The sequence below is a fragment of the Ensifer sp. ENS10 genome (assembly GCF_014852025.1).
Classification (GTDB): domain Bacteria; phylum Pseudomonadota; class Alphaproteobacteria; order Rhizobiales; family Rhizobiaceae; genus Ensifer.
The window spans coordinates 337,372-394,426 of sequence record NZ_JACVAS010000004.1 but is presented as its reverse complement, the minus strand read 5'-3'; the positions used below and the strand labels follow the sequence as shown (position 1 = coordinate 394,426).

Below are 57,055 nucleotides of genomic sequence, written 5' to 3'. Positions count from 1 at the left end.
TTGACGTCGGCCGTGACGATCAGCGGTTTCGGTTCCCCGACCCAGAAGAGTACCGTGCCGAGATCCGCGACTTCGCCGATCTCGCCGTCCTGCCGGAGCACCTGGCCGGCGCTCGGCGCGCGCAGCACATAGGTCGCGAGCCGCGCCTGACGGCCGGCGACAAGCGCCTCGAGCTGGCCGAGTTCGCTGCGTGCCCGGTCGACTTCCTGTTCGCTGATCGTGCTGCGTTCGGAGAGCGCCAATTTGCGCCGGTACTCCTCCTGCGCCAGCGTCAGCCGTGCCTGGAGTTCGCCGAGTGCTGCCCGTGCCTCGGTGTCGTCGAGGCGGGCGAGCACATCGCCCTTGGCGACACGTTCACCTTCGCAATTGCATTGTTCGACGATCCGTTCGGCAACCGTCGGTGTGACTTTCGCCCAGGTGCGCGGTTCCACGACGCCATCCGCATAGATGATCTCCGCCGCGTCGCCGCGCTTTGGCGCAATGATGGACACGGGAACCGGGCGAAACAGATACCAGGAAACCGCCGCGCCGATGGCGACGATAATCGCCCCTCCGATTGCAAAACGAGCCAGCTGCACGAGACGCTCCTTGAATGCTTCCAGTCCGTTCTGTATAAATAGACCGACGGTCGGTTTGTTTCAAGGATGCGTGTTACCCTTGCCATCCGGAGCGTCGTGGACCGCGCTGTGAACCCGTGCTAAGCCGCTGTTCTGGGAGTGCTTATGGTCAGAACGAAAAAATCGCCGGAAGTCCGATCGAACGAGCTGATCGATTGTGCCGAGCGGCTGTTCTTCCAGCACGGCTACGAGAACACAACGGTCAACGACGTCATCCGTGAGGCGAACGTCTCGAAGGGCGCCTTCTATCACTACTTCGTCTCCAAGGAGGCGCTGCTGGAGGCCGTCGCGACCCGGATGGCGCGGCGAAACCTAGAGGAACTCCAGCCGCTCGTCGAAGACCCGTCGCTCGACGCCGTCGGGCAGTTGAACGCGCTTTTCGCCGGCTCGCGGCGGACGAAGATCGACATGGCGCCGCAGTTGAAGAACACCTTCAACGCGCTTTTCAAGCCCGAAAACGTTGCTCTCTATCACCGCATTGATGAGGCCCTGCTGGCGGTGAGCATACCCCTGGTCGCCGAGATGCTGCGGCGCGGGCATGAGGAGGGGACGCTCGATGCGCCCGATCCGGAAGCCGCAGCCTTGATGCTGCTGCAACTGCGCGTGAGCGTCGCAAAGGTGATGTACAAGGCGCTGCAACGTTACGAGGCCGGCGATCTCGATGGCGCCGCGGCGATGCTCGATGGCTGGATGCGAACCTACGGCACCGCGATCGAGCGCTTCCTGAAGCTTCCGGATGGCTCGATCGAGGTGACCGAGCCGGGCTTCGCCCGCGCCTTCCTGGAGGCGTGAGCTGTCGCTGCGCTGCGACGTGTGCGTCTCTCAGCTCTTCTGCGCGGCACGCAAGGCGGAGGCCGGATAGCGCAGTGTCGGGTCGAAGGGGTTGAGCTTGCTGCTGATGGCGTGCGCCTCGGCCTTCAAGAGATCGGTGATGGTGCCGCTTCGCGTTTCCGTCAGGCGCGATGCCAGCGTGCCGATGCTTAAGGAAGCAACTGCGATGCCGTTGCGGTCGAGCACCGGCACGCCGAGACCGGCCATGCCCTCGATCATCTCGAAGTTCATCTGCGCGGCACCGATCCGCCTGACCTCCTCGATCTTGATGCGCAGGTCCACCTCGTCGATCGCGGCCCGGTCCATGATGCGCGGCATGTTGAACTTGATGATCGCTTCCCGCTCCTCCTCCGGCAGGTGGGCGAGAATGGCGATGCTGCCTTGGCCGATGCCGAGCGGCACCTTGCCGCCGATGTCGCCGGTAAAGGAGCGGATCGGGAAAGGGCCTTCGACCCGGTCGAGGCAGATCGCGTCGAAATTGCTGCGCACCAGCAGGAAGACGGTGTCGTTGAAGGTGGCCGAGAGCCTGAGAAGCGATGGGCGGGCGATGTCGAGAATGCCTTCGCGCCTTCGCGCCTGCGACGCGATCGAGAAGAACTCCAACGACAGACGATAGGATTTTCCTTCCGGCATCTGCTCGACGAGCCCTTCGGCGATCAGGCTCTTCAGCAGCCGGTGCGCCGACGGCTGGGTGAGATTCAGCCTGCGCGCGAGATCGATCACCCGCACACCCTCCGTCGCGTTCTCCGCGAGATCTTTCAGGATGTGGATCGCCTTGGAAAGGCTGGAGCTTCCTGCATTCTCTGATTCCGACATACGCGCAAATCTTTCAAAATTCACATGATGGGATTCCGTATATCGGATTTTTCTAACAAAATATTCCGAAATAGAAAATTGCATTTGTGTTTTTCGTCAATTTCCTGGAGTTAATTCACAAGCCTTTCCTAAGGGATGGATGCGCCACAACGTGGATAGCCGGGAGGCTATCCCGATCGCGAAATCGCGCCTTTGTCGTCGCGGTTGCGTCCGGCGGAAATCGCATCGCCTGAGATGAGGTTTGATGGTTGACGACGTGTCGTCGCCGCCGGGATCGCCGACAAGAAAAACGGGGCAGGCGATCCCTGGGGGCAGCGACCCACGGGAGAGTGAGCATGAGTTTCCTGAACCTCGAGAAGGTCTCCAAGTTCTATGGATCGGTTGCGGCCGTTCACGATTTCGATCTGGCGGTCGAAAAGGGCGAGTTCATCTCGCTGCTCGGCCCGTCCGGTTGCGGCAAGACGACGACCCTGCAGATGATCACCGGGCTCGTGCGGCCCTCCGCCGGCACCATCACCATGGGCGGGCGCGACATCACCCACCTGCCGCCGCCGCAGCGCGAACTCGGCGTCGTTTTCCAGAGCTACGCGCTTTTCCCGCACATGACCGTCGCCCAGAACGTCTCCTTCGGCTTGGAGATGCGCAAGGTCGCAAAGGCGGACCGCGACAAACGCATCAAGGAAATCCTTGCGCTCGTTCACCTCTCGGCCCTTGCCGATCGCTACCCGCGTGAGATGTCCGGCGGTCAGCGCCAGCGTGTCGCGATCGCCCGTGCGCTCGTCATCAATCCGCCGGTGCTCTTGCTCGACGAGCCGCTTTCGAACCTCGACGCGCAGCTTCGCGAAGAGATGCAGTTCGAACTGCGCCGCATCCAGCAGACCGTCGGCATCACCACGATCATGGTGACCCATGACCAGGCGGAAGCGTTGTCGATCAGCGACCGCGTCGTGGTCATGGAAAAGGGGCGCATCACCCAGGTCGACACGCCCTATGAACTCTACGAGCATCCGCGCAACGACTTCATCTCGTCCTTCGTCGGCAAGTCCAATTTTCTCCGCGCGACCGCGGCCTTCAACGGCAAGGGCGCGTCGATCAGCATCGACAACACGCCGATCCGCTTCAACACCGATCGCCGTGAACCGGACGGCAAGGTCTCGGTCTTCATCCGTCCGGAAAAGCTGCGGCTGACGGAACCGACTGAAGGCCAGATCCAGGGCAAGGTGACGATGCGCTATTTCATGGGCAGCCAATGGCTGGTCAGCGCCGAGACCCCCGCAGGCGTTCTTGCCGTTGCGGTTCCCAATCTCGGCGCGCCGCCGCCGATGGAAGGTGAAACCGTTGGGCTCGCCTGGCAGAACGCCGATTGTCGTGTGCTGGCCGGAGCGGCGAACTGATGAGCGCCGCGACTTCCGCCATCAAGCCGCGCCTGCTCGCGCCGCTGGCGCGGCCGACGACCTTGTTCTTCATTGGGCTCGTCCTCTTGCCGCTGCTGCTGACCGTCATTCTCTCGTTCAACAGCTACGACTATACCGCCGGCATAAAGAGCGACTTCACCTTCGCCAATTACCTGACGGTGCTGCAGGACGAGTATTATCTTTCGACCTTCTGGCGCACGCTGCGGCTGGCGCTGTTGACAACCGTCATCACCGTGCTGATCGGCGTGCCGGAGGCCTATGTTCTCTCGAACATGCGCAAGCCCTGGCGGTCGATATTCCTCCTGGTGATCATCGGTCCGCTGCTCGTTTCCGTGGTGGTGCGCACCTTCGGCTGGAGCATGCTGCTCGGCAAGAACGGCTTCGTGAACAGCGCACTCGCCATCGTCGGCCTCGACCCGGTCCAGCTTCTCTACACCGAGACGGCGATCGTCATCGGCCTCGTGCACATCATGCTGCCGTTCATGGTGATCCCGGTCTGGACGGTTCTGCAGAAACTCGACCCGACGGTCGAGGCGGCAGCGCTCACCCTCGGCGCCTCGCGCTTCACCGCCCTTCGCCGCATCGTCTTCCCGCAGGCGGCACTCGGCATCCTCTCGGGCAGCCTGATCGTCTTTGCGCTGTCGGCAAGTTCCTTTGCCATCCCGGGCCTGCTTGGCGGCCGGCGGCTGAAAATGGCGGCGACGCTCGTCTACGACGAGTTCCTGATCGAGCTCAACTGGCCGCTCGGCGCGACCATCGCGATCATCGTCCTCGTCGCCAATCTCGTGATCATGCTTGCCTATAACCGCCTCATCGAGCGGCAGGCGAAGCGCAAGCTGGGTTGAAGCCATGCAGAGAAACGGACCCATTGCTCTTGTTTTCCACAGCCTCGTCGTCGTCTTCATGCTGGCGCCGATGGTGGTCGTCTGCCTGGTCGCCTTTACGCCGGAGAACACGCTGACGATGCCCTGGAACGGGCTTTCGCTGCGCTGGTTCGAGGCGGTCTTCCATCACGCCGATTTCATGTCGTCCTTCGGCAACAGCGTCCGGCTGGCGCTGCTTTCGGCGACCATCTCCACCGTGTTTGCAGTGCCGGCGGCGCTGGCAATCACCCGCTACGAGTTCCGCGGCCGCGAGGCGCTGAACGCGCTGTTCCTGTCGCCGCTGATCATCCCGCACCTGGTTCTCGGCGTTGCCTTCCTGCGTCTCTTCTCGCTGATGGGCATGGGCGGATCCTTCGGCTGGCTGGTCGCTACCCATGCGATCGTCGTCACCCCCTATACGTTGCGGCTGATCCTCGCGTCGCTGACCAGCATGGACCGCAATGCCGAGAATGCGGCGCGCACGCTGGGTGCCGCCGAATGGACGGTGTTTCGCCGGATCACCATGCCGCTCATGCTGCCGGGCATCAGCGGCGGCTGGCTGCTGGCCTTCATCAACAGCTTCGATGAACTGACCATGTCGATCTTCGTGACATCGCCGTCGACGGTCACCTTGCCGGTGCGCATGTACATGTATGCCAGCGAATCCATCGACCCGATGATGGCGGCGGTTTCGACGCTGATGATCGCGCTTGCCACCGTCACCATGATCATTCTCGATCGCCTGTTCGGTCTCGACCGGCTGCTGGTGGGCAAGGGCTGAGATCCGATGTCGATGCATGCACAATTCCGGCGGCGCTACCGCCTGGACGAGACACCTGTGCCCTTCACGCTGAATGGCGTGCTCGAAACCGGTCGCCGCGGCGACACGGTGCTGACGGCGATCCTCTCCGTCAGTGGCCGTCTGCGTCAGAGCGAATTCACCGGCGAGGACCGGGCCGGTTTCTGCCTGATCGGCGCCTGCCAGGATTGCTACGTGATGTTGGCGAATGGCAGCCGCGTCAGGGCCTGCAGCACGGCGCTGCTGCCGGGCATGGCCTTCATCACCGATCTCGACGCCATGGCGGGGGCCGCTCATGAGTGAGCCGTTGCAGCCGGTTATCGTCGGTGCAGGCCCCGCTGGCATTCGTGCTGCCGAGCGCCTCGTCCGCGCCGGCCTCAGGCCGATCGTGCTCGACGAAGGCCAGCGCGCCGGCGGGCAGATCTATCGCCGCCCGCTGATCGAGGACGGACGATCCTACCGGAGCCGCTATGGTTCGGAAGCCGGCAAAGCACAAAGGCTGCATGAGACCTTCGAGGCGCTGCTGCCCGAAATTGACTACCAGCCCGAAACGCTCGTCTGGAATATCTCCGCCCCCAAGCGCGGCAATCAGCTCGATATTCTTTCATCAGGCGTTCATAGGCAGATCGGCTTTTCGCAACTGATCCTTTGCACCGGCGCGACCGATCGCGTGCTGCCGTTCCCAGGGTGGACGACGCCAGGTGTCTATACGCTTGGCGCCTCGCAGACAGTGCTGAAGGCGCAAGGGTGCACGATCGGCGACCGCGTCGTCTTCATGGGGTCCGGGCCGCTGCTCTATCTCGTTGCCTGGCAATACATGAAGGCCGGCGCGCGCGTCGAAGCCGTTCTCGATACCGCACCCGTCACATCGAAGCGGCACCTGCTGTCGCTTGCCGTGCACGCGCCACGCATCGTCGCGCTCGGTCTCTTCTACGGGCTGCAGCTCCAGCTCGCCGGCGTGAGGATCCGTTGTGGCGTGCGGCCCGAGGCGGTTCTCGGCAAGGGCCAAGTCGAGGGTCTGCGTTTCCGCCGGCGGACGCTCAAGGGCGATGTCGTCGAGACGATTGCCTGCGACGCGCTCGCCTACGGCTTCGCGCTCCGGCCGGAAACCCAGCTTGCCGATCTTGCCGGCTGCCGCTTCCGCTTCAACGAGCGCGACCGCGTCTGGCTGCCGGAGCGCGACACCATGGGGCGCACGAGCCGGCCGGACGTCTATGTCGCCGGCGACGGCAGCGGCATTGCCGGTGCGGATGCAGCGGAAATCTCTGGCGAGCTCGCGGCTGCCGCCCTGCTTCAGGACATGGGTCAAAGGTCGGCGGATACGACCCGCCTGATGGAGGCACGTGACGCGATCCTTCGCCAGCGCGACATCCTCGAACGCGCCTTTCCCTTCCCGGACGACTGGATCGAGACCGTACCGGATGAGACGATGCTCTGCCGTTGCGAGGAGATCACCATCGCCGAAGGGCGCCGCGCCATCGCGAATGGGTCCGTCACCGAGATCAATCGACTGAAGGCGTTGAGCCGCGTTGGCATGGGCCGTTGCCAGGGGCGGATGTGCTCTGCTGCTGCGGCCGAGCTCCTGAGCGCCGCATGCGGCACCTCTGCCGGCGCGGTCGGCCGTCTGCGCGCCCAGGCGCCGGTCAAGCCGATCCCGCTCGGTTTCGGCGCTAGTGCCGGAACGGAGACCCGCTCATGAGCCGGCGCGTCTCCGTCGACGTCGCGATCATCGGCGGCGGGCTGGTCGGCAGCTCCGCAGCGCTTGCCATGCGCAAGGCCGGGCTCTCCGTTACGCTGCTCGACAAAGGCCATTGCGGCGCCCAGGCGAGCGGGGTGAACTTTGGCGGCGTACGCCGGCAGGGCCGCCCTCCGGAGCAATTGCCGCTTTCGCAGCGGTCGCACCGCATCTGGCCGCAGCTGAAGGCGATCATCGGCATCGATGCCGAATATGTCCGCTCCGGGCACCTCAAGCTTGCCCGCACGGAGAAGGATTTCGCCAAGCTCGAGGCCTATGCCGAGACAACAAGGGATTACGGTCTCGGGCTTGAGCTCGTCGCCGGAGCAGCGCTGACTGAGCGGTATCCCTGGCTCTCGGCGAAGGCGGTCGGCGCGTCCCTCTGCCCTGAGGACGGCCATGCCAATCCGCGTCTGGTCGCGCCTGCGTTTGCGCGGGCAGCCGAGCGGGCAGGTGTCACCGTATTGGAGCAGACGCCCGTGCGCGAGGTTACTGCGACGGGCAACGGCTTTGTCATCCTTGCCGGTGACGGCATCGAGATCCGCTGCCGGCAACTGGTCAACAGCGCGGGCGCCTGGTCCGATCGCTTTGCCGCCCAATTCGGCGAGGTGGTGCCGCTGACGCGGATCTATCCGTCGATGGTGGTCACTGAACCGTTGCCGTTGTGTCTGCCTGTCAGCATGGGCGAGCAGGGCGGCAGCTTCTATGGCCGGCAGGTGGCCCGTGGCAATTACGTCATGGGCGGCGGCCGCGGCCTGCCACTGGGCGATCCGGACTATTCGCGCCCGTCGGTGACTGCTGCTTCCTCGGTCATGCAGCGCGCCATCGCGCTCTTTCCGCATCTGGCGCACGCCCAGGTCATCCGTTTCTGGTCCGGAACCGAGGCCGAGATGCCCGACGGCAACCCGGTGATCGGCCCGAGCGAAACGACATCAGGCCTCTTCCACGCCTTCGGCTTCTGCGGCGCTGGGTTCCAGACCGCGCCCGCCGTCGGCGAGGTGCTCGCAGAGCTCGTCACCGAGGGCCGCAGCACCACGCCCATCGACGCCTTTTCCATTGGCCGCTTCCGCAAGGTGGCGGTCGAAACTGCAGCCTTGTTGTAAACAGAAAGGGGAATACCATGATCGACCAACGGCTTACCAAAACCACGGCCCTCGCATTGCTGGCCTTTGTCCTGCAGCAGAACGCTGCGTCGGCGGAAACCAAGACGCTCTATATAGGCATGAACGGCGGCAACTTCGAGCGTGCCTATACCGAACACGTGCTGCCGCCCTTCGAGAAGGCGAACGACGTCAAGGTCGTCGTCGTGCCCGGCACCTCCGCCGATATTCTGGCAAAGGCGACGGCCGCCAAAGACAATCCGCAGATGCATGTCATGCTGCTCGACGACGGCGTTATGGTGCGCGCGATCGGCGGCGGCCTCTGCCAGAAAATCACCGCCGATCCGGTGCTCGACCAGATCCAGCCGGCCGCGCGCCTCAAGGACGACATGGCGATCGGCGTCGACATGGGCATGACCGGGCTTGCCTACAATAAGAAGCTCTTCGATGAGAAGGGTTGGCCGGCGCCGACGTCGTGGATGGACATGGCCGATCCGAAGTTCGAAAACGCCGTCGTGTTCCAGTCCGCCTCCGCCTCCAGCTTCGGCCTGCACGCCTTCCTGATGTTCAACCGCATCCAGGGCGGCAATGAGACCAACGTCGAGCCCGGCTTCGAGAAGTTCTCCGATACGATCGGCAAGAACGTCATCGAGTTCATTCCGAGCTCGGCCAAGATCTCGGAGATGGTGCAGACCGGCGAGGCGGCGATCTTCCCGTTGACGCCGACGGCCGTCAACAACCTGAAGGACAAGGGCATTCCGGTCGAATATGCCCAGCCCAAGGAAGGCTCGGTCGTGCTTGCCGTCACCGAATGCGTGATCGCCAACAACAGCGAGCCGGAACTCAGCCAGAAGCTCGCCCACTATCTGCTTTCGGCCGAGGCGCAGAGCCTGGCGCTCGACAACGGCAACATCATCCCATCGAACATCAATGCCAAGGCGGGTACGGATGCGGCGAACGCGAAGCTTTCGACCTTCAAGACCAACATGGAGACCGCCAAGGTCCTCGACTGGGATGCAATTAACCAGAACCGGCAGGAATGGAACAAGCGCTGGAACCGCATGATCGAAAGGTAAGTATTAGCTAACCTTTGTTCGCGCATGCACACGCCCTCGTGGAAGTCACGGGGGCGTTGCTGCGTTCAGGCAAGCCGCGCGTCAGAGCGCGCCGTCGATGGGACGGCTGTTACGTTCGCCCTTGCTCGCCGAAGACGGAAAGAGCTGTGAGCCAAAGGTCCCCTGGCTACTGATGTCTGGAAAGCTGACATCGGCGATCTCGAAATCGGGCATCAGCGCAAGCATCGGCAGGATGCGCTCGAAGACCGCACCGCCGAGCGGTGTTGCGTTCCAGCCCGAGGTGCGGAAACCATAGGTTTCCGGCAGGCCCTTCGGCTCATCGAGCAAGGTGAGCAGGAGATAACGCGGGTTATCCACCGGGACGATGCCCATGAAGGACGTGATGTTGAGTTCCTTGGAGTAACGGCCGCCGACGACCTTCTCGGCCGTGCCGGTCTTGCCGCCGATGAAATAGCCTTTGACCTCGGCCCGTTTCGCCGAGCCGGTCTTGGCATTGAGCCGCAGCAGATAACGCAGCGCCTCGCCGGTCTCCGGCTTGATCAGGTCGCGGGCCAGCAGGCGATTTTCGAGCGGTGCGCCCTTGATCAGCGTCGGCCTTATGAGACGGCCGCCATTGACGAGCGCCGCAACTGCGATACTCGCCTGCAGCGGCGTGACGGCGATACCGTGACCGTAGGAGGCGGTTGCCGTATCGATCTCGCCCCAACGCCGCGGCAATTGCGGATGGGCGCTTTCCGGCAGTTCGGTCGTCAGCCGCGACATCTGCCCGAACCGCGTCAGGAACGTCCGCAGATTTTCCGGACCAACGGCAATCGCCATCTTCGCCATCGAAATATTGGAGGAGTAGATGAAGGCTTCGGGCAGCGTCAGCGGCCGATACTGGCCGCGATAGTCGTTGATGCGGAAACGGCCGAAGGCGAGCGGCCTGCTCGCGTCGATGACGGAGCGAAGGGTGAACTGGCCCGAGTCGAGCGCCATCGCCGTCGTCAGCGCCTTGAAGGTCGAGCCCATCTCGAAGGTGGCGGCGGCGATGCGGTTGATGCGATCGGGCTTCAGCGCATCGACAGGCAGATTCGGGTCGAAATCGGGATAGGAAACGAGCGCCAGGATCTCGCCATTGGTGACATCAAGCACCAGCCCGGCGCCCGCCTTGGCGCTGAACTTGGCGATCGCCTTGCGCAGCTCGGTCTCGAGCGCGTGCTGGATGCGGATGTCGAGCGTGACACTCACCGGCTCGAGATTGCGGTGGGAGAGATCCATGCCGCTTTGGCGCAGGACCTCCAGACCCTGTCCCTCGATCCATCTCTCGATACCGGCAATGCCGATATTGTCGATGTCGACGGTGCCGAGCACATGGGCGGCGAGCGATCCGTTGGGATAAAAGCGCTGCTTCTCGCGCTGGAAGCCGATAGCGGGAATGCCGGCGTTCCAGACGGCCTGTTCCTCCGCCGGCGTTACCTGACGCTTGATCCAGGCAAAGGCTGCGCCGCTCTTCAGCCGTCGGTAGAGATCGCGCCCGTCGATGTCAGGGAAGATCGCGGTCAGCTTCTCGACGGCCTCGTCGACATCGACGATCAGCCGTGGTTCGGCATAAAGCCCGGAACTCGGCACATCGATCGCCAGCAGATTGCCGTTCCGGTCGAGGATCGACGGGCGGCCAAGGCTCGGCGGCGGCGGTATGTAGCCGGTCCGCTCATAGTCCGCGACGCCAAGCTGGACGAGGCGCGCGAGCATGAGGCCGAAGACCAGCGCGAAGGCGCCGATGACAAAGAGGAGCCGGCCACGACGATCCGGGCGGGACTGAACCTGACGTACCATATCAATAGAGCCCGTTGCCGTTGGTGAGCAGCTTTTCACGCAGTTCCGGGGAGAGGTCTGGGTCGGCGGTGGCCGACGTGCTCGCCGTTTCGAAACCGTCGATGACGGCGCACCCGCTCATGCAGGGGGCCGTCCCTGGCTTGAAGGATTCGACAATGGCCCCGGGCGTGCCCTCGGGCACAGGCTGGCCGCTCTTCCTGTCGATCGCCTCCAGCATCATGCCTGGTGGCGCGTGGAAATCGGCCGCCGGACGCCCTTGAAGGGCTATCTTCATGAAATCGATGAAGATGGGTGCGGCGAGACCGCCGCCGGTTTCACCATAGCCCATCGGCTTCGGCGTGTCGTAGCCAAGGAAAACGCCGGTGACGATGTTCGGGGTGAAGCCGACGAACCAGACGTCCTTTTCGTCATTGGTGGTTCCGGTCTTGCCGGCGATCGGCACGCCGAGCGAGCCGACATTCCTGGCGGTGCCGCGCTCCACGACACCGCGCAGCATCGAGGTCACCTGATAGGCGGTCATCGGGTCGAGCACATAGTCGCGATCGTCGACCGGCACAGGCTCTTCCTGGCCGGTCCAGTCGGCGCCGTTGCAATCGTCGCAGCGGCGCTGGTCGTGGCGAAAGATCGTGCGGCCGTAGCGATCCTGGATGCGGTCGACCATCGAGGGCGTGACCGCCTTGCCGCCATTGGCGATGACCGCATAAGCGGAGACCAGCCGCAACAGCGTCGTCTCGCCGGCGCCGAGCGACATCGGCAGATAGGGTTTGAGCTCGTCATAGATGCCGAAGCGCTTGCCGTAATCTGCCACGAGATCCATGCCGAGATGCCGGGCGAGACGCACGGTCATCAGGTTGCGACTGTTTTCCAGCCCGACGCGCAAGGTGGAAGGACCGCTGAAGCGCCCGTCGTAGTTCTTCGGCTTCCATGTCCTGCCGGCACCGTCGGCAAGGGCGATCGGCGCATCCATCACCAGCGTCGTCGGCGCATAGCCGTTGTCGAGAGCGGCGGCATAGACGAAGGGCTTGAAGGATGAGCCGGGCTGGCGATAGGCCTGCGTCGCGCGGTTGAATTCCGACTGTACGTAGGAAAAGCCGCCGGCGACTGCGAGCACGCGACCGGTGTTCGGATCCATGGAAACGAGAGCGCCCTGAACGAGCGGCGGCTGCCGCAGGACATAGCCGTCCTCCTGCTTCTCCACATAGACGACATCGCCGGGCGTCAGAACGCCATCGATGCCTGCGGCACAGTTGTGCTTTCCCTTGGCCGAGCGGCAGAGCGCCCAGGTGGCGCCTTTCCGGTCAAGGCCTATGGTCTCTGCCGGGGTGATCCCGTTTGACGCCGTGGACTCCGGGCGGAGACCGATTTCCGCGTCGGCCTTCCCGGCGGCGAGCACCACGCCCAGCCGCCATTCCGGCACGTCGGAAAGCGGCCGGAGCTTGGCGAGCGCCGAAGGCCAGTCCTTGATCGAGGATATTCTGGCGATCGGGCCGCGGTAGCCTTTCGCCTGGTCATAGGCGACGAGGCCCTTGCGTAACGCTTTCATCGCAGCTTCCTGCAGCCGCGGATCGAGCGTGGTGCGCACCGAAAAGCCGGCGGTGTAGAGTGCAGCCTCGCCATACTGGGTGTTGAGCTGGCGGCGGACTTCTTCGGTGAAGTAGTCGGCAGCGGCGACGGCGGGCGATGGCGTGCGCCGATCGACGCCGAGAGGAGCTGCCGCCGCCTGGGCAGCCGCCGCTGCGTCGACAAAGCCGTTCTGGCGCATCTGGTCGATGACCCAGTTGCGGCGGCCCATTGCGCGCTCCGCCTGGCGATCGGGATTGTAATTGTTGGGCGCCTTCGGGAGGGCGGCGAGGAAGGCGGCCTCAGAAACCGAGAGCTCGCTCACCGGCTTGTCGAAATAGGTGAGCGCCGCCTGTGCCACGCCATAGGCGCCGCGCCCGAGATAGATGTCGTTGAGATAGAGTTCGAGAATACGGTCCTTGGAATAGGTCTGGTCGATCCGCAGCGAAAGGATCGCTTCGCGCAGCTTCCGCTCCACCGTCCGGTCGGAAGACAGGAGAAAATTCTTGGCGATCTGCTGCGTGATCGTCGAGCCGCCGATCATGCGACGGCCGGAACCGTAATTGGCGAGATTGGACAGAAGTGCCGTGCCGATGCTCGCAACGTCGATCCCGGGATGGGCGTAGAAATTCTTGTCCTCGGCCGAAAGGAATGCCTGGCGGATGCGGGCGGGGATCGCGCCGATCGGCAGGAACAGCCGGCGTTCGCGCGCGAGTTCTCCGACCATCGTGCCGTCGCCGGCATAGAGGCGGGTGGTGACTGCCGGTTCCCAGTTCGCGAGCGTGCGGTGATCGGGCAGGTGTCGCGTCAACGCTGCGACGACCGTGGCCGCCGCGAGTGCGACGACGGTTACGAGATTGAGGGATGTACCAAGCAGGTTTGCGATGAACTTCATAAGGGCGGAACGGACCTTTGGGATAATAGATAGCCTGGCCGGCACGGATGTCCGTGCGGCTCGCGGCCTGTCTTGGAACGGCATTTGGCTTCGCCGGCATGCGTGATGTCGGCTGCGGAGACGATGCGAGCGGGCGCTATGGCGACTGCATGTCTCCTTAAATCGACATCGATTTGAGGACGAAGACATGCAGTTCTACAGCGACCTTTGCGCGTCTGCTAAGACGCGCGGCGCTGTAGGCGAAACGGCGCATGGGATCGATCCCCGTAAGCAGCGCAATCGGCCGCACCTTCCTGAGCTGATGCTGCCGAGCTACAGCCGCGTCAGCCGATGGAGTTCACCGTAAAGGGATTGTGCCGGAGCAACAAACCACGTTTATTTGCGAGACCCATTAGATGAGTTAGGGCATACATGGTCAGGCCATATCTTCCGCTCAATGCGCTGCGCGCCTTCGAGGCATCGGCGCGGCATTTGAGCTTCACCCGCGCGGCGATCGAACTCTGTGTAACGCAGGCTGCGGTGAGCCACCAGGTCAAACTGCTCGAAAGCCGGCTGAACGTCACCCTGTTCAAGCGATTGCCGCGCGGACTGATGATCACGGCTGAGGGCGAGGCGTTGTTGCCGGTCTTGCGGGATTCTTTCGATCGGATGGCGGATATGCTTGAGCGCTTCGAGGCCGGCCACATTCGCGAAGTGCTGATGATCGGCGCCGTCGGCACCTTTGCCGTCGGCTGGCTGTTGCCGCGGCTTGCCGACTTCCAGGCCAAATACCCGTTCATCGATGTCCGCCTTTCGACCAACAACAACCGGGTCGACATGGCCGCGGAAGGCCTGGATTTCGCCATCCGCTTCGGCGGCGGCTCCTGGCATAATATCGAGGCGACGCGGCTCTTCGAGGCGCCGCTTTCCGTGCTCTGCATTCCCGAGATCGCCGATCGGCTGAAGACGCCCGCCGATCTCCTGAACGAAACGCTGCTCAGGTCCTACCGGGCCGACGAATGGGTGAACTGGTTCGAAGCGGCCGGCATTGCCTATCCGGCGCCGCTGCTGAAGGGCATCGTCTTCGATAGTTCGCTGGCGATGATGGAGGCTGCAGCCCAGGGGATTGGCGTGGCACTCGCGCCCCCACTGATGTTCTCGCGGTTGCTGTCGAACGGCACGATCCGACAGCCTTTCGACGTCCACACCTCGATGGGTAGCTACTGGCTGACGCGGCTGAAATCACGTCCGGTCACGCCGGCGATGCAGGCGTTCAGCGAATGGCTGGCTGCTGCGGCGGCTCAGCAGGCAGCGGCCTTGCCACCGCCTCCGGCACAGGAAGCGCTCGCCGGCTGAAACGGAAGATCCTTTCCTTGAGGAGTAGACTCGGGGTTCCGCCTCGCGGCGCAGCGCGCACGTGCTTGATGCAGCCATAAGGCCAAATAATTCTAATGTCTGCCCTGAATTCTTGTGATGCCCGTTTGTGCCCAACCAAGGCGCCGCCCTTGCCGGCATTAACGGGAAGAGGCAGCCCGCTCGCGTCTTGCTCAGCCATCCTTTGCCGTCGAATATTCATACACTGTGCGGCCGGTTTGCGGGTCGACGCCGGCGAGGCTGACTTCGTAGCCCCAGAGGTGGCGCACATGACGCAATGTCGCGTTACGGCTGCCCTCTTCGAGCACGATGCCGCTCTTGATGTTGTGCTGCAATCGAAGGTGCCGGTCCCCCAGCAGATCGACGTCCATCACCTGAATATCAGGCTGGTTGGCGGCGACGTCGTAGCTGTTGGAAAGCGCCGAGCGAACGGCCGAATAGCCGCGTTCGTTGTGGATCGACGCGACCTCGACAAAACGCTCGGAAGCGCGGTCCGCGAGGTGGAACAGCCGGAATTTGCGCATCACGGCCGGGCTCAGATACTGCAGAATGAAGGATTCGTCGCGGTGGTTGGCCCAGGCATCGCGCAGCGTCTCCATCCAGTCACCGTTGCCGGCAAAGGACGGAAACCAGTCGCGGTCCTCGGCCGTCGGCTCGGTGGCGATCCGCTGGATGTCCTGCATCATTGCAAAGCCGAGCGCATAGGGGTTGATGCCGGGATAGCGCCGGTCGTCGAAATCCGGCTGGAAGACGACGTTGGAGTGGCTCTGCAAGAGTTCCAGCATGTGGCCCTCGCCAATCCGGCCCTGGTCGTAGAGCCGGTTGATGATGGTGTAGTGGACGAAGGTCGCGCAGCCCTCGTTCATCACCTTCGTCTGCCGCTGCGGGTAGAAATATTGCGCGATGACCCGAACGATCCGGAGCAATTCCCGCTGCCACGGCTCCAGGATCAGGCTGTGTTTCTCGAGAAAATAGAGCAGGTTCTCTTCCGGCAGGTTGAGCACCTTCTTGCGCTCGGAAGCGTCTCGCTCGGCTTCGGCCGGGTCGTGGCTCTCGGCCGTCTGCGGCAGCGTTCGCCAGAGATCGCTATAGGTCTGTTCCTCATATTCCAGCCGTTCCCGCGCCCGTTCCCGAACCTTTTCGGAGGAGAGCCGCGGCGGCCGGCGATAGCGGAAGACGCCCTGGTCCATCAGCGCATGGGCCGAATCGAGGATCGCCTCGACGGCGGCGGTGCCGTGCCGCTCCTCGCATTTGGTCACGTACTTCTTGGCGAAATCCATGTAGCTCAGGATCGCGCCGGCATCGGTCCACTGGCGGAAGAGGTAGTTGTTCTTGAAAAAATGATTGTGGCCGAACGCGGCATGCGCCGTGACCAGCGCCTGCATCGCCATCGTGTTTTCTTCCATGAGATAGGTAATGCAGGGATTGGAATTGATCACCAGCTCATAGGCGAGGCCGCGGTGCCCCTTGCGATAGTGGTGCTCCTCATAGGCGAAGCGCTTGCCGAAGGACCAATGCTGGTACATGAGCGGCATGCCGACCGAGGAATAGGCGTCGAGCATCTGCTCGGAGGTGATGATCTCCAGCTGGTTCGGGTAGACGCTGAGGCCCATTTCCTCAAGCGCGACTTGCTCGATCGCGTCATAGGCACGCGAAAGGGTCGTGAAGTTCCAGTCCGAGCCCTGGAACAGGAGGCCTGAAGTCGCACGTCGAGCCATCCGGTCGTCCCCTCATTTCCGGGTGCGTGTGGCCGGCTGCCGGGCAAAGAGCCTGCGGAAGACCGGGTAGATATCGGCGGGCTTGGCGATGCGCGTCATCTGGAAATTCGACTTCTCGCCATCCACCGTGCGATAGGCGCGCCAGAGCGCGGTGCCGTTGTCCGTCGATCCGAAGATTTCCGTCTCTCGCTCGTCGATGATCTCGACATAGGCGTAGTACTGGCAGAGCTTCGTCAGCTTCTCCCGGAGCAGCGCTGCGCAATGCTCGCTGTCGCCGATGATGTTGTCGCCGTCGGAGGCCTGCGCGGCATAGATGTTCCAGATCTGCGAGGGGTAGCGGTCCTCGATGATCCTGATCATCTCCTCGAGCGCGGTCGAGACGATCGTGCCGCCGCTCTGGGTGCTGTAGAAGAACGTCTCCTCGTCGACCTCGCGGGCCTCGTCCGTGTGGCGGATGAAGACGATGTCGATCCGTTCGTAGCGCCGCTTCAGGAACAGGTGCAGAAGCACGAAGAAGCGCTTGGCGAGATCCTTTTCGCGTTCGCCCATGGAGGCCGAGACATCCATCAGGCAGAACATCACCGCATTGGCGTTCGGCAGCGGCTGCTGTTCGAAGCGGTTGAAGCGGATGTCGACCGGGTCGACATAGGGAATGCGCCGCCGCTTGCGCTCGATCCTCTCCAGTTCGCTGCGAAGCTCGCTGAGCCTCTGGCGGTCCTTCGGTGAAATCTCCGGCGCCGCCTCCAGCCGCGCGATCTCCTCGGAAAGGACGGTCAGTTCCTTTTCCTTGGGCCGATGCAGCGCCATGCGCCGGCCGAAGCTGTTGCGCATCGTCCGCCCGACATTGATGTTGGTCGGCGTGCCGGCGGTGGCAAAGCCTGCGCGACGCGGTTTGAACGTCACAGTTTCCTTGAGGCTGAGCTTGACCATGTCGGGCAATTCCAGATCCTCAAAGAAGAGATCCAGCACCTCTTCGCGCGACAGGATGAACTGGAAGTCGTCTTCGCTTTCTCCGGTCCCGGGGCGGCCCTTGCCGCCTCCACCCCCACCCGCTTCCGGCTTCGGCAGGCGGTCGCCGGCCGAAAACTGCTTGTTGCCGGGAAGCACATAGTTACGTTCGCCGCTCCCGCGGGCCGGCTGGAATGTCGGCTCACTGGCACCGTCGGTCGGCATCGGTACGCCGTGCGCAGCATCGACGTCGATGATCCTGTCGGATTTGACTTGTTCCTTGATGACCCGCTTGAGTTCCTCGCGGGCCCGTTTCAGAAAACGCTGTCGGTTGCCGAGGCTCTTATCCTTCGGATTGAGCCGCCGGTCGATGAAATTCGGCATATACCAATCCCCTGCTTCGGCATCGTCAGCCCGCCTTGTTGACCCGCATGTACCAATCGACCAGCCGCCGGACCTGACGCTCGGTATAGCCGCGTTCGGTCATGCGCTGGACGAATTCGGCATGCTGCTTCTCGGAGGCGCTGTCCTTCTTCGAGCCGAAGCTGATGACCGGCAGCAGGTCTTCGACCTGGCCGAACATGCGCTTCTCGATCACGTCGCGAAGCTTCTCGTAGCTCGTCCAGGAGGGGTTGCGCCCATGGTTCTTGGCGCGGGCGCGCAGGGTGAACTTTACAACCTCGTTGCGGAAGTCCTTGGGGTTGGCAATGCCGGCCGGCTTTTCGATCTGCGACAGCTCGCTGTCGAGGATCTCCCGGTTGAGGATCTGCCCAGTGTCGGGATCCTTGAAGTCCTGGTCTTCCAGCCAGGCGTCGGCATAGGCGATGTAACGGTCGAAGAGGTTCTGACCGTATTCGCTGTAGGATTCGAGATAGGCCTTCTGGATTTCGTGGCCGATGAATTCGGCGTAGCGCGAGGCAAGCTCGGACTTGATGAAATCGAGATAGCTCGCCTCGGTCTCCTTCGGGAACTGTTCGCGGCGGATCGCCTGTTCCAGGATATACATGAGGTGCACGGGATCGGCCGCGACCTCCTTGGTGTCGTAGTTGAAGGTCTCGGACAACACCTTGAAGGCAAAGCGGGTGCTGATGCCGGTCATACCCTCGTCGACGCCGGCGGCGTCGCGATATTCCTGAACGGACTTCGCCTTGGGATCGGTGTCCTTCAGGTTCTCGCCATCATAGACCCGCATCTTGGTATAGAGCGGTGAGTTCTCGTGGCGGGCAAGCCGGGTCGAGACGGTAAAGCGGCTGAGGCTTTCCAGCACTTCCGGCGCGCAGGGGCTCTTGGTGAGCTCGCTTTCGCGCAGCAGCTTCTCGTAGATCTGCCGCTCCTCGGTGACACGCAGGCAGTAGGGCACCTTGACGACCAGGATGCGGTCGAGGAAGGCCTCGTTGTTCTTGTTGTTCTTGAATTGCAGCCATTCCGATTCGTTGGAATGCGCAACGACGATGCCCTGGTAGGGGAACCCTCCGAAGCTTTCAGTGCCGTTGTAGTTGCCTTCCTGGGTCGCCGTCAGCAAGGGATGCAGGACCTTGATCGGTGCCTTGAACATTTCGACGAACTCGAGCAGCCCCTGCGTCGTGCGGTTGAGGCCGCCGCTGTAGGAATAGGCGTCGGGGTCGGCCTGGCTGTAGTTTTCAAGCTGGCGGATGTCCACCTTGCCGACCAGCGAGGAAACGTCCTGGTTGTTCTCGTCGCCGGGTTCTGTCTTCGCGATCGCCACTTGGCGCAGCCGCGATGGCATCAGCTTGACCACACTGAACTTGGAGATATCGCCGTCGACTTCGTCGAGCCGCTTCGTCGCCCAGGGCGAAATCAGACCGGTCAGACGGCGCCTGCCGATCCCGTATTTGTCTTCCAGCAAGTCGGCCATGCGGTCGGGGTGAAAGAGGCCGAGGGGGGATTCGAAGACGGGGCTGACCTTGCCGCCGACTGCCAGCGTGTAGATCGGCTGCAGCTCCATCAGTTTCTTCAGCCGCTCGGCGAGTGACGACTTGCCGCCGCCGACCGGTCCGAGCAGGTAGAGGATCTGTTTGCGCTCCTCGAGCCCCTGGGCAGCGTAGCGGAAGTAACCGACGATCCGCTCGATCGTGTCTTCCATGCCGTAGAAATCGGCGAAGGATGGATAGATCTTGACGGTACGGTTTGAAAAGATGCGGCCGAGACGCTCGTCCGCGCTGGTATCGATCAGGGTTGGATTACCGATGGCAGTGACCATCCGCTCTTGCGCGGTGGCATACATGCTTTTGTCGTCGCGACATGCGAGGAGGTATTCTTGAAGGCTGATTTCTTCTTGCGCTGCACTGGTATAGATCTCCGAGAAGAGATCAAAAACGTCGCATTCGCTCTTTTGCATCATGCTCTCCCGCGGCCGCTGGCTGAGACGGGGATCGCTGCTTATCGGCTCGCTCATTCGAATAAACGGCGTCCCATGCGCAATGTTCCCTCAGAGTACTCGCTTTCTGGTGATTCTCGAAGGGGTTGTTTCGATGAATGAAAAATCGTGACTGCGACATCACAAAATCCTGATCGGACCGGTGGTGGTGGGGCAAGAAGGTCGGCACGATCGACCTTCGCGAAGCCTGAAAGCCGTGCTTGCCGCCCGCGCACGAAGAGTTGGTTTCCTCAACCGCTGACTGGCGTGCCGAGGTGGTGGGAGAGGAAGGCCAGAACCGCCTCCCGCATGGTCAGCGTTTCGACGTGGCCGATGCCGGGCTCTGCAACCAAGAATAAGTTGCGCTCGGCGCCAGCCGCCCGATAGGCGGCGCGCGTTGCGGCATGGGCCCGCTCCACCGCTTGTGGCGGCGTCAGCGGATCGTCGAGCCCCACACAGATCAATTGTGGCCGCGGGGCAACGAGCCCGGCGATTTCGCCAGTCGAGGTCTCCGCGAGCAGACCGGGGATCGTGAGATAATGGCCGTGCAGATCGTGAGCGCCGGTTGCGACGAGCGTGGCGAAATCCGCATAGCAGCAGAGGTGGGCGATTGCCGCGATCCGGGGGTCGAGCGCAGCCAGGAAGTAGGAAAGGGTGGCGCCCATCGAGATCCCGGTCATGCCGATGCGCGCGGGGTCGACGTCGTTACGCATTGAAAGCCAAGTGAGCGCTGCCTGCTGCTCGGAAAGCATCTGGCCGAAAAGGGTTCCGCCATACCAGAGGGCAGCCTTTGTCGCGGCGCTCTCTCTTACGATCGAGCGCTCTCCGAACGTCGGCATGTCGATGCACAGGGTAACGAAGCCGTGCTCCGCGAGAACGGGCCCGGGCGGGCTGAGCAGTGCCGGCCGGCCATCAAGCAGTTCGTTCGCACCGATCTCGTAGCGTCCGCCATGGGCATGGGCGTAGAGGATCGCTGGTCGAGGCCCGTCGTTGACGGGTGGTCGTGTCAGAAAGCCGCGGATTTCAGCGCCGTTGCGAGGTGTGCGAAAGCTCAGCCTCTCGACGATGTAAGAACCACGATCCTCCATCACGCAGACATCCAGGAACAGTTCCGTATCAGCGAGACCGAGAAGCGTGCGCAGGCGCTCGGCGGAGAAGGACATTGGTGGCGCCTAGCGAACGAGCCAGCCGCCATCGACCGGCAGCACCGTTCCGGTGACATAGCCGGAGGCGGGTGCTGCGAAGAAGAGCACGGCGGTCGCGAGATCGTCGGGCGTGCCCCAGCGCCCCATCGGAATGCGGGCGGAGATCTGGGCGTTGCGATCGGGGTCGTTGCGCAGCGCCTCGGTGTTGTCGGTCGCCATGTAGCCCGGGGCGATCGCATTGACGGTAATCCCGCACGGCGCAAGCTCGTTGGCCATCGCCTTGGTGAGGCCGGCGATGCCGTGCTTCGAGGCGGCATAGGCCGGCACGCGAATGCCGCCCTGGAAGGTCAGCATCGAGGCGACATTGACGATCCGGCCGGCGCGTCCGGTCGAAACCATGTGTCTCGCTGCGGCCTGCGACAGCAGAAAGGCCGCCTTCAGGTTGACGTCGAGCACGCTGTCCCAGTCGTCCTCGGAATAGTCGAGCAGGTCGGCGCGGCGAATGATGCCGGCATTGTTGACGAGGATGTCGATGCCGCCGAGGGCAGCCACGACGTCGCCGATCGCCGACGCCGCGTCGAAAGGCCTGGAGAGATCGACGGTCAGTTCGTGAAAGCGAACACCCGCCTCTCGTACCAGCACTGCCGTCTCCGGCATGGGCGTCGAACCGAGGGCGGCGATATCGGCGCCGGCCCGCGCCAACGCCAGAGCCATGCCCTGGCCGAGGCCGGTACGGGCGCCGGTGACGAGGGCGGTCTTGCCTGTGAGGTCAAACAGCGCGTTCAAGGCGAAGCCCCTTGTCGTTGAAGAGATGTATGGGGGCAGCCGCGAGCGACAGCCTGATTTCCGATCCCGGTGCCAGGTCATGCTGACCGGGGGCGACGACCAGGATCTTCTGGCCGGCGACATCGGCATGCAGCACGGTTTCGGAACCGAGCGCCTCGACGAGGCGGATCTTGGCGGGAATGCCGCTTTCACCGGTATCAAGCGTGATGTGCTGCGGCCGGACGCCGAGCGTGATGGGCGAGCCGGCTGCAGCTGCTGCGTCGGCGATCGGAACCTGCAGCCGGTGGCCGCCCTTCAGCGTTGCGACCGCCGAACCCGTGCCGGCCGCTTCCAGCGTGCCTTCGAGGAAATTCATGTGCGGCGAGCCGATGAAACCGGCGACGAAGCGGTTGGCCGGCTTGTTATAGAGTTCGAGCGGCGTGCCGATCTGCTCGATGCGGCCGGCGCGCAGGACGACGATGCGGTCGGCGAGCGTCATCGCCTCTACCTGGTCGTGTGTCACATAGATCATCGTTGCCGACAGCCGGGCGTGAAGGGCCGCAAGCTCGGCGCGGGTGGAGCCGCGCAGTTCAGCGTCGAGGTTCGACAGCGGCTCGTCGAGCAGGAAGGCAACGGGGCGGCGCACGATCGCGCGGCCGATCGCGACGCGCTGGCGCTGGCCACCCGAAAGCTGCCCGGGCCGGCGCTCGAGATAGGGCTCGATCTCCAGCATGCGCGCGGCTTCCCCAATACGCTCGGCGATCTCCGTCTTCGGCATGCGGGTGTTTTCGAGGCCGAAGGCGAGGTTCTGGCGCACGCTCATATGCGGATAGAGCGCGTAGGACTGGAAGACCATGGCGAGGCCGCGGTCGGCGGCCGGCACGTCGTTGACCACCTTGCCGTCGATCGCGAGTTCTCCGCCGGTCGGCTTTTCCAGCCCGGCGATCATGCGCAGCAGCGTGGACTTGCCGCAGCCGGAGGGGCCGACGAAGACGACGAGCTCGCCGTCCTTGATATCCAGGTTGATGCCATGAAGCACGTCGACGGCGCCGAACGACTTGGTCACATTGGTAAGCTTGATGTGGCCCATGGGTGCCCCCTTATTTCAGTCCGGTGCCGGCAATGCCGGTGGTGATGAAGCGTTGCAGGAAGATGAAGACCAGGACGACCGGGATCATGGTCACGACCGTCATGGCGAGAATGAAATGCCACTGCACGTTCAGCTCGCCGGAATAGATGCTTAAGCCCACCTGCAGCGTATAAAGCTCCTTGCGGGAGAGCACGATCAGCGGCCAGAGGAAGTCGTTCCAACGCCAGACGACGGAGAAGATCGCAAGCACAGCGAGCGCCGGTGCCGTCAGCGGCAGGATGATGCGCCAGTAGATCTGCCACTCCGATGCCTTGTCCATGCGCGCGGCGTCGATCAGCTCGTCGGGGATGGTCAGCATGTATTGGCGCAGGATGAAGACGCCGGTCGGCGTCGCGACCGTCGGCAGGATCACCCCCCAGAGATTGTTGAAGAGGCCAAGCGCCGAGACGATCGAATAGAGCGGCACCATGATCACCGAGAGCGGCACCATCAGGGTGGCGAGGATCAAGAGCATCGCGAAGGTGCGGCCGCGAAACTCGTATTTGCTGAGCGCGAAGGCGGCCATCGAATTGACGATGAGCGTAATCACCGTCGCCGTCACCGTGACGAAAACGGAGTTCCAGAGATAGCGGACGAAATCGAAATGGGTGAAGGGCTCGCTGTAGTTCGAGGTGGCGAAGGACATTGTGCGCACCGGCGTGCGCTCGGCGATGTTGACCTTGACGATCTCGGTCGGCTTCTCCGGCGCGACCATCTGGCTGACGATGCCGATGCGGCGAACCTCGGCGAGCACCTTCTTGCTGCCATCCGGCAGCGTCACCTCGTAGAGATCGAGCGGCTTGTCGTAACCTTCGACGGTCGCCTTCTGCGTTACATAGGGCATGATCGTCGGCGGGAATTCGGCAAGGGCTGCCGGCGACTTGAAGGAGGAGCCGACGAGCCAGACGGCCGGGCCGAACATGATGAAGAGACCGCCGATGAGCCAGACCCAGGTGACGATATCGGTCCAGTGCCAGCCATTGCGGCCGCGACGTCGAAAGATGAATTCGGCAAGACGGCTCATTTTCGGGCTCCCTTCTTCTCGCCTTTGCGGCCAAGGCCGAGCTGGACCAGGGTGAGGACAACCAGCACGGCGCCCATCAGGATCGAGGCGGCTGCGGCAAGGCCGGGATTGCGCAACTGCGTCGCGAAGCCGGTCTCGTAGATGTATTGCGTGATATAGAGTGTGCTGGTGCCTGGGCCCCCGCCGGTCAGCACGTAGATCTCGTCGAAGATCTGCACGGCGCGGATAAGCACGAGCACGATGACGACGAGCAGGTTGGGCATCAGCAGTGGCAAGGTGATGCGCCAGAAGGCGCGCGCCGGACGGGTGCCGTCCATCTCGGCCGCTTCATAGAGATCCTTCGGGATCGCCTGCAGGCCGGCAAGCAGGATCAGCGTGTAGAAGCCCATATGCGCCCAGATCGAAACGCCGACGGTTGCCGCAAAGGACCAGTTGCGATCATTGAGCCAAGTATGCGGCTCGAGGCCGAGGCTGTAGAGGCCGAAATTCAAGAGCCCCTGTCGCTGCAGGATCCACTTCCAGATGAGGCCGACGACCACGGGCGACAGGAGCACCGGGAAGAAGAACACCGCCCGCCAGAAGCTGCGCGCCATCAGGTCGCGGTTGAGGATCAGCGCCGTCACCAGCGAAAACAGGATCATCAGGGTGACCTGCAGCACCACGAACCAGGCAGTGTTGCCGACGGCGGTCCAGAAGGTGTCTTCCGCGCAGCTGTTCGGGTTGGTGTAATTCACGCAATCGAAGAGGCGCGCATATTGGTCGCCGCCTACGAAGCTTCGGTCGGGGAGGAAGAGGGCGGTTCCGCCGGTCATGGAATAGGCGAAGTTGATAAAGAACGGCAGCAGCACGAATATGCCGAAGATCAGCATGTTCGGCAGCAGGAAGAAGGTCGCCATGCCGCCGATGCCGAGCCGGCGCTGCACGAACCGCAGCGGCGCGTCGACGGCGCCCATCAGCAGTCGTACGGGCACCATGACCGCCTCGCCAAGGCGTGAGCCGCCTCCTCTTGGAACATCTGCCTTCATCGTTTGCTACCTCGCCACCGGTCGCGCTTTGTAGCGCAACGATCGTCGCCGGATTGTGATCTGCTGCCCGCAAGAGACGGGCAAGCGCTGCTTGCCGGATGTCAGCATTATGTAAGCTAATGCTTACTGGTGTGTCGGCGGCTGATCCGACGGCATGATACGTCACACCGTCGGAAACCGGGTATCGATCGCCCGGATCAGTTGCCGCTATCTTTCACCTTGGTGGCGATATCGCTATCGATGCGCGTGAACGCTTCGTCGACTGTCATCTCGCCGGCAGCAGCCTGGCTGACACGGGTGACGAGCGCGCCGTAGACGGCGTCGGACCAGAGCCAGCCGGGCAGCTTGCGCGCCTCGTCGGAGAGCGACTTGCTCGCCTCGACGAAGCCGTTGAGCGCCGCCTTTGCCTGGGGGTCGTCGGTCCTGAAGTCGAGCTCCTTGGCAAGCACGCCCTTATGCGCAGGCAGGAACAGGGTGCGCTCGGAGAACTCCTTCACGATCGGTTCGCTCGCGAGATAGTCCATCACCTTGGCCACTTCCTTCGGGTTCTCGGTGTATTTGACCGCCACCAGACCGGCGCCGCCGGTCATGCCGGTGCAGTTTGAGGGACCGCAGGGGCTGCCGGTCGCCACCCAGTCGAAGTTGGTGCCGATCTTCGTCGAGAAGTTCGGAACCTGCCAGGAACCGGAATAGTAGTAGACGAGCTGTCCGTTGATGAAGTCGTCGGCGGCGGCGCGATAGGTGGAGCCGGCGGCCGAAACCCAGACGTCCTTGCTCATCGTGCCGTCGGCAACCCAGCCGACGAAGGTCTTCAGGAAGTTCTTCGAGCCATCATCAAGCGGCGCCGGCTTGCCGTCGGCGCCGATATAGTTGCCGCCATAGGCAAGGTTCGGGCCGCTGAGGCGGTGACCGGAGCGGTCGAGCGCCATCGGGAAGGGAACCTGCTGGTTTTCTGCCACCTGCTTGGCTGCCTTCGCCCAGTCGTCCCAGGTCGCATCCTTGCCGGGGATCGCGACGCCCGCCTGGTCGAACAGCGTCTTGTTAGCAAAGCCGCCGGCAATCGTGATCTGGGTCATGAAACCAGAGATCTGGTTCGATCCGTCGGGGCGCATCCAGTCTGCCTGCCCGCCGAAATTCTCGTCCCAATAGGCGGCGTCGGCGACCAGCGGCCTAAGGTCGAGCCAGTGCTGGCTCTGGGCCTTGAGGTTGGTGACGCGAGCGATGTCGGGGCCGTTGCCGGCTTCGAGCTGCACCGGCAGCTGCTCCTTGACGACGCTGTAGGACACGTTGTCGAGGATCACGTTGATCCCGGGGTTCTCCTTCATGAAGCGGTCGAGCAGGTCCTTCAACACCTCGCCTTCGACGCCATCGGAGTACCACATGATGCGCACGTCGCCGGCCATTGCCGCCGTCGACGTCAGGAGCCCGACGGCGAGCGCCGCGAGCATCTTTCCGGTCTTCTTCATTGTCTTTCTCCTCCACTTATCTAGGCGAGCGTCCTCCCGCTCGTTTGGGGCTTGCGCCGGCTTCCCCGGCCGGCGCGATTCTATTTGCCTTATCTGGCGGCGAGCATGGTTGCCTCACCTGCCACGGTGAAATCCTTGGCGGCGATGGTGCGCCCTTCGGCTTCCGTCGAACCGTCGTTGCGGAAGACGATGCGGCCATAGTCTGGATCGTTGATGACGAAAGCACCGTCGGCAGTTTCCACGACGGAGAGCCCGGCAAACTTCGTTTCCACCCCGGAAAGCTCTTCGGCTTCGCAAACCCGGATGATCCAGCGCGTCTTGTGGCCGGCCTGGCGCAGCTCCGCATTCGCTGACGGGCCATCGGTCACCGGTAACAGTTCGGTTGCGCCGATCAGGGCAACGGCGCCACGGCCGCTGCGCGCAAGTGCCAGCTTTCCCTTGACCCTGCTCTCGTCGAACTCGGCGACCGGGAACCACGCGTGGGTGAAGTCCGGTTGTTCGCTGACGGCCGCAAAGTCGAGTACGGCCAGCCCCCTGTACTGGTGGGCACGAGGGAGGGTGCCGCAACCACCCCAATAGGATGGCCGGCCGTACCCGAACTGAATGGTTTCGCCCGGATGGTTGATCCAGATCGCCGCTTCGGGGCGCTGGCCAAGGCGCAGGTGCAGCACCGTTTCCTGATAGCCCCATTCATTCCAGCGATAATGCGCCGCCGAGCCCATGGCGAAATGGCGGCCTTTGTAATGGTATAGCGCCGCGAAGCGGTTTTCGCCCTGGGCGAAGCGCCACTCCTGATGGGTGGCCTCATCCTCGTGGCAGGCAACGGCGGCAAGTGTTTCCGGAACCACAACGCCGTGGTCACGCAGGCAGACGGCAAGCTGCGGCAGCGCATGCACGCGGCGGCCGTACCAGCCCTTGCCCCAGAGCAGGCGTGCGACGCCGGAAAGCTCGAGCGAGCGACCGGCGCAAAGCGTGTGCTCGTAGGAGCGCCCTTGCGCTGCCGTCACCATGCCGTGATGGGCCGAGCGGGCGATGATCTCGCAGAGACGGACAATGCCCTTCTTGGCGCGGTCGGCGATGTCGGCGTCGGGCGAGAGTGCCGCCAGTGCCGTCAGGCCCTTGAGGTCGATCGGGAAATAGGGCGCGGAGTTGAACTCCGCCATTTCCCAGGCCTCGAAATGATCGAGCCAGGCGCGAACGCGGGCAGCGCCGACGGCGCTTTGCTCGCTGCCCTTGCGGCCCGAGCGACGGAAGGTCGCCTCGGGGAAGAGATGGCCGGCGAGATAGGCCGAAGTGTGGAACAGAAGCGCGTGGTTTTCGGAGAAATACCACTGCACGTCGTTGCCGGGTTCATCCATCCAGTAGCGGAAGCCAAGGATCGCCTGATCGATGCGATCGCGCGTCTTTTCGCCGATATCCTGACCCCATGTGGTGCGCGACCAGATGAGCGGCACCAGCGAGAAGTCGGCGCAGTCGTGGCAGTCCTCGATTGAGGGCAGAATTTCCTCGATCATCGCGTCGGTGTCGGTACCGCCGCGACCGCCGGCAAGCCGGGCGAAGGCGCGGACCGTGTCACGTTCGGAAAAGCCCGAGATCTCGTCGAGCGTCTCGGTAATGCGACGCGCAAGCGTCTCCGACGGTTTGCCCTGGCGGCCGGCGTGGCAGATCTCGACGCCAAGAGAGCGCGACGCAACGAAGCCGCTGGCATCAAGCGTGATGCGGAAATGGCGGAAATCGGCCGGTGTCTCTTCCGATGGTCCGACAACCAGCCTCTTGTCGCCGGCCTTCAGCACGAAGTCGTGGTCGAAGCGCTCGGTTGACATGAAGTCGCCTTCGACCGCGACATTGACCTTGACATCGAGCGGCAGGGCGGCGGCGAAGAGAAGGGTGATGTCGCCCTCGAAATAGGCGGTCCGGTCGAAATGCATGCCGTCGAGTGCGGTCTCGATATCGGCGGCGGCCGCACTCGGGCAGGGAACGGGCAGCGCCACGCGCGCCGTCGGTCCCGAGAGATAGTCGAACTGGAAGAAATAACGCGCATCGCGTTCGGCGAGGTCGTCGAAGAAGATCGTGACTTCGTTGAGGCCGGCTTGAAGCGGCAGTTCGAATTCGGCCTTGGCCTCGAGATTGCGGCTATAGGGCGCCATCCAGCCGACCTCAGTGCCGTTCAGGAAGAGCACCGCGCCGCCGCAGGTGCCCAGGCGAATCTTGGCGGTGCCACCCGTGTCGGTCTCGATCGAGGTGCGGGCCCAGGTTGCAAGCCGTGTCGGCCGGAACCAGAAGCCGGAGAGGTCGAGCCGCGGCGATCCGAAGGGCAGCCACCAGCGGCTGGCCTCGAATGTGCCGCGCACCTGCGGCCGCTTGCCGCGAAACTGTTCGGCAAAAATCGTCCGGCAGGGGTACTCGTGCGGAATGAAGTTCTTGTGCTTGGTCAGGAAGAAGAAGGGGTCCATTTCGCCCTTCATCGGCTGGTCCGGCACGTCGAAACGCTCCTCGGCAATCGTGCCGAGCTGCCAGTAGCCGACGGCCTGCCCCGCAACGAGGCTTTTCTTCAGATGGAAAATAGTATCGCTCATTTCAGCTCAGCCAAGGCTACGGGGGTGACGTCGTTGTATTCCTGGTTCTCGCCGGTCATGCCCCAGACGAAGGCATAGGGGCCGGTGCCGGCGCCCATATGGATCGACCAGGCGGGCGAAAGCACGGCGTCGCCGTTTGCGACGATCAGGTGCCGGGTCTCCTCCGGCTCGCCCATCACGTGGACGATGCGGTCTTCCGGCGCCATGTCGAAGTAGCAATAGGCCTCCATGCGCCGCTCGTGCACATGCGGCGGCATGGTGTTCCAGGCGCTGCCTTCGGCCAGATCGGTAATGCCCATCAGAAGCAGGCAGGAGGGCATGACTTCCGGGTGGATGTACATGACGAGACGGCGTTTGTTCGAGCGCTTGACGTCGCCGAGCTCAAGCGCCTTTGCCTCCGCCCTCTTGATCAGCCGGTGCGGCAGATCGGCACCGGCGGGCACCGAGTTTATGTAGAAGCGGGCCGGGCGGTCGGCGGTCTCGCTTGCAACGACGATTTCCTTGGCACCGCGTCCGACATAGAGCACGTCGCGATTTTCGAGCACGAAGTTCTTACCGTCGACGGTGATCGTCCCGGTGCCGCCGAGATTGGCGATGCCCATCTCGCGCGCCGAAAGCAGATAGGGTGTGCCGATATCAGCGCCCGATCCAAAGGTGACGCTCTTTGTTTTCGGCATGGCGCCGCCGAGGATCAGCCGGTCGACATGGGTGTAGGTGAAGTTCACGGCGTCAGCTGCAAAGAGATCGCTGATCAGGAACTCGCGGCGCAGCCGCGCCGTGTCGTAGCCTTTGATATCCTCGGGGTTGGCCCCGTAGAGAACCTTCATTGTCATGCTGCCTGTCCTTCCGGGCCGACATGCTGCAGGGCTTCGGAGAGGCACAGGATTGCCAGTGCCTGGCCGTAGCCGGTCGGCTGAATTGGGATGTCCTTGTAGAATTGCAGGTCGTGGCCCATGCGTGTGCCGTAGGAGACGTTGAGCACGGTGCCGCTCTCGTCGATGTTGCGCATCACGACTTCAAGCGCGCGCAGACCGGCGGCTCTCCAGGCGGGCGTTCCATAGCCGAGCCGATAGCCCTTGAGCAGGCCGTAGCCGATGCCGGCGGTCGCCGAGATCTCCTCGTACGAAGTCGCGTCGTCGAGCAGCGTGCGCCAGGCGCCGGAAGCGGCCTGCAGCGGCAGCAGTGCCTCGACCTGGGTGACGAGCACGCCGCGCAGGTATTCCTTGACCGGTGCGGCGAGCTCAGCGAGGTCGAAGAAATCGAGCATGCCGGCGGTGATCCAGGCATTGCCGCGGGCCCAGCGGGCGCGGGCGAAATTGTGCCGGCCGTCGAAGGTCCAGCCATGGAACCAGAGGCCCGACTGGGTGTCGGCAAGGTAGCGGGCATGCACGAGAAATTGCCGCGAGGCCTCGTCGACGAGTTCGCGCCGGCCGCTCGCCTGGCCATAGGAGGCGAGGAACAGGGCGACCATATAGAGCGTGTCGTCCCAGAGCTCGTTGTCATTCACCTTGTCGGAGACATGGTGCTCGAATCCGCCTTCCGGCGTCCGGCCCATTTCGCTCATCACCCGGTTTGCCCAGTCGTCGAGCAGCGGCTTCCAGCGGGGATTCCTGGATTTGGCCCAGAGAACCGAGAGGCCGAGCATCGGCGCGGTCGTGTTGACGTTGAGTTCCGGAAGCCCGGCAGCAAGGCGGCCTTCGTACCAGCCTTCGATAAGCTGACGGATGTCCTCGCGGCCGGTAAACAGCCAGAGCTTGATCAGGCCATAGAGGCCAACACCCTGCGGCCATTCCCAGCTGTCGAAGCTGATGTAGTCGCCTGCGGTCCCGTCGAGGTTCGGTTCATCGAACCGGCCGTCATGCTTGAGACCGGTCATGCCGCCGACAAGACGATCGAGACCCGTGCGAATATCGTGGGCGTTGAGGCCCATGGCACTCCTCCTCCTTAAGCCGCTCTTCCCTCGGCCTTCTTGAGAAAGATAAAGGCACGATGTTTTTTCTTGCGCAATATGAAAATTTTTCCCAATATTGTGGCAAGGGAGGATCACATGATCGCAAAACCGCTGCCCGGCAAACGCGGCAAGAAGAGCAAGCGTGTTCGGCTGGAGGACATCGCCGAAGCCTGCGGCGTCTCCTTGAGCACCGCCTCCCGCGCCCTTGCTGGCGAAAAGGGCGTGCGCGCGGAAATCCGCCAGAAGGTGCTGGAAGCGGCCAAGAACGCCAACTACGTGATCCCGACGGCGGTCGCCGGTCAGAAGGTCATCGTGGCGGCGTCCAGTGCTGCGATGATCGACTATGTGCGCAACCAGTTTACGCATTACGTGCTGGAGGGGCTGAAGGAGCGGGCCCAGGCGCTCGATCTCGAAATCGTCACTCGGCCGATTGCGGATAGAAGCGAAGAACTGGCCGTGCTTGCCGAGGCAGAGGAGGACGAGCAGGTCGCCGGTCTGCTGTTTCTCACCATCGACGACGAAGGTATGATTGCCGCGACCCGTGGCTTCGAAAAGCCGGTGGTGCTCTTGAACAGCGACGACCCGTTCATGCGGCTATCGAGCGTCACGCCCTGCAACCGATCGAGCGCGCGGCTTGCGACCGATCACCTGATCGAGCTCGGCCACGAGCGCATCCTGTTCCTGATGCGGCCGGGGCGCCGTACGATCGAACGGCGCTACGAGGGCTGGCGCGACGGGCTGCTCGCGAAAGGCCTGCTCGCAACCGACGACTTGCTCGTCACCGTCGAGGACTGGCTGCCCGAGCTTGCGATACAGGCGCTGACGCAGCGGATTTCGGAGCGGGGGCTGGATTTCACCGCGGTGCTCGCGGCCGGCGACAGCCTTGCCGTCGGCGCCATGCTCGGCATCCAGCAAAAGGGCTTTTCGGTTCCGGGCGATGTCTCGGTCATGGGAATGGACGACCTGCCGCAAGCGGCCTTCCTCAATCCGCCGCTGACGACGATGCACATCCCGATGCGCGAGATCGGCTCGGTAGCGCTCGATCTTCTGCGCGACACGCTGTCGGGCATCCCGGCGCCGCCGCGTCGCGTCGAACTCGCCTGCCATCTGGTGCCGCGGGCCTCGACGGCACCGCCGCGCGGCGCCTAAGCCCGCGGCGAAGTCGCTACGACAGCCAGGCCGGCAGACGTGCCGGGACGCGGCCCGTGAGCGCCGCTTCAACGCAATCGGCGAGGCTGCCGAAGCGGACGGCGCGGCCGGAGAGGCCGGGGCCGTAATGGGCGTACTTTCCGGAATTGGTCATCAGCGCCCGCGTCTTCGTCGGGAACACCGGCTCCGAGATCGAGCACCAGCAGAGATCCGGCAACACCTGGATGCCGCTTGCCTCCAGTCGAGCCAGCAGACCTTCTTCCCGTGCTGCGGCGATCGCGTCTCGTCCGGCGGTCACGATCACGGCGACATCGCCATGCCGCTTGCGACCATCGAAGGCGTCGGCCAGCGCGCGGCATTCCTCGAGCGAGGCGTGCGGGCTGCCGATGGCGACGAGCTCGACCTCGGCTGGTCCCTCGTTGAAATGTGCCCAGGCCTCGGCCATGTCGGCGCGCGTGGTGGCCGTGTGATCGGCATCCTCAGCCGCGGCACCTTCCGCTTCCGGGGTCACACCTTCCACATGCAACATGGGGGCTGCGGATGTCGTGCCGAAGGCGGCGCAGAGCGCCTTCAGGTCGTCGCGCGAGGGCCGTGCGGACGCAAGTCCACGCAACAGCGGGATGCGATCGGGGGCTGCCCGGCCAGCGAGGTAACCGATCAGCGGCCAGAAGGCGTCGTCGATATTCTCAGGCAGGTCCACGTCGATGACGCGTTTTGCCCTGCGCGGCTCGTCGAGATAGACGCCCGAGAGGGGCGCGCGGCCCGTCAGCGCGATGCAGAGGTCGAGAAAATCCGGGTGCTTTGCCGTGCGCGCGCCGAGCACGGTGTTGGCGAAAATGACGGCATTGGATTCCGCCCAGGCAATGGATTCGCCTGATTTCGGTGCGCTGTCGAGCAGATAGGGCGAACAGGTGAAGGTCGGGCGACAGCCCATGCGCACATAGGCGTCGGCAAGCTTAGCCGCCGGGTCGCCGAAACTTTCCGGCACGCCCTGCGCCCGCCAGTTGGCGCGGTCGACCGAGATCGCGTTCATCGTGGTCGGCACGCGAACCTTGGCGCCCATGTTCGCCATCTTTTCGGCGAAGGTGAGGTTGGCGGGGCTCGCATAGATGCAGCCGTCGATATGGCCCTGGACCACGTCGATGAGCTTTTCCGCCCCCTGCTGCGCTGCCATCGCCGAAATGATCCGCATCGCCTGCTGGACCGCAACGCCATCGCGGCCATCGAGCATGGCGCGGTCGGCTTCAGTGAGATCGAGAGCCGCCGTCGCCGGCGGTTCGACCGGGATAATCAGGCCGTCGGCCTCGATCGTGCCAGCGCCGATCCGTGCTGACTTTGCCTGCGAGAGCATCTTGAAGGCGTCGCGGGAAAGCCTGAGCACCGGCAGAGATTTTCCGAACATCTCAGCCGCAATCAGTGCGCCGAGCGTCAACACGTCCTCGGCTTCGCAGAAGACCAATGCGGCAGGCGCCCGGCCCGTGAGCGCCATGTCGAGCAGAACGCCCGAACCGGTACAGGAACCGCGGCTCGACGGCATCATCAGGATGCCGCCGGTGAGACAGATCCCGTGCAGCGGGTGATGCACATCGATCACCACGCCGGTTGCCGGATCGACCCCGCCCCAGAAGCTCAGCGCCTCCTCGGTGGCGATGATGGGGCCATCGGCGGAGCCAGAGAGAATGCAGCGGGCGGAGATCGATTGGGTCATTTTACGACAAATCCATGGGCGAAGGGGTCGCGGTCATCGATGAAGATCGTGTTGATGCCGGTCATGCGGGCCCAGCCGGCGATCGAAGGGATGATGGCGTCGCGGTCGGCAACCTTGGTCGCCGCCTCGACGCGGCCCTTGAACAGCGACCCGATGATCGATTCATGCACGAACTCGTCACCGACCTTCAGCTTGCCCTTGGCGGCAAGCTGCGCCATGCGCGCCGAGGTGCCGGTGCCGCAGGGCGATCGGTCGATCGCCTTTTCGCCGTAGAACACGGCGTTGCGCGCATGCGCCTCGGGCTGGGTTGGCTTGCCGGTCCACTGGATGTGGCTGAGGCCCTGGATCTCGGGGTGTTCCGGATGGACGAACTCGTACTTGGCGTTGAGGGCTGCGCGCAGCTTCGGACTCCAGCCGACGAGCTCGCCGGCGGTATGATCGGCCATGTCGCGGAAGTTCTTCTGCGGCTCGACGATGGCGTAGAAGTTGCCGCCATAGGCGACGTCGACGACGATCTCGCCGAGGCCCTCGACCTCAGCCGTCAGGCCCTCGGCATAGAGGAAGCCCGGCACGTTGGTGAGGCGCACTTCCTCGACGAAGCGGCCTTCCTGGCGATAGGTGATGTCCACCTTGCCGGCCGGCGCGTCGATCGACAGCTTGCCCGGTTCACGCGGGGTGATCAGCCCGTTCTCGATCGCCATGGTGATGGTGCCGATCGTGCCGTGGCCGCACATCGGCAGGCAGCCGGAGGTCTCGATGAAGAGCACCGCGACGTCGCAGTCGGGCCGCGTCGGCGGATAGAGGATCGAGCCGGACATCATGTCGTGGCCGCGCGGCTCGAACATCAGGCCGGTGCGGATCCAGTCGAACTCGCGCAGAAAGTGGGCCCGCTTCTCCAGCATGTTGGCCCCTTCGAGCCGCGGCCCGCCGCCGGAAACGAGCCGGACCGGGTTGCCGCAGGTGTGTCCGTCGATGCAGGAGAAGGTATGGTTGGCCATGGTCGAAGCCCTATCAGAAACGTTGCGCCGAGAAGGATTGGATGTCGATTGCCGGCCGTTGGCCGGTCAGGAGTTCGGCGACGAGACGCGCGGTGCCGGCCGATTGCGTCAGGCCGAGATGGCCGTGGCCGAAGGCGTAGATCACGCGCCCCGTGGCACGGGCGCGGCCGATCGCCGGCAGGCTGTCGGGCAGTGACGGGCGGAAGCCCATCCACTGCACGCCGCCTTCGCTTTTGAAGCCGGGCAGGAATTTCTGCGCCTTCTTCAGCATCGCTTCCGAGCGGCGGAAATTCGGCGGCAGCTTGAGGCCGCCGAGTTCGACGGCGCCGCCGACCCGGATGCCGGTCGAAAGCCGCGTGACGACAAAGCCGTGGCCGCCGAAGGTGACCTGGGTGCGCAGGTCAAAGGCGTCCTGCGGCAGCGTGGTGTTGTATCCGCGCTCGGTTTCGAGCGGGATACGTTCGCCGAGCGTCCGGGCGATCTGATGCGAGAAGGCGCCGGCGGATAGCACAACCTGGTCTGCACGCCGTGTCTTGCCGTTGGACGTCAGTTCCACGCCACCCTCGACCGGCCGCAATGCCGTAACCTCGGCGCGTTCGATGATGCCGCCCTTCGCGCGGAAATGGTCCGCGAGCGCGAGGGTATAGAGCTTCGGATCGGCGATCGAGTACCAGCCGGGCGTGAAGGTGCCATGAGTAAAGCGCGGCGCGAGACCGGGCTGGATCTCGGCCATTTCGGCCGCACCCATATGGCGGAATTCGATGCCGTGCTCGGACCGCGCCTTCCAGCCGGGAAGCGACGCCTTCAGTTCGGCTTCGCTTTCATAGACCTGGAGATTGCCTTCCTTGCGCAGCATCGGCAGGGTGCCGGTTGCGGTGAGGAAGGGTTCTAGCTCCGCCTTGGACAGGTCCATGATCGCGGTCTGCGCCGTCGTCGAATGCGCAACGCGGCCCGGCGAGCAGGCGCGCCAGAAGCGGAACATCCACGGGGCGATCTGCACCGCGTAGGCCGGCGGGACGCTCAAGGGCCCAAGCGGGTCGAGCAGCCACTTCGGCGCCTTTTTGAGGATGCCGGGAGAGGCGAGCGGCAGGATGTCGGTAAAGGCGAAGGCCCCGGCATTGCCGGCAGAGGCACCTGCGGCCGGGCCTTCCCGGTCGAGCACGGTAACGGAAAGTCCCCGTGCCTGGGCGGCGATCGCCGCGGAAAGGCCGACGACGCCGGCGCCGATGACGATGACGTCAGGCTGAGCTGCATCCTTCATGATCGGCTCAGTGCGTCGCTGCCAGGAACTTCTGGAGTTCCGGGTCCTTCGGCGCGCCGAAGAGCGCCTCGGGTGCTGCGATTTCCGCCATCACGCCCTTGTGGAAGAAGGCGACGCGGTCGGAAACTTCGCGGGCAAACTTCATTTCGTGTGTGACGCAGATCATCGTCATGCCTTCGGACGCAAGCATGCGCAGCGTGTCGAGCACTTCGCCGACGAGCTGCGGGTCGAGTGCCGAGGTCACTTCGTCAAACAGCATGTATTCCGGCGACATGGCAAGCGCGCGGGCGATCGCCATGCGCTGCTGCTGGCCGCCCGACATGCGGGTGGGATAGACGCCGAGCTTCTCGCCGAGGCCAACGTGCGTGAGCTGCTTGACGGCGTTCTCCTCAGCCTTTTCCTTGGAGAGGCCGAGCACCTTGCGCGGCGCCAGCATGACGTTTTCAAGTACGGTCAGGTGCGGGAAAGCATTGAACTGCTGGAAGACGATGCCGAGCTTGCTGCGCAGCTTGTTGAGGTTTGTTGATTTCGCGTGGACCTCGGTGCCGTCGACGAGGATGCGGCCGGCATCGATCGGCTCGAGACCGTTGATGCAGGTCAGCAGCGTCGATTTGCCGGAACCGGAGCCGCCAATGATGGTCAGCACCTCGCCCTTGTTGACGGTGAGGTCGATGCCTTTGAGAACCTCCAGCGAGCCGAAGGATTTGCGAACGTTCTGGATCTCAATCATTGGACCACCGTTTTTCAAGGTAACCGCCGAGCCGGGCGATTGGGAAGCTGATGAGGAAGTAGATGGCGCCGCAGATCAGAAGGATCAGCAGCGGCTCCTGCAGACGGGTGACGAGCACCTGCGAGGCGCGCAGCAGCTCGATCAGGCCAAGCCAGAGAACGAGTGCGGAGTCCTTCATGACACCGAGCGTCAGGCCGATCCAGGACGGCAGCGAAACACGGGTCGCAAGCGGCGCCACGATGTAGCGCATGTCCTGCCACCAGGTCATGCCGAGCGAGCGGGCAGCGCGGCGCGTCGTCGGCGGCACGGAGGAGATGCCGCCGCGCACGATCTCCGTGCAGTAGGCGGCCGTGTAGAGCGACAGCACCACGCAGGACGTCGTGAACGGCGCCCAGCCGAGCTTGGCGATCGCCTGGAAGGCGTTGGCAAGCACCAGCTGGATCAGGAGCGGCACCGAGCGGAAGATGTCGAGCACGAAGGTGAGCGGTGCGGCCCAGTAGGGGCCGACCTGGTTGCGCACGACGCCGAAGATGATGCCGAGGACGGTGCCGGCGGTGACCGAGACGGCGGTGACCGCAAGCGTCATCAGGGCGCCTTGCAGCAGGAAGCCGAGATCAGCAAGGGTGAGGGCGGTATTGAACATCTCTCACCTCTCCTTAGTAGCGGAACATGCGCGCGGCGAGCAGACGGGCTGCCAGCGTCACGGCCTTGGCGATCAGGTAGTAGATCACTGCGGCGATCGCGAAGAATTCGAAGGTGCGGAACGAGCGGGCGTTCAGTTCCTGGGTGATGCCCGCAAGGTCGGTGTTCATGCCGACGGTAACTCCGAGCGAGGTCATCAGGATTGCCCAGACCATCTGGTTGGTAACGGGGAGGAAGGCGATGCGCAGCATCTGCGGCAGCACGATGTAGCGGAAGGCCTGCACCGGCGTCATGCCGAGCGAGCGGCCGGCGCGCGTCTGGGTGTCGGGAATGGCCTTGAGGGCGCCGCGGAAGTTTTCCGCGAGATAGCCGGCGTTGTTGAAGGCGATCCCGGCGAGCAGCGCCGTATAGGGGCTCAAGTGGATGCCGAAATTGCCGAGGCCGAAATGGGCCATGTAGATCTGGAACAGCGCCGGCGTGTTACGGGCGATTTCGACCCAAGCGGTGGCAAAACCGCCGAGAATGCGATTGCCGGACAGGCGGCAGGCCGTCAGCGCCAGCGCCAGTGCCAGGCCGATGACCATCGAGAGCAGAGCCACCTGCAAGGTGACCAGCGCTCCATCGAGCATCTGCGGCAGGGCTTTCAGCGCCTGGTTCCAATGGAAGGTATAACTGAACATGTTTCGTCTCGCCTCTTCGGAAACGAATAGCGGCGCGAAGCTACACTTCGCGCCGCCAGATGGACGGCAGATTAGCGGTAAACGCCCTTTGCCGTAAGGTCTGGCAGTTCGCCGCCGACCCACTTTTCATAGAGCTCAGCGTAGCGGCCGGTGCGGACCTGCTGGTTGATGAAAAGGTTGAGGAAGTTGACGAAGCCGTATTCTTCGCGGTTGGTGAAGAGCGCGACGTAGTCGGTGTCGAACGGAGCCTTGCCGACAACGGCGATGCCCGGGAACTTGCCGGTCTTCACGTTGGCCTGCGCAACGGTCGAGGTCGAAACCGTGGCGTCGATCTGGCCCTGGCTCAGAGCGAGGAAGACGTCGGCCTGGGTCTGGTACGGACGGAACTCGCCGGCGCCCCATTCCTTGACCTGTTTTTCAAGCGCGATGGCTTCGAAGGTACCGGCGGTGGCGCCGACGACCTTGCCCTTCATGTCTTCGAAGGACTTGACGCCCGACTTTTCATTGGCGGTCACGGCCATTTCGAAGGCGAAGTAGGGGATCGTCATGCCGACGGTCTTGGCGCGCTCAAGCGTGTCCGAGGTCGAGGCAACGCCGACGTCGACACGGCCCGACATCAGAGCGGGAATACGCTCCGGGAACGGGGTTTCGACGATTTCGGCGGTGACGCCGAGGGCCTTGGCGAGGTCATTGCAGTAGTCGACGTCAAAACCGATCGGATTGTTGTTCTCGTCGCGAGAACCCATCGGCGGGAAGTCGAGCACGACCGCGCAACGCAGCGTTCCCGAGCCGATGACGTCATCCAGCTTGTCGGCATGGGCCTGGCTGGTCAGAGCAGCGGCCGCAACGAGGCCGAGCGCAAGCACCGAAGTCTTCATTATCTCTCTCCCTGAAATGAGTGCCGTTTGACGGCTGGGGCACTATTCCGTTTTAGAGAGCGTAAATCAATAGAAAAATACAATTAGTATACAAAAAGTATATCATCATAACGCAGAACGCACGCAGACATCCCATTTGTTTCGCCAAATGGGATGTCTGCGCAGCGATCTGTCGTGTCTCATACGTGAGAGCGGACTGCGGGCGGCAAGCCGCCCACCCATTTCCTCTTCCGTTTTAGCCCTGGAAATCCTCGGGCAGCAGGGCTTCCGGCATGTTCTGGTAGGCGACCGGCCGCAGGAAGCGGCGGATCGACAGGGTGCCGACGCTGGTCGCGCCGAAGTTGGTCGAGGCCGGATAAGGTCCGCCGTGGACCATGGAATCGACCACCTCGACGCCGGTCGGGAAACCATTGACGAGCACGCGGCTGGCCTTGCGCTCGAGGATCGGGCGCAGACGACGGGCGGTTTCGAGGTCGGCCGTATCCATGTGGATCGTCGTGGTCAGTTGCCCCTGGAATCCACGGGCAAGCTGTTCCATCTCGCCGGTCGAACCGACGCGGACGACGAGGCCGAGCGGACCGAAGACTTCTTCGCCGAGCGCATGGTCGGCGAGGAACTGGTCGCCGGTCGTTTCGAACAGGTTCGGCGAGACCGAGCGGCCTGAGGATTCGGTCACGAGCAGTGGCTTGACGGTATTGCGGCTTTCGAAGTGCGCCTTGCCGTCGTGGTAAGCCTTGGCGATGCCGTCGGTCAGCATCGTCTGCGGCGCCACCTTGCCGAGCGCTTCGACGGCGGCGGCGGTGAAGCGATCGGCGTCAGCGCCTTCAACAACGACGGCGATGCCGGGATTGGTGCAGAACTGGCCGGCGCCCATGGTCAGCGAGCCGGCCCAGCCCTGGCCAAGGCCTTCGGCGCGCGCCTTGAGTGCTTCCGGCAGCAGGAACATCGGGTTGACCGAACCGAGCTCACCGAAGAACGGGATTGGTTCCGGGCGCGCGGCGCAAAGATTGAAGAGCGCACGGCCACCGGCGAGCGAACCGGTGAAGCCGACGGCCTTGATCAGCGGATGCTGCACCAGCGCTTCGCCGACCTGTCGGTTACCGCCTTGGATGTGCGAGAATACGCCCGGATGCACGCCCGTCTTGCGGATCGCGGCTTCAACAGCCTGCGCGACGATTTCGCCGGTTCCGGGATGGGCCGAGTGGCCCTTGACGACCACGGGGCAACCGGCGGCAAGTGCGGCGGCCGTGTCGCCGCCGGCGGTCGAGAAGGCGAGCGGGAAGTTCGAGGCGCCGAAGACGGCGACCGGGCCGATCGGCCGCTGGATGAGGCGGATCTCCGGACGCGGCGCCGGCTGGCGCTCGGGCAGTGCGGCATCGAAGCGGCGGTCGAGATACTCGCCCTTCTCGATGTGGTCCGCGAACAGGCGGAGCTGGCCGGTGGTGCGGCCGCGTTCGCCCTGCAGGCGGGCTTCCGGCAGGCCGGTTTCTTGGGCGCCGATCTCGGTGATCGCCTCGGCACGCGCCTCGATCTCGTCGGCGATCGCGCGCAGGAAGGCGGCGCGCTCGGCGCGGGTCGAATAACCGTAGCTCAGGAATGCTTCTTCCGCGGCTTCAGCCGCACGGTTGACCAGGTCAACGGTGCCGGTGGCAAACTGATGGACCGGTCCGTGAGCGGGTGCGGATGCGAAGGTGCCCGCGCCGTCGAGCCATTCGCCGGCGACAAGGTGTTTTCCTTTGGGGGTGAAGGCCATCTGGCGATCCTTTCTCTCGATCCCGGATTGCCTTTTGTGGCAGAGGGATCATGGCTGAATTGCACTTGTCGGATCTTTGTATACTATATGTATGCAGAACATCAATCGCCTGACTGGCTCATCCGGATCAGGCGCAGCATTTGAGAGGGAGAGAGATGAGCGAAACCAATACCCTGACGATTTCAGCACTTTTCGAGCGCGTCGAGGCGATCTTCCTGAAGGCTGGGCTCAACGGCGTTCAGGCAGGCGCACTTGCTCGCGTGATCGTCGCCGGCGAGCGTGACGCCTGTAAATCGCACGGCATCTACCGCATCGAAGGGGCGCTGCGCACTGTCAAGGCCGGCAAGGTGAAGGCAGATGCCGTGCCCGAGCTCGACGCGCAGGAAGGCTCGGCCATCGTCAAGGTCAATGCCAAGGGCGGTTTCGCCAATCCGGCCTTCGAGCTCGGCCTGCCGGTTCTCGCCGAACGCGCCCGTGCTTTGGGCATCGCCGCGCTGGTCATCAATGATTGCACCCATTTCTCGGCGCTTTGGCCCGAAGTGGAAGGCTTGACCGGCGAAGGGCTGGCGGGCCTCGTCATGTGCCCGAGCTATGCGACGGTTGCGCCGACCGGCGGCAACAAGCCGCTGCTCGGCACCAACCCCTTCGCCTTCGGCTGGCCGCGCGAAAACCAGCCGCCCTACGTCTTCGACTTTGCGACCTCGGTTGCTGCCCGCGGCGAGATCGAGCTGCACCGCCGCGCGGGGAAACCGCTACCCGAGGGCTGGGCGATCGACGCCGAGGGCAACCCGACGACCGATCCGGAAGCAGCCCTTGCCGGCGCCATGCTGCCCTTCGGCGGCCATAAGGGCTCTGCGATCGGCACGATGGTGGAGCTTCTCGCCGGCATCATGATCGGCGACCTCACGAGCCCGGAAGTGCTGGATTATCTCGGCACGACGACCCTTGCGCCCTTCCACGGCGAACTGATCGTCGCCTTCTCGCCGGAGAAGTTTGCAGCCGGAAGGCCCGGTAATCCGTTTGCCCGCGCCGAAGTGCTGTTCGAGGCGATCGTCGGCCAGGGCGCCCGCCTGCCGTCGCAGCGCCGTTTCGCGGCGCGCGCCAAGTCGGAGGCCGAAGGCGTCGTCCTCAACACATCCGAGATCGAGCAGCTGGACCGGCTGCTTGCCCTCGGGATTGACGCCATCGCGTAAGCCGATACTTACGCGAACTGTACTCTCCTCGACACGCCGTCGAGGTCGCCAGACGAAAAAAAGGCCCTCCAACCGGAGGGCCTTTTTCAATTGCGGGCCGATCGAACGATCAGGCCTTGCACTTCTGGACAGCGCCCGGGAGCTTGCTCCATTCGGCGTACCAGCTGTTGAACAGCTTGAACTGGGCTTCGACGTAGCCGCGCTGGCTGTCCGAAAGCACGTCGCTTTCGTTGAAGTGCAGCGTGTATTCGTTGTCGCCCTTCAGCACCATCATGTGCTTGAAGTAGAGAACGAGGTCCGGGCCTTCGTCGAAGGACGAGAGCACGGCGAGCGCCTGTTCCAGTTCCAGTGCGCGCTGGCGGGCGTCGACGTCGCCTTCGGCGGCGGCACGCGACAGGTTGCACATGTGGATGACTTCCTTCGGCAGCACGCAGCCGATGCCGGTGATGGCGCCGGTGGCGCCGCAGTTGACGAAACCGTGGAACACGGCCGTGTCGACGCCGATCATCAGCGAAACGCCATCGTCACGGCTGGTGATGTTTTCGGCCGCATAACGCATGTCGGCAGCGCCGCCGAATTCCTTGAAGCCGACGAGGTTCGGATGTTCGGCGCGCAACGCGAAGAACAGGTCGGCGCGGGTGGCAAAGCCGTAATAGGGGCTGTTGTAGATAACGGCCGGCAGGCTCGGGGCGGCCGAAAGAATGGCCTTGAAGTGGTTCTTCTGGGCGGCGACGACCGAACCACGCGACAGCACGCGCGGGATGACCATCAGGCCCTGGGCGCCAACCTTCTCGGCGTGCGCCGCATGGGCGACGGCCGACGCGGTGTTGACGGCGCCGGTGCCGACGATAACCGGGATGCCGGCCTTGACCAGGCGCTCGACGCCTTCCATGCGCTGCGCATCGGTCAAGAGCGGCCAGTCACCCATCGAGCCGCAATAGACGACGGCGGACATGCCCTGAGCGATCAGCTCCTGGCCCTTGCGCACCAGCGCGTCGAAATCGGGGGTGCGGTCTTCCTTGCAGGGGGTCATCAGCGCCGGGATGACGCCGGTGAAAATCTGAGCCTTCATCTGAAACTCCTCTCGGCTTTGTCTTCGGGGCAACGGCGCACGCGCGCCCTTGCCTTTGATCTAGACAATAGCCGTTTGTATTTTATTTGTCGACAAGAAAAATACAAAGATCTCTAAAGGGCGATATCAAGCTTATTATTGCGGGCAAAGAGCTTCTGTACCTGCTCGACGATCTGCTCGGCATGCGCCTTGCCGAGACGGTCCGCCGTCTCGATGTCGCGCGCCGCAATTGCAGCGATGATCGCCGCGTGCTCGTCGACGAAGCGCTGCGGGAACTGCTCCTCGTAGGACTGGTAGTAGAGGCGCAGGATGCGCCGCCCCTCGTCGAGCAGCCGGCGGAACAGGCTGGTGAAATAGGGATTGCGGCCGGCCTCGGCGATCGCCGCATGGAAAGCGGCATTGGTGGCGATCATCGTCAGCGCGTCGCGCGCCTGGACGGCCGCGGCATAGTCCTCGTGGAAGCCGCGAATGATCGGCAGGTCTTCCGGGCGGTGGTTCTGCGCCGCAAGCCGCGTGGTGACGCGGTACATCAGCACCAGGGCGTCGAAGAACGGGTTCAAGTTGAGGAAGTCGATGTTCGCTACCATCGTCGAGCGGTTGGGCAGCGTGTCGATCAACCCTTCGCCGGCAAGTCGGACCAGCGCCTCGCGGATCGGCGTGCGCGACATCTTCAGTCGCTCGGCAAGCTGCACTTCGTCGATCGGGCTGCCCGGCGGCAGCACCAGGTCGAGGATCTCGTCGCGCAGGAGGTCATAGACCATCTTCACGCCGGAACCGCGCTTGCGTTCGGGGATGGGGCTGTTGTCGGTGTCGATATCGGTCATCTCGGATTCCTTTGTCGACAAAAGAAATACTTGTCTCTGCCGTCGGGATCAACAGCTTCCGTGGCAACGATTGTGCGAGGCTGACATTTCGAATGCACGCAGCTGTTGCTTTTGCCTTCTGTCCGGTAGGGCGCGAACAAGGGAAGATCACAACGCGCGGGCTTTGCGCTTGACCTTGCGGCACGCAAAACGACCCATGCATTTCCCACATGGGAGCGCTGACTTTTGAGCGCTGCAACTTACCAAGGGCCTGAGTTATAAGGTGTTCATCGAAGCGAAACGAGGCGCCACGGACTGGCTGCCAGGCTTCGAAAGCCCATTGAAAGGGGGATCAAATGAACATCGCACGCTCCATCAACAACTGGCGCAAGTATCGTCAGACGGTCACCGAGCTGGGCCGCATGTCGAACCGGGAACTCCGTGACCTCGGCATCGAACGCGCCGACATCGACCGCGTCGCACGCACGGCCTTCGCCCGCTAAGGCGATCTACACAGACTGAAAATTTGCCAAGCGCCTGCATCTCCTGCGGGCGCTTTTGCTTTGTGGCGAACGGTTGCACGCGGGGCAACTGCTCCGCCGAAATCCAGGTTGCCCCGGCACCAATTCCTCGAATTCAATGCTGACAGAATCTGGCAGGGGTCGCGCGTAAAGTGCTCCCATGATCAGAGATCGAGGGATGACCGATGTTGGCGCAGGATGTGTTTCAAGTGGGTGCAGGAAGCCGGCAGGGCGAGCGCAACTTCTGGATCGGCGCGGTTTCCGGCGATGACATGCAGCATGCGCAGGAAGGCGGCTTCTCGCGATTCGGCCACGGCAACGTGCAGCCGTTGACGCGCATGAAGGCGGGCGACGGTTTTATCGGTTATTCACCCAACGCCGCCTTCAGCGGCAGAGCGGGGCTCGCTTGTTTTACGGCCATTGGTGTGGTCAAGGAGCGTCCGCCCCACTTCTTTGCAATGGGTGGAGTCGCGCCGCATCGCGGCGATATCGATTGGGCCGATAGTATGGAGGCTCCCGTCCGTCCGTGGCTCGACAGCCTGGAATTTGCCGAGGGCAATCGAAACTGGGATCAGAAACTTCGTTTCGGTCATTTCGCCATCAGCGAACATGATTTCCGCGTGATCGCGCGCGCCATGCATGCCGACCTTGGTGGCGTTTTCCCAAGGGTAGCCGAATACCGCCGGCAAGCCTGGGCGTGATTGCAGCCCGCGGGTCGAAAACTTGACCCGCGCGCGATATTTTCGCCCGCGGGGAAAGATGTTAGTTCTCCGGGAGATACCGCGTTTCTGGCTATCCACGAGAGACAAGATCGAATGGGCGGAATGGGACTTGCGGATACGGAGGCTCATATCCGTCGCTTGCAGCGGGGGTTTTCCCCGCCGGTCATTCCAGACGTGTTCTCCGGCGATACGCGCCTGGTCGGCCGTTGGCGCAACGAGCCCTTCGAGTACCACCTGCCACCACTGAAGGATCATATTCTCGCGGCGAAGTATGCAGGCGACGGGACTGCTTCGTTGAAGGTTGGTCGTCAGACGATCACCGCCCCGGCGCATGCCGGCACCATCACTTTTGCGCCCAGAGGGCACGAAGGACTTTGGCGCGCGGATGGTGCCGTCGAAGTGTCGAATATCTTTCTGGGGCACCAGCGCCTGCTTGCCTGCGCGGATCAGGTTGGGAATGGTCGTGAGCCCGAGCTTCTCGACCGCGTGAATTTCAGCGATCCCAAACTGTTTACGATCATGTCCTTGATCAACGACGAGATCAGTACCGGTGACGCGGTATCGCACCTGTTCATCGAGCAGCTTCTCGATCTTGTCTGTCTCCAGCTTCTGCGCGGGCACGCCGCAATATCCGTGCCCCTCGCCCCCGGACCACGGGGTGGCCTTTCAGCCTGGCAGATCAAGCGTGTCACCACCTACATGCGTGACAATCTCACCAAGGATATTCGGCTTCAGGAACTGGCGGATCTCGTGAATCTCAGTCGTTTTCATTTCTGTACCGCTTTTCGTGTGGCGACCGGGCACACGCCCTATGTCTGGCTGACACGGCAGCGCATCGCCCACGCCAAGGCGCTGCTTGCGGACCGGACGCTGCGCATCACCGATATAGCTCTTGTCGTCGGCTATGAAACGCAATCGGCTTTCGCGTCGAGCTTTCGCAAGGTGACGGGCCTCACCCCGAGCGAGTTTCGCCGTCGGCTTTGACCTCGGCTGCGGCCGGGCCGGCGCTCCCGTGCGCCGGCGTCCTCGACCGCCGCAACTTTCAAGCAGGATCGAAAGATCGCAACAGTAACGCCGTCGTTCGACGCCTATCTTCTGCACGGTTTGGTGAGGCAGGAGAGTGTTTCCGACATGGTCGAAAATAGATCAGAATCCTATGTGCAAGGTCCGGTGCTGTCGCGCCGGGAAGCGCTTCTGGCAGGTGCCGGAACCGTGGCGCTGGCGGCGCTGCCGTCCCAGTCGACAGCAGCGACAGGTTCTCCGGCGAAGGAGGTAAGCCCCATGACCCTGACCATGACCGTGAACGGCGAACTGCATGTTCTGACCATCGACCCAAGGCAATCGATCCTGGACGTCCTGCGCGAGACGCTCGATCTCACCGGCACCAAGAAAGGGTGCAACCAGGGCGCCTGCGGCGCCTGCACGGTGCTTGTCGACGGCAAGCGCATCGTCTCCTGTCTCACACTGGCATGCATGCATGACGGCGCCAGGATCGAAACGATCGAAGGGCTCGAGAAAGATGGCGTGCTGCATCCGCTCCAGGAAGCCTTCGTGGCGCATGAGGGCCTACAGTGCGGCTTCTGCACGCCGGGGCAGATCATGTCGGGTGTCGGCTGTATCGCTGAAGGCCATGCCGGCTCGACGGACGAGATCCGCTTCTGGATGAGCGGCAACATCTGTCGTTGCGGCGCCTATCCCGGCATCGTCGCGGCTGTTGCCGACGCGGCGGGGAGGGACTGACCATGCTTCCTTTCACGATGGAAAAACCTGAGAGTGCCGAAGCGGCGATTGCGGCGGCCGCCGGCGGCGCGCGCTACATTGCCGGCGGCACCACGCTCGTCGACCTGATGCGCGAAGAGGTCGAGCGCCCGGAACGGCTCGTCGACATCAACGCGCTACCGCTTGGCGGTATCCGCGTTGAGGGCGACGACCTCGTCATCGGCGCGCTGGCTCGCATGTCCGAAGTCGCGGCCGATCGCAACGTCCAACGGCTGCAGCCATTGATCGCCGAAAGCTTGATTGAGGGCGCCTCGCCGCAACTGCGCAACATGGCGTCGATGGGCGGCAACATGCTGCAACGGGTGCGCTGTCCCTATTTCCGCATGCTGGACGCCGGCTGTAACAAGCGCACGCCCGGCTCCGGCTGCGCCGCCATCGACGGATTGAACGCCGGTCACGCGATCCTCGGCACCAGCGAGCACTGCGTTGCGACGCATCCCTCCGACGTCGCCGTCGCACTGGTGGCGCTCGATGCGACGATGCGGGTGCGGGGGCCTGAGGGCGAACGCAGCTTTCCGATCGAAGAACTCTTCCGGCTACCCGGAGATACGCCGCATCTCGAGCACACGTTGCTGCCCGGTGAGCTGATCGTCGAACTGCGTGTGCCCGGAGGGCCGTACAGTCGCCGTGCGCGCTATCTCAAGGTTCGTGACCGCGCCTCCTATGAATTTGCCCTCGTTTCGGCTGCCGCTGCACTTTCGGTCGAAGGCGGCGTGATCCGCGAGGCTCGCCTTGCCGTCGGCGGCGTCGGGACGAGACCCTGGCGCCTGCGCGATTGCGAAGCGGCCCTCGTCGGCAAGCGTTTGGAAAGGCCGGCATTCGAGGCAGCGGCGCATCTGGCAACACAGGGCGCGCGGCCGTTGCAGCACAATCACTTCAAGGTCGAACTCTTGCCGCGGACGATCGTCCGGGCACTCGAAATGGCAGGAGAAGTCGCATGACCGTCAGCACCATTGGAAAACCAATGACCCGCGTCGACGGCCGGGCCAAGGTTACGGGTCGGGCGCGCTATGCCGCCGATTTCAACCAGCCGGGTCAACTCTACGCGGTGATCGTCAGCGCCACCGTCGGTCTTGGCCGCATCACCGGAATTCAGGCTGCCGAGGTCGAGCGCATGCCCGGCGTCGTCGCGCTCATCACACACCGCAATGCGGAGAAGCTGGCCTATCTGCCGCACAAGGCCGGCATCGACCCCGCGACCGGCGAGCGGCTGCACGTGTTGCAGGACGATACCGTGCGCTTCTATGGCCAGCCGGTTGCGCTCGTCGTTGCCGACACGCTCGATCATGCCGAGCGCGCCGCCACAGCACTCCGCGTGACCTATGAGGCGCGGCCGCCGCTCGTCGACCCGATGGATCCGAAGGCGGAGAGCATTGTCCCCGATACACGCGGACGCGTGTCTCCCGACCGGGCGCGCGGCGACGCCGACAAAGCGGTGGCAGGAGCGCCTGTCACCCTCGATGCCACCTATGAGATGGCGCGGGAAAACCACAATCCGATGGAGCCACACGCAACCATCGCCGCCTGGAGCGGCGACCGGCTGACGCTGTGGAGCAAGAGCCAGTATCTCGTCAACGAGCAGGCGGAGATCGCTGCAGTCTTCGGCATGCCGGTCGAAAACATCGAGGTGATCTGTCCCTTTATCGGCGGTGCCTTTGGAACGAGCCTCAGGACATGGCCGCATGTGACGCTGGCGGCACTCGCCGCCCGTCAGGTCGGCAAGCCGGTGAAGCTCGTGCTCACCCGCAAGCAGATGTTCTTCACCACCGGCCACCGGCCGCGCACGCTTCAGCGCGTGGCGCTGGGCGCCACCAACGACGGCAAGCTCACCGGTGTTGTTCACGAAGGCACCGGCGAGACCAGCCGTTACGAGCAGTTCATGGAGGCGCTGACCGCAGTCACGGATTACCTCTATTCGTGCCCGAACGTACGCACCCAGTACCGGCTGACCGAACTCGACACCGGCACACCCAATCACATGCGCGGGCCGGGAGAGGCGAGCGGCATCTTCGCGCTCGAAAGCGCGATGGACGAGCTGTCCTACAAGCTCGGCATCGACCCGATCGAGCTTCGGCGCCGCAACGAGCCCGAGAAGGACGAAGCGGAAAACAAACCGTTCTCGAGCCGCTCGCTGATGCAATGTTACGCGCTCGGTGCCGAGCGTTTCGGCTGGGCCCGGCGCACGCCCGAACCGCGCTCGATGCGTGACGGGCGGCTGCTGATCGGCATGGGCGCGGCCACCGCCACCTACCCGGCGTTCCATGCGCCGGCCAACGCCCGGGTGCGGCTGCTTGCCGACGGCACGGTCGAGGTCGAGGCGGCTGCGAGCGATATGGGGCCGGGGACCTATACGTCCATGACCCAGGTTGCCGCCGAGACGCTTGGGCTGCCACCGGAACGGATCCGCTTCCGGCTCGGCCGGTCAAGCTACCCGCAGACCCCATCGCATGGCGGTTCCTGGACCATGGCTTCGGTCGGGTCGGCCATCCAGGCGGCTTGCATCGAGGCGCAGGCGCAGGTCTCGCGTCTCGCCACGGCCGATTCTGCGTCGCCGCTCTACAATGTTGCGGCCGGGGAACTCGAGTGGAGCGACGGGCGGCTGCGGCGCCGCGGCGAAACGACGGGCATCAGCTATCGCGAGATCGTCGCCAAAGCCGGCGCGCCGATCGAGGCGGACGGTTCGGCCCAGCGCGATCCTGAGGTTGCCGAGCGCTATTCGATGCATTCCTTCGGTGCCGTCTTTGCCGAGGTCGCTGTCGATCCGGATGTCGGCACCATCCGTGTGCGCCGCATCGTCGGCGCCTATGGCATTGGTCGGGTCGTCAATCCGCTTCTCGCCCGCAGCCAGTGCACCGGCGGCATGATCGGCGGCATGGGCATGGCCCTGATGGAACGCACGGTTCTGGATAGCCGTGATGGCCGGCCGGTCAACGCCCATATGGCCGACTATCTCATGCCGGTGAACCTCGACATCCCCGAGCTCGACGCGCATTTCGTCGACGAGGTCGACCCGCACGTCAACGCCCTCGGCGTCAAAGGCCTCGGCGAAATTGCCCTGGTCGGAACGGCACCTGCCATTGCCAATGCGGTGTTCCATGCGACGGGGACGCGGGTTCGCTCGCTGCCGATCCACATCGAGGACGTGTTGACGGCGTAAGATTGCTTCTCTGCGCGGTGGTACCAGCGCTGAAACCCGGTGCCGCCGCGTCTGCGGGGGGGCGTTAGTCCGATGGCGCCCTATCGCCAATGTCCTCGGATGGCTCTTCGACGGAGCCGGCGGCGACGCTGGCATACATGCCGGTCGTGCGGAACTCGGTCGGGCTCAGGCCGAAGGACCGGCGGAAGACCTTGGCGAAGTAGTTGGGGTCTTCGAAGCCTGAGAGGATCGCCACCTCCTTGACCTGCAGGCTCGCCGTCTTTGTCAAAAGCTTCACGGCGCGCTGCAATCGCTTCTGCAAAACATATTCCGCTGGCGCCATGCCTTCGCTGGCGGCAAAGACGCGCGAAAAATGCGCGCGACTCAAGCCCGAGACGCGCGCCAGTTCCTCCACCGGGAGCGGGCTCTGCAGGTTGTTCATGATGTAGTCGACGACGCGGTGCATCGTCCTGTGCTCATGGCTGAACACCGGGTGCGAGCCGAAGACGTCGTCATAAAGCGCCATCGCCGCCTCATAGGCGATCGCGGAAGCGCGTCCGGGCGTCTCGCCGCCGCGGATCAGCCGCAGGCTGCAGTCAGCCAGATGCTCGATCGTTTCCGGCTGCAGCTTCAAAACCGGGCCGGTGACGGCGAGGATCGCGCGATGGACGCGCAAGGCTTCGTCGCCGTTCATCGAGATCCAGAAGAACTCCCAGCGCCCGCCGTCTTCCAGCCAGTAGCGATGATTGTGCGGCACGAGCAAAAGCAGCGTCTCGCCCTCGCGCACCCGATAGGTCCGGTTCTCGTAGCGCAGGTTTCCAGCACCCGCGATCGTGTGCTGCAGCACCGTGAACGGCGTATTGCCGCGCTTCCGCCCGTCCCAGTCATAGGTGGCATTGGTGCGGACTTCATAGCCGGTGCTGGTAGGCATCGTGTGCAGGCTCTGGCGCCCCCGCGGCAGCGAAACCGTTCGCATGATCGGGCCATTATTGATCAAATCGTGCAGCATAAAATTACCCATGAAAGCACAATACCGCTCTGGCGGGGTCGGCGATTATACACATAATGACGGCCAATCGCGCAACAGTCGGCTCTTGTAATCGAATGGAAAGACGGATCCGCGGTCAGGTTGCACAGGCGGCGGGTCAGGATTTTTGAATTAATTTTACCCTTCGCTTGAGAGCGCGCAGTCCAGGAGGAGTGAAAAGGGCATGGCAAGTTTCAAGATCGCCATCATCGGCGCCGGCAGCATCGGCTTCACCAAGAAACTGTTCACCGACATTCTCGCCGTGCCGGAACTGCGCGATATCGAGGTGGCGCTGACAGATCTCAGCGCCCGCAATCTGGAGATGATCAAGGCGATCCTCGACCGGATCGTCGAGGTCAACCGCCTGCCGACGAAGGTGACGGCGACGACCGATCGGCTGAAGGCGCTGGAAGGCGCCCGCTACATCATCAGCTGCGTTCGCGTCGGCGGTCTGGAAGCCTATGCCGACGACATCCGCATTCCGCTGAAATACGGCGTCGACCAATGCGTCGGCGATACGATCTGCGCCGGCGGCATCCTCTACGGCCAGCGCAACATCCCCGTCATTCTCGATTTCTGCAAGGACATCCGCGCGGTCGCAGAACCGGGTGCCAGGTTCCTGAACTATGCCAACCCGATGGCGATGAACACCTGGGCGGCGATCGAATACGGCAAGGTCGACACGGTCGGTCTCTGCCATGGCGTCCAGCACGGCGGCGAGCAGATCGCCGAAATCCTTAACGCCGGCGAGGGTGAACTCGACTACATCTGCTCCGGTATCAACCACCAGACCTGGTTCGTCGACGTCAGGCTCAAGGGCCGCAGAATAGGCAAGGACGAACTCGTCGCCGCCTTCGAGGCGCACCCGGTGTTTTCGCAACAGGAGAAGCTCCGCATCGACGTGTTGAAGCGCTTCGGCGTCTACTCGACCGAGAGCAACGGCCATCTCTCCGAATATCTTCCCTGGTACCGCAAGCGCCCGGAAGAGATCAGCCGATGGATCGACATGTCGGACTGGATCCACGGCGAAACCGGCGGCTATCTCAGGTATTCGACGGAAACCCGCAACTGGTTCGAGACCGAGTTTCCGCAATTCCTGGAAGCCGCCGGAAAACCGCTCGATCACCAGAAGCGCTCGAACGAACATGCGAGCCACATTCTGGAAGCGCTTGAGACGGGGCGTGTCTATCGCGGCCACTTCAACGTCAAGAATTCAGGTGTCATTACCAACTTGCCGGCTGATGCGATCATCGAATCCCCCGGTTTCGTCGACCGCTTCGGCATCAACATGGTCTCGGGCATCACGCTTCCGGAAGCCTGTGCCGCCACCTGCCTTTCCTCCATCAACGTGCAGCGGATGTCGGTGCATGCGGCTGTTACGGGCGATCTCGACCTTTTGAAGCTCGCAATGCTGCACGATCCGCTGGTCGGTGCGATCTGCACGCCGGAGGAGGTCTGGCAGATGGTCGACGAGATGGTGGTCGCTCAAGGCCAGTGGCTGCCGCAATACGCCCACGCCATCGACGGCGCGAAGGAGCGCCTCAGCCGCGCCACGGTCAAGACCCGCGACTGGAACGGTGCCGCGCGGCGCCAGGTGCGTTCGCTCGACGAACTGCGTGCCGAACGGCAGGCGGCCCGCGCCGCCGGCTGACCGATTGCAGCGCATGCCCGCGTGAGGAGACGCGGGCATGCGCTGCCACAACTGCAGACTTTCAAGGAGGAGGCCACGCTTCGGCGCGGCGAAAAGAGGGAGAATCTGAGCCAATGACCAGCCACAGACTGACGAAAATGGCGAGCCTGCTGCTCGTCGGCATCTCGACCTTCGCGCTTAACGCGGCGGCCTCCGATCCATCAGTCGTGCCCGAGCAGCCGCCATTCCCGGCCCAGGGCAAGATCACCTATGTGCCGCGCGACTCGATTGCCGAGTTCAAGGCGCTGCCGGAATACAAGGAGCCGGCCTGGGTCACCGAAAAATACGTCAAGGCCGGCAAGCTGCCGCCGGTTGCCGAGCGCCTGCCGAAGGAGCCGATGGTCTTCAAGACCGGCAACATGCCCGATGGCGTCGGCGTCTATGGCGACACGCTGCGCCACGTGATCGGCGGCCGCCCGGAAGGCTGGAACTACTCGGCCGGCCAGAGCCAGGGCTGGGGCGGCATCGACATCGGCATGTCGGAATGCCTGACCCGCACCGCACCACTCTTCCAGGTGGAAGCGAACGACGTCGAGCCGCTGCCAAACCTTGCCAGGAGCTGGGACTGGTCGGCCGACGGCCACAAGCTGACGATGCATCTCGTCGAGGGTGCGAAATGGTCGGACGGCGACCTCTTCGACGCCGATGACGTGATGTTCTACTGGGACGACAATGTCCTCGACCCGAATGTATCTCCGCTGAACGGCGCGACGCCCGAGACCTTCGGCGTCGGAACGACGCTGAAAAAGATCGACCAATACACCGTCGAGTGGACCTTCAAGGAGGCCTTCCCGCGTCAGCATCTCTATGCCATGGCCTATGGCACCTTCTGCCCCGGCCCGTCGCATATTCTCAAAGCCAAACATCCGAAGTATGCCGGCACGACCTACGACCAGTACAAGAACGCCTTCCCGCCGGAATATATGAACATCCCGGTCATGGGCGCCTGGGTGCCGGTCGCCTACCGCCCCGACGACATCATCGTGCTCCGCCGCAACCCCTACTACTGGAAGGTGGACGAGGCCGGTAACCAGCTGCCCTATGTCAACGAGCTGCACTACAAGCTCTCGACCTGGGCCGACCGCGACGTGCAGGCGATCGCCGGTTCCGCCGATCTTTCCAACCTGGAGCAGCCGGAAAACTTCGTCGAGTCGCTGAAGCGCGCCGCCCAGGACACGGCGCCCGCTCGGCTTGCCTTCGGCCCGCGCCTCATCGGCTACAATCTGCACATGAACTTCTCGGCCAATGGCTGGGGCGAGCCGGACGAGCGGGCTCAGGCCGTGCGCGAACTCAACCGCAACGAGGATTTCCGCAAGGCGGTGACCATGGCGGTCGATCGCAAGAAGCTCGGCGAAGCATTGGTCAAGGGTCCCTTCACCGCGATTTATCCGGGCGGGCTTTCCTCTGGCACCAGCTTCTATGACCGGGAGTCGACCGTCTATTATCCCTTTGACCTCGATGGCGCGAAGGCTCTGATCGAAAAAGCGGGACTCAAGGACACGGACGGCAACGGCTTCGTCAACTTCCCGACCGGAAAGGCCGGCGGTCAAGACGTCGAGATCGTGCTTCTGATCGACAACAGCTACGCGACAGACCGCAACCTCGCCGAAGGCATCATCGGGCAGATGGAAAAGCTCGGCCTTCGGGTCGTGCTGAATTCGCTCGACGGCAAACAGCGCGATGCGACGAACTATGCCGGCCGCTTCGACTGGATGGTTCACCGAAACGGCCCGGAATATGCGTCCGTCGTGCAGAACACGCCGCAGCTTGGCGCAACGGGTCCGCGCACTAGCTGGCATCACCGCGCGCCGGAGGGTGGACAGGTCGATCTGATGCCGTTCGAGCAGGAGCTTGTCGATACCATCAACAAGTTCATCGCCAGCAACGACAATGCAGAGCGTGTCGCACTGATGAAGCAATATCAGAAGATCGCGACAACAAACCTCGATACGATCGGGCTTACCGAATACCCGGGGGCGCTGATTATCAACAAGCGCTTCGCCAACGTTCCGACCGGCGCTCCGATCTTCATGTTCAACTGGGCGGAGGACACGATCATGCGCGAACGCCTCTTCGTGCCCGCGGACAAGCAGGGTGACTTCGAGCTCTTTGCTGAACAGCTTCCGGGCAAGCCCGGCGAGAAGGGCCTCAGCAACTGATGCCACGCAGCTCCTCCGGTCGCAGGCCGGAGGAGCGCTCCCATCACCCCAACCGACAGAAGGAAACGGCATGTTCAGGTTTCTGCTTGTCCGCATCGCCTCTGCCATTCCGGTGCTGCTTGTCCTCAGCGTAGCGACCTTCGCCATCATCCAGGCCCCGCCCGGAGACTATAGCGATTACATCCGCTCGCAGCTGATCAACCAGGGCGGCGCGTCCTACGAGGAAGCGGAAGCCCAGGCCCAGGCCTATCGCAAGGAGCATGGGCTCGATCAGCCGATGGCGGTGCAATACGTCAACTGGATGACCGGCATCCTGACGCGTGGCGATTTCGGCCACAGCCTCTACTACAACAAGCCGGTTGCCGACGTCGTCGGCGAGCGCCTGCCGCGCACGCTGGCGCTGGCGCTGGTCTGCCACATCCTCGCGTCGGTGATCGGCATTTCCTTCGGCATTATCGCCGCCACCCGGCAATATTCCTGGATCGACAGCCTGCTTTCGACGGTTGCCTTTCTCGGCATGACGGTGCCGCGCTTCCTGATGGCGCTGATCATCGTCTATATCCTCGTCTTCCACTTCAATGTCAGCGAAATCAACAGCTTCCACTCGGCCCGCTACGGCGGCGCGCCCTGGTCCTGGGACAAGTTCGTCGACCTCGTCAAACATGTCTGGCCGGTCGTGGCGATCGCCACCTTTGGCGGGCTCGCCTACAATATGCGGGTGATGCGCGGCAATCTGCTCGACACGCTGAACGCGCAATATGTCGAAACCGCCCGGGCGAAGGGCCTCAGTGAAGGGGCCGTGGTCATGCGCCACGCGGTTCCGAACGCCCTGCACCCGCTGATCATGTATCAGGGCGTCGTGTTGCCCTATATGCTGACGGGCGAGATCGAGACCGCGATCATCTTCGCGCTGCCGACCGTCGGTCCGGCCATCGTCGGCTCGATGTGGGTGGGCGACGTTTATGTCACCGCCACCTTCATGCTGGTGCTGTCGGCCACCCTCATCCTCGGCAACATCATCGCCGACATGCTGCTCGCAGCACTTGATCCGCGCGTGCGTCTGGGAGGAGCCCCGGCATGACCGTCGAGATTGAGACAACCCTTCCGCTCGTTGTCGAGCCCAAGCACGAGCAGCACAATGAAAGCTACCAGGCGCTCGTCTGGCGCCGGCTGAAACGCTCCTGGACGGGCATGCTCGGGCTGGTCCTCGTCGGCCTGCTGATCTTCATGGCGGTCTTTGCCGACTTCCTGTCGCCGGTCGATCCGAAGGCAACGGGTGTCGCCTTCGCGCCGCCGCAGGCGATCAGCTTTGCCGACAAGGACGGCAACTTCGTCTTCCCGCCGCGCAGCTACCCGCTGAGCGAGGGCACGGAGCTTGACCCGATCACCTTTCAGCCGATCATCGGCCCCGATTACGACAATCCGCAGATCCTCGGCTTCTTCATCAAGGGCGCGCCCTACCGCCTCTTCGGCCTGATCCCGGCCGAGCGGCATCTCTTTGGCGCGGTCGATGGTTCGCCGGTGCATCTGCTCGGAACCGACAAGTTCGGCCGCGACGTGCTCTCGCGAATTTTGGTCGGATCGCGCATCTCGCTGATGATCGCGCTGATCGTGGTATCGATCGTGACCTTCGTCGGCACCACCGTCGGCATGGCGTCGGGTTACTTTGGTGGCCGCTTCGACGTCTGGACCCAGCGCTTCGTCGAGCTGGTGCTCGCCTTCCCGCAACTGCCGCTCTATCTGGCGCTGACGTCGCTGATCCCGGTGACGGCGCCGACCAATGTCTTCCTCGCCTTCGTCATCATCGTCATGTCGGCGCTCGGCTGGGCGCAGATGTCACGCGAGGTGCGCGGCAAGACGTTGGCACTCGCCCGCATCGACTATGTGCGGGCGGCGATCGGCGTCGGTGCCAGCGACCGGCGCATCATCTTCCAGCACATCCTGCCGAACGTGATGAGCCATGTGATCGTCGCGGTCACGCTGTCGATCCCGCAGGTGGTGCTCTTGGAATCCTTCCTCGGGTTCCTCGGCTTTGCGGTCAAGCCGCCGCTGATTTCCTGGGGACTGATGCTGCAGGACACGTCCACCTATTCCGTCATCGGGTCCTATCCCTGGATCCTGTCGCCCGTCGCCTTCGTGCTTGTCACAGTCT

General features: G+C 63.5%; 48 protein-coding genes (2 of these 48 running past the window's edge). 21 read left to right on the top strand and 27 right to left on the bottom strand.

The genetic code is table 11. The features are described 5' to 3' along the window. A protein-coding gene (locus tag IB265_RS17625) for an efflux RND transporter periplasmic adaptor subunit (protein WP_057251948.1) crosses the window boundary here: on the bottom strand, nt 1–578 show its 5' portion. Its footprint begins 433 nt before the window's first position; 578 of the gene's 1,011 nt are visible here — the first part of the coding sequence; its start codon is at nt 576–578; its stop codon lies beyond the left edge, outside the window. Between the two features lie 144 nt (nt 579–722). On the opposite strand from IB265_RS17625, the gene IB265_RS17620 reads away from it, so the two are divergent. Next, nucleotides 723–1,409: a TetR/AcrR family transcriptional regulator gene (locus IB265_RS17620; protein WP_057251947.1), complete on the top strand. Its 687-nt coding sequence runs from the start codon at nt 723–725 to the stop codon at nt 1,407–1,409. Between the two features lie 30 nt (nt 1,410–1,439). Here the strand turns inward: IB265_RS17620 and IB265_RS17615 are convergent, their stop codons facing one another. Next, on the bottom strand, nt 1,440–2,264 hold the full coding sequence (locus tag IB265_RS17615; RefSeq protein WP_057251946.1) for an IclR family transcriptional regulator: 825 nt from the start codon (nt 2,262–2,264) through the stop codon (nt 1,440–1,442). A gap of 335 nt (nt 2,265–2,599) precedes the next feature. On the opposite strand from IB265_RS17615, the gene IB265_RS17610 reads away from it, so the two are divergent. From IB265_RS17610 to IB265_RS17580, 7 genes are read left to right on the top strand one after another with little or no spacing between them, the layout of a single operon-like run. Beyond that, the gene (locus IB265_RS17610; RefSeq protein WP_057251945.1) at nt 2,600–3,658 is read left to right on the top strand and encodes an ABC transporter ATP-binding protein; all 1,059 of its coding nucleotides are present in this window, start codon (nt 2,600–2,602) and stop codon (nt 3,656–3,658) included. After that, nucleotides 3,658–4,524, top strand: a complete 867-nt coding sequence (locus IB265_RS17605) for an ABC transporter permease (protein ID WP_192494934.1) — start codon at nt 3,658–3,660, stop codon at nt 4,522–4,524. The genes IB265_RS17610 and IB265_RS17605 overlap by 1 nt, the downstream gene beginning before the upstream one ends. Nucleotides 4,525–4,528: 4 nt before the next feature. Next, on the top strand, nt 4,529–5,323 hold the full coding sequence (locus IB265_RS17600) for an ABC transporter permease (RefSeq protein WP_057251943.1): 795 nt from the start codon (nt 4,529–4,531) through the stop codon (nt 5,321–5,323). Between the two features lie 6 nt (nt 5,324–5,329). Continuing rightward, complete coding sequence (locus IB265_RS17595) at nt 5,330–5,644, top strand: (2Fe-2S)-binding protein (RefSeq protein ID WP_057251942.1); 315 nt, start codon at nt 5,330–5,332, stop codon at nt 5,642–5,644. Continuing rightward, nucleotides 5,637–7,040: an NAD(P)/FAD-dependent oxidoreductase gene (locus tag IB265_RS17590; RefSeq protein WP_057251941.1), complete on the top strand. Its 1,404-nt coding sequence runs from the start codon at nt 5,637–5,639 to the stop codon at nt 7,038–7,040. The genes IB265_RS17595 and IB265_RS17590 overlap by 8 nt, the downstream gene beginning before the upstream one ends. Next, nucleotides 7,037–8,179 carry an FAD-binding oxidoreductase gene (locus IB265_RS17585; protein ID WP_057251940.1) on the top strand — a complete coding sequence of 381 codons (1,143 nt, stop codon included), beginning with the start codon at nt 7,037–7,039 and terminating at the stop codon, nt 8,177–8,179. Before IB265_RS17590 ends, IB265_RS17585 begins: the two co-directional genes overlap by 4 nt. A 17-nt stretch (nt 8,180–8,196) precedes the next feature. Continuing rightward, nucleotides 8,197–9,252: an ABC transporter substrate-binding protein gene (locus IB265_RS17580; protein WP_057251939.1), complete on the top strand. Its 1,056-nt coding sequence runs from the start codon at nt 8,197–8,199 to the stop codon at nt 9,250–9,252. An 81-nt stretch (nt 9,253–9,333) separates the two neighbouring features. Here IB265_RS17580 and IB265_RS17575 read toward each other — a convergent pair whose 3' ends face one another. Together IB265_RS17575 and IB265_RS17570 are read right to left on the bottom strand one after the other, a co-directional pair. Beyond that, nucleotides 9,334–11,070: a penicillin-binding protein 2 gene (locus IB265_RS17575; RefSeq protein ID WP_082615913.1), complete on the bottom strand. Its 1,737-nt coding sequence runs from the start codon at nt 11,068–11,070 to the stop codon at nt 9,334–9,336. 1 nt (nt 11,071) lies between these two features. Continuing rightward, a complete protein-coding gene (locus IB265_RS17570; protein ID WP_057251938.1) occupies nt 11,072–13,525 on the bottom strand; it encodes a penicillin-binding protein 1A in 2,454 nt (817 codons plus the stop codon). 411 nt (nt 13,526–13,936) lie between these two features. Here IB265_RS17570 and IB265_RS17565 point away from each other — a divergent pair, with 411 nt between their 5' ends. Then, complete coding sequence (locus tag IB265_RS17565) at nt 13,937–14,860, top strand: LysR family transcriptional regulator (protein ID WP_057251937.1); 924 nt, start codon at nt 13,937–13,939, stop codon at nt 14,858–14,860. Nucleotides 14,861–15,051: 191 nt separating this feature from the next. Here IB265_RS17565 and IB265_RS17560 read toward each other — a convergent pair whose 3' ends face one another. The 12 genes from IB265_RS17560 to IB265_RS17505 all read right to left on the bottom strand — a co-directional run bounded on the left by IB265_RS17560 (nt 15,052) and on the right by IB265_RS17505 (nt 30,981). Beyond that, entirely contained in the window at nt 15,052–16,596 is a 1,545-nt protein-coding gene (locus IB265_RS17560; protein ID WP_057251936.1) for a SpoVR family protein, read from the bottom strand. A 12-nt stretch (nt 16,597–16,608) separates the two neighbouring features. After that, nucleotides 16,609–17,928: a YeaH/YhbH family protein gene (locus IB265_RS17555; RefSeq protein WP_057251935.1), complete on the bottom strand. Its 1,320-nt coding sequence runs from the start codon at nt 17,926–17,928 to the stop codon at nt 16,609–16,611. A gap of 25 nt (nt 17,929–17,953) precedes the next feature. Then, nucleotides 17,954–19,903, bottom strand: coding sequence for a PrkA family serine protein kinase (locus IB265_RS17550; protein WP_034798403.1), 1,950 nt, complete (start codon nt 19,901–19,903; stop codon nt 17,954–17,956). A gap of 269 nt (nt 19,904–20,172) precedes the next feature. Next, on the bottom strand, nt 20,173–21,084 hold the full coding sequence (locus IB265_RS17545; protein ID WP_057251934.1) for a S9 family peptidase: 912 nt from the start codon (nt 21,082–21,084) through the stop codon (nt 20,173–20,175). 9 nt (nt 21,085–21,093) lie between these two features. After that, nucleotides 21,094–21,852, bottom strand: a complete 759-nt coding sequence (kduD, locus tag IB265_RS17540; RefSeq protein WP_057251933.1) for a 2-dehydro-3-deoxy-D-gluconate 5-dehydrogenase KduD — start codon at nt 21,850–21,852, stop codon at nt 21,094–21,096. Then, the gene (locus IB265_RS17535) at nt 21,836–22,921 is read right to left on the bottom strand and encodes an ABC transporter ATP-binding protein (protein ID WP_057251932.1); all 1,086 of its coding nucleotides are present in this window, start codon (nt 22,919–22,921) and stop codon (nt 21,836–21,838) included. Before IB265_RS17535 ends, kduD begins: the two co-directional genes overlap by 17 nt. A 10-nt stretch (nt 22,922–22,931) precedes the next feature. Then, nucleotides 22,932–23,984: a carbohydrate ABC transporter permease gene (locus IB265_RS17530; RefSeq protein ID WP_057251931.1), complete on the bottom strand. Its 1,053-nt coding sequence runs from the start codon at nt 23,982–23,984 to the stop codon at nt 22,932–22,934. Then, nucleotides 23,981–25,009 (bottom strand): carbohydrate ABC transporter permease, encoded by a 1,029-nt coding sequence (locus tag IB265_RS17525; protein ID WP_057251930.1) that lies wholly within the window; start codon nt 25,007–25,009, stop codon nt 23,981–23,983. Before IB265_RS17525 ends, IB265_RS17530 begins: the two co-directional genes overlap by 4 nt. Nucleotides 25,010–25,206: 197 nt before the next feature. Further along, a complete protein-coding gene (locus IB265_RS17520) occupies nt 25,207–26,475 on the bottom strand; it encodes an ABC transporter substrate-binding protein (protein WP_057251929.1) in 1,269 nt (422 codons plus the stop codon). A gap of 89 nt (nt 26,476–26,564) precedes the next feature. Continuing rightward, nucleotides 26,565–29,051 carry a hypothetical protein gene (locus IB265_RS17515; RefSeq protein ID WP_057251928.1) on the bottom strand — a complete coding sequence of 829 codons (2,487 nt, stop codon included), beginning with the start codon at nt 29,049–29,051 and terminating at the stop codon, nt 26,565–26,567. After that, a complete protein-coding gene (gene kduI / locus IB265_RS17510) occupies nt 29,048–29,884 on the bottom strand; it encodes a 5-dehydro-4-deoxy-D-glucuronate isomerase (RefSeq protein WP_057251927.1) in 837 nt (278 codons plus the stop codon). Before kduI ends, IB265_RS17515 begins: the two co-directional genes overlap by 4 nt. Next, nucleotides 29,881–30,981: a glycoside hydrolase family 105 protein gene (locus IB265_RS17505; RefSeq protein WP_057251926.1), complete on the bottom strand. Its 1,101-nt coding sequence runs from the start codon at nt 30,979–30,981 to the stop codon at nt 29,881–29,883. The genes kduI and IB265_RS17505 overlap by 4 nt, the downstream gene beginning before the upstream one ends. 117 nt (nt 30,982–31,098) lie before the next feature. Between IB265_RS17505 and IB265_RS17500 the strand changes: the two genes are divergently transcribed. Then, entirely contained in the window at nt 31,099–32,151 is a 1,053-nt protein-coding gene (locus IB265_RS17500; RefSeq protein ID WP_057251925.1) for a LacI family DNA-binding transcriptional regulator, read from the top strand. Between the two features lie 16 nt (nt 32,152–32,167). On the opposite strand, the gene IB265_RS17495 is transcribed toward IB265_RS17500, so the two are convergent. The 8 genes from IB265_RS17495 to IB265_RS17460 form a co-directional block, all read right to left on the bottom strand. Further along, complete coding sequence (locus IB265_RS17495) at nt 32,168–33,859, bottom strand: aconitase X (RefSeq protein WP_057251924.1); 1,692 nt, start codon at nt 33,857–33,859, stop codon at nt 32,168–32,170. Further along, a complete protein-coding gene (locus tag IB265_RS17490) occupies nt 33,856–34,857 on the bottom strand; it encodes a 4-hydroxyproline epimerase (RefSeq protein ID WP_057251923.1) in 1,002 nt (333 codons plus the stop codon). The genes IB265_RS17495 and IB265_RS17490 overlap by 4 nt, the downstream gene beginning before the upstream one ends. A 13-nt stretch (nt 34,858–34,870) precedes the next feature. Continuing rightward, a complete protein-coding gene (locus tag IB265_RS17485; RefSeq protein ID WP_057251922.1) occupies nt 34,871–36,118 on the bottom strand; it encodes an FAD-binding oxidoreductase in 1,248 nt (415 codons plus the stop codon). Between the two features lie 7 nt (nt 36,119–36,125). Beyond that, a complete protein-coding gene (locus IB265_RS17480) occupies nt 36,126–36,848 on the bottom strand; it encodes an amino acid ABC transporter ATP-binding protein (RefSeq protein ID WP_034798411.1) in 723 nt (240 codons plus the stop codon). Next, on the bottom strand, nt 36,841–37,491 hold the full coding sequence (locus tag IB265_RS17475; RefSeq protein WP_034798414.1) for an amino acid ABC transporter permease: 651 nt from the start codon (nt 37,489–37,491) through the stop codon (nt 36,841–36,843). Before IB265_RS17475 ends, IB265_RS17480 begins: the two co-directional genes overlap by 8 nt. Nucleotides 37,492–37,504: 13 nt before the next feature. After that, nucleotides 37,505–38,170 carry an amino acid ABC transporter permease gene (locus IB265_RS17470; RefSeq protein ID WP_057251921.1) on the bottom strand — a complete coding sequence of 222 codons (666 nt, stop codon included), beginning with the start codon at nt 38,168–38,170 and terminating at the stop codon, nt 37,505–37,507. Between the two features lie 71 nt (nt 38,171–38,241). Further along, a complete protein-coding gene (locus tag IB265_RS17465; RefSeq protein WP_057251920.1) occupies nt 38,242–39,048 on the bottom strand; it encodes a transporter substrate-binding domain-containing protein in 807 nt (268 codons plus the stop codon). A 235-nt stretch (nt 39,049–39,283) separates the two neighbouring features. Continuing rightward, nucleotides 39,284–40,801, bottom strand: coding sequence for an aldehyde dehydrogenase (NADP(+)) (locus tag IB265_RS17460; protein ID WP_192494933.1), 1,518 nt, complete (start codon nt 40,799–40,801; stop codon nt 39,284–39,286). Nucleotides 40,802–40,956: 155 nt separating this feature from the next. Here IB265_RS17460 and IB265_RS17455 point away from each other — a divergent pair, with 155 nt between their 5' ends. Next, nucleotides 40,957–41,994: an Ldh family oxidoreductase gene (locus IB265_RS17455; protein WP_057251918.1), complete on the top strand. Its 1,038-nt coding sequence runs from the start codon at nt 40,957–40,959 to the stop codon at nt 41,992–41,994. A 109-nt stretch (nt 41,995–42,103) separates the two neighbouring features. Here the strand turns inward: IB265_RS17455 and IB265_RS17450 are convergent, their stop codons facing one another. Then, a complete protein-coding gene (locus IB265_RS17450; RefSeq protein ID WP_057251917.1) occupies nt 42,104–43,066 on the bottom strand; it encodes a dihydrodipicolinate synthase family protein in 963 nt (320 codons plus the stop codon). Between the two features lie 113 nt (nt 43,067–43,179). Then, nucleotides 43,180–43,890: a GntR family transcriptional regulator gene (locus IB265_RS17445; RefSeq protein ID WP_057252112.1), complete on the bottom strand. Its 711-nt coding sequence runs from the start codon at nt 43,888–43,890 to the stop codon at nt 43,180–43,182. A 335-nt stretch (nt 43,891–44,225) separates the two neighbouring features. Between IB265_RS17445 and IB265_RS17440 the strand changes: the two genes are divergently transcribed. From IB265_RS17440 to IB265_RS17415, 6 genes are all read left to right on the top strand, one after another. Then, nucleotides 44,226–44,372, top strand: a complete 147-nt coding sequence (locus IB265_RS17440) for a DUF1127 domain-containing protein (RefSeq protein WP_064817045.1) — start codon at nt 44,226–44,228, stop codon at nt 44,370–44,372. A gap of 203 nt (nt 44,373–44,575) precedes the next feature. Beyond that, nucleotides 44,576–45,091, top strand: coding sequence for an EVE domain-containing protein (locus IB265_RS17435; protein WP_057251916.1), 516 nt, complete (start codon nt 44,576–44,578; stop codon nt 45,089–45,091). Between the two features lie 123 nt (nt 45,092–45,214). Continuing rightward, nucleotides 45,215–46,096: an AraC family transcriptional regulator gene (locus IB265_RS17430; protein WP_244495654.1), complete on the top strand. Its 882-nt coding sequence runs from the start codon at nt 45,215–45,217 to the stop codon at nt 46,094–46,096. Nucleotides 46,097–46,243: 147 nt separating this feature from the next. Continuing rightward, a complete protein-coding gene (locus IB265_RS17425) occupies nt 46,244–46,852 on the top strand; it encodes a (2Fe-2S)-binding protein (protein WP_057251914.1) in 609 nt (202 codons plus the stop codon). A gap of 2 nt (nt 46,853–46,854) precedes the next feature. Beyond that, nucleotides 46,855–47,832: a xanthine dehydrogenase family protein subunit M gene (locus IB265_RS17420; RefSeq protein ID WP_057251913.1), complete on the top strand. Its 978-nt coding sequence runs from the start codon at nt 46,855–46,857 to the stop codon at nt 47,830–47,832. Continuing rightward, on the top strand, nt 47,829–50,048 hold the full coding sequence (locus IB265_RS17415) for a xanthine dehydrogenase family protein molybdopterin-binding subunit (RefSeq protein WP_112996273.1): 2,220 nt from the start codon (nt 47,829–47,831) through the stop codon (nt 50,046–50,048). The genes IB265_RS17420 and IB265_RS17415 overlap by 4 nt, the downstream gene beginning before the upstream one ends. Before the next feature lie 64 nt (nt 50,049–50,112). Here IB265_RS17415 and IB265_RS17410 read toward each other — a convergent pair whose 3' ends face one another. After that, the gene (locus IB265_RS17410) at nt 50,113–51,048 is read right to left on the bottom strand and encodes an AraC family transcriptional regulator (protein WP_057251911.1); all 936 of its coding nucleotides are present in this window, start codon (nt 51,046–51,048) and stop codon (nt 50,113–50,115) included. A 190-nt stretch (nt 51,049–51,238) separates the two neighbouring features. Here IB265_RS17410 and IB265_RS17405 point away from each other — a divergent pair, with 190 nt between their 5' ends. The 4 genes from IB265_RS17405 to IB265_RS17390 all read left to right on the top strand — a co-directional run. Next, a complete protein-coding gene (locus IB265_RS17405) occupies nt 51,239–52,705 on the top strand; it encodes an alpha-glucosidase/alpha-galactosidase (protein ID WP_057251910.1) in 1,467 nt (488 codons plus the stop codon). Nucleotides 52,706–52,818: 113 nt separating this feature from the next. Beyond that, the gene (locus IB265_RS17400; protein ID WP_057251909.1) at nt 52,819–54,903 is read left to right on the top strand and encodes an ABC transporter substrate-binding protein; all 2,085 of its coding nucleotides are present in this window, start codon (nt 52,819–52,821) and stop codon (nt 54,901–54,903) included. 70 nt (nt 54,904–54,973) lie between these two features. Then, nucleotides 54,974–55,984: an ABC transporter permease gene (locus IB265_RS17395; protein WP_058329707.1), complete on the top strand. Its 1,011-nt coding sequence runs from the start codon at nt 54,974–54,976 to the stop codon at nt 55,982–55,984. Then, nucleotides 55,981–57,055 carry the 5' portion of an ABC transporter permease gene (locus IB265_RS17390; protein ID WP_057251907.1) on the top strand. 53 nt of this gene lie beyond the right edge of the window, so 1,075 of the gene's 1,128 nt are visible here — the first part of the coding sequence; its start codon is at nt 55,981–55,983; the stop codon falls past the right edge of the window. The genes IB265_RS17395 and IB265_RS17390 overlap by 4 nt, the downstream gene beginning before the upstream one ends.

What these genes read in the sequence shown, in the direction of transcription:
- IB265_RS17455 (WP_057251918.1), top strand. Translation starts at nt 40,957, where the DNA reads ATGAGCGAAACCAATACCCTGACGATTTCAGCACTTTTCGAGCGCGTC.
- IB265_RS17395 (WP_058329707.1), top strand. Translation starts at nt 54,974, where the DNA reads ATGTTCAGGTTTCTGCTTGTCCGCATCGCCTCTGCCATTCCGGTGCTG.
- IB265_RS17615 (WP_057251946.1), bottom strand. Translation starts at nt 2,264, where the DNA reads ATGTCGGAATCAGAGAATGCAGGAAGCTCCAGCCTTTCCAAGGCGATC.
- IB265_RS17515 (WP_057251928.1), bottom strand. Translation starts at nt 29,051, where the DNA reads ATGAGCGATACTATTTTCCATCTGAAGAAAAGCCTCGTTGCGGGGCAG.
- IB265_RS17555 (WP_057251935.1), bottom strand. Translation starts at nt 17,928, where the DNA reads ATGCCGAATTTCATCGACCGGCGGCTCAATCCGAAGGATAAGAGCCTC.
- IB265_RS17400 (WP_057251909.1), top strand. Translation starts at nt 52,819, where the DNA reads ATGACCAGCCACAGACTGACGAAAATGGCGAGCCTGCTGCTCGTCGGC.
- IB265_RS17545 (WP_057251934.1), bottom strand. Translation starts at nt 21,084, where the DNA reads ATGTCCTTCTCCGCCGAGCGCCTGCGCACGCTTCTCGGTCTCGCTGAT.
- IB265_RS17475 (WP_034798414.1), bottom strand. Translation starts at nt 37,491, where the DNA reads ATGTTCAATACCGCCCTCACCCTTGCTGATCTCGGCTTCCTGCTGCAA.
- IB265_RS17470 (WP_057251921.1), bottom strand. Translation starts at nt 38,170, where the DNA reads ATGTTCAGTTATACCTTCCATTGGAACCAGGCGCTGAAAGCCCTGCCG.
- IB265_RS17415 (WP_112996273.1), top strand. Translation starts at nt 47,829, where the DNA reads ATGACCGTCAGCACCATTGGAAAACCAATGACCCGCGTCGACGGCCGG.
- IB265_RS17490 (WP_057251923.1), bottom strand. Translation starts at nt 34,857, where the DNA reads ATGGCCAACCATACCTTCTCCTGCATCGACGGACACACCTGCGGCAAC.
- IB265_RS17430 (WP_244495654.1), top strand. Translation starts at nt 45,215, where the DNA reads ATGGGACTTGCGGATACGGAGGCTCATATCCGTCGCTTGCAGCGGGGG.
- IB265_RS17425 (WP_057251914.1), top strand. Translation starts at nt 46,244, where the DNA reads ATGGTCGAAAATAGATCAGAATCCTATGTGCAAGGTCCGGTGCTGTCG.
- IB265_RS17440 (WP_064817045.1), top strand. Translation starts at nt 44,226, where the DNA reads ATGAACATCGCACGCTCCATCAACAACTGGCGCAAGTATCGTCAGACG.
- IB265_RS17410 (WP_057251911.1), bottom strand. Translation starts at nt 51,048, where the DNA reads ATGGGTAATTTTATGCTGCACGATTTGATCAATAATGGCCCGATCATG.
- IB265_RS17500 (WP_057251925.1), top strand. Translation starts at nt 31,099, where the DNA reads ATGATCGCAAAACCGCTGCCCGGCAAACGCGGCAAGAAGAGCAAGCGT.
- IB265_RS17520 (WP_057251929.1), bottom strand. Translation starts at nt 26,475, where the DNA reads ATGAAGAAGACCGGAAAGATGCTCGCGGCGCTCGCCGTCGGGCTCCTG.
- IB265_RS17585 (WP_057251940.1), top strand. Translation starts at nt 7,037, where the DNA reads ATGAGCCGGCGCGTCTCCGTCGACGTCGCGATCATCGGCGGCGGGCTG.
- kduI (WP_057251927.1), bottom strand. Translation starts at nt 29,884, where the DNA reads ATGACAATGAAGGTTCTCTACGGGGCCAACCCCGAGGATATCAAAGGC.
- IB265_RS17460 (WP_192494933.1), bottom strand. Translation starts at nt 40,801, where the DNA reads ATGGCCTTCACCCCCAAAGGAAAACACCTTGTCGCCGGCGAATGGCTC.
- IB265_RS17605 (WP_192494934.1), top strand. Translation starts at nt 3,658, where the DNA reads ATGAGCGCCGCGACTTCCGCCATCAAGCCGCGCCTGCTCGCGCCGCTG.
- IB265_RS17450 (WP_057251917.1), bottom strand. Translation starts at nt 43,066, where the DNA reads ATGAAGGCTCAGATTTTCACCGGCGTCATCCCGGCGCTGATGACCCCC.
- IB265_RS17435 (WP_057251916.1), top strand. Translation starts at nt 44,576, where the DNA reads ATGTTGGCGCAGGATGTGTTTCAAGTGGGTGCAGGAAGCCGGCAGGGC.
- IB265_RS17535 (WP_057251932.1), bottom strand. Translation starts at nt 22,921, where the DNA reads ATGGGCCACATCAAGCTTACCAATGTGACCAAGTCGTTCGGCGCCGTC.
- IB265_RS17565 (WP_057251937.1), top strand. Translation starts at nt 13,937, where the DNA reads ATGGTCAGGCCATATCTTCCGCTCAATGCGCTGCGCGCCTTCGAGGCA.
- IB265_RS17525 (WP_057251930.1), bottom strand. Translation starts at nt 25,009, where the DNA reads ATGAAGGCAGATGTTCCAAGAGGAGGCGGCTCACGCCTTGGCGAGGCG.
- IB265_RS17610 (WP_057251945.1), top strand. Translation starts at nt 2,600, where the DNA reads ATGAGTTTCCTGAACCTCGAGAAGGTCTCCAAGTTCTATGGATCGGTT.
- IB265_RS17580 (WP_057251939.1), top strand. Translation starts at nt 8,197, where the DNA reads ATGATCGACCAACGGCTTACCAAAACCACGGCCCTCGCATTGCTGGCC.
- IB265_RS17480 (WP_034798411.1), bottom strand. Translation starts at nt 36,848, where the DNA reads ATGATTGAGATCCAGAACGTTCGCAAATCCTTCGGCTCGCTGGAGGTT.
- IB265_RS17560 (WP_057251936.1), bottom strand. Translation starts at nt 16,596, where the DNA reads ATGGCTCGACGTGCGACTTCAGGCCTCCTGTTCCAGGGCTCGGACTGG.
- IB265_RS17495 (WP_057251924.1), bottom strand. Translation starts at nt 33,859, where the DNA reads ATGACCCAATCGATCTCCGCCCGCTGCATTCTCTCTGGCTCCGCCGAT.
- IB265_RS17485 (WP_057251922.1), bottom strand. Translation starts at nt 36,118, where the DNA reads ATGAAGGATGCAGCTCAGCCTGACGTCATCGTCATCGGCGCCGGCGTC.
- IB265_RS17445 (WP_057252112.1), bottom strand. Translation starts at nt 43,890, where the DNA reads ATGACCGATATCGACACCGACAACAGCCCCATCCCCGAACGCAAGCGC.
- IB265_RS17595 (WP_057251942.1), top strand. Translation starts at nt 5,330, where the DNA reads ATGTCGATGCATGCACAATTCCGGCGGCGCTACCGCCTGGACGAGACA.
- IB265_RS17420 (WP_057251913.1), top strand. Translation starts at nt 46,855, where the DNA reads ATGCTTCCTTTCACGATGGAAAAACCTGAGAGTGCCGAAGCGGCGATT.
- IB265_RS17575 (WP_082615913.1), bottom strand. Translation starts at nt 11,070, where the DNA reads ATGGTACGTCAGGTTCAGTCCCGCCCGGATCGTCGTGGCCGGCTCCTC.
- IB265_RS17590 (WP_057251941.1), top strand. Translation starts at nt 5,637, where the DNA reads ATGAGTGAGCCGTTGCAGCCGGTTATCGTCGGTGCAGGCCCCGCTGGC.
- IB265_RS17530 (WP_057251931.1), bottom strand. Translation starts at nt 23,984, where the DNA reads ATGAGCCGTCTTGCCGAATTCATCTTTCGACGTCGCGGCCGCAATGGC.
- IB265_RS17570 (WP_057251938.1), bottom strand. Translation starts at nt 13,525, where the DNA reads ATGAAGTTCATCGCAAACCTGCTTGGTACATCCCTCAATCTCGTAACC.
- IB265_RS17505 (WP_057251926.1), bottom strand. Translation starts at nt 30,981, where the DNA reads ATGGGCCTCAACGCCCACGATATTCGCACGGGTCTCGATCGTCTTGTC.
- IB265_RS17620 (WP_057251947.1), top strand. Translation starts at nt 723, where the DNA reads ATGGTCAGAACGAAAAAATCGCCGGAAGTCCGATCGAACGAGCTGATC.
- IB265_RS17465 (WP_057251920.1), bottom strand. Translation starts at nt 39,048, where the DNA reads ATGAAGACTTCGGTGCTTGCGCTCGGCCTCGTTGCGGCCGCTGCTCTG.
- IB265_RS17600 (WP_057251943.1), top strand. Translation starts at nt 4,529, where the DNA reads ATGCAGAGAAACGGACCCATTGCTCTTGTTTTCCACAGCCTCGTCGTC.
- IB265_RS17405 (WP_057251910.1), top strand. Translation starts at nt 51,239, where the DNA reads ATGGCAAGTTTCAAGATCGCCATCATCGGCGCCGGCAGCATCGGCTTC.
- IB265_RS17550 (WP_034798403.1), bottom strand. Translation starts at nt 19,903, where the DNA reads ATGCAAAAGAGCGAATGCGACGTTTTTGATCTCTTCTCGGAGATCTAT.